The organism is Citricoccus sp., assembly GCF_032154715.1.
Lineage (GTDB): Bacteria > Actinomycetota > Actinomycetes > Actinomycetales > Micrococcaceae > Citricoccus.
The window spans coordinates 1-51,493 of record NZ_JALDXU010000011.1; the positions used below are offsets into that span (position 1 = coordinate 1).

Consider the following 51,493-nt stretch of genomic DNA (forward strand, 5'->3'; position numbering starts at 1 on the left):
CGGCTGTTCGCCACTGGGAGAACAGCCGCCCGAAGGCGCCTGGGTGAAGCGCGGGGGCGGACGCTGAGCGGTTCGCCCTGCCGCGCCACCGGCTACTTCTTCGCGTTCCGGTACGCCTCGACGATGTCGCGGTGCAACCGCCCCCGGCGGGAGACCTCGTAGCCGTTGTCCGCCGCCCATTCGCGGATCTTCGCCGCTTCATTGGCGGGAGCCGGCGGGGCCACGGCGCGGGCCTTGCGGATGTACCCCTTCAGGGTCGTCCGCAATTCCTTGGCGTGCTCCACCGACAGGTCGATTTCATAGTGACGACCGTCCAAGGAGAATTGAACGGTTTCTTCGGCCGGTGTTCCGTCCAGATCGTCAACCAAGACCACTTCCACTTTCTGTGCCAAGACTCCCCCTAGGTGTTCTGCTTCTGCCACTCCAGCTTCCGTTCAACCGGCCGCAGTGATTCGCGGACAATGCCTCGGCAATCTGGAATCTGATCCACTGATTTTGATCCGAATACCGAGTATTGCGGAGAGGATAAGAAACCTTCAACTCAGAGGGGCTTACGGCCGGCTATTCCATGCCAACTCACAGGATCGGAATGCGTGATGTTTCCGGACAGCAAAGATCCTCATCCACGTCTTTCACCCTGACGTGGCGTGGCATTCATGGATCAAGGAGTGACATATTCGCGTTCCACCGACCCGAGAAGGGAGTTGTTCTAGGGGGTATCCGTTTTTCGGTCCGCCGCCGAGCCCTGCTCAGCACGCTGGCGGGCCCACTCCTGCGCCTCGCGTTCCTCGAGCTCCGCCTTGGCCTGGCGCTCTCCGGTGTCCACTCGGAACACGGAACGCATGACGAGCCAGAAGATCAGGGCGAGACCCACGGAGGGAGCCAGGACGGAGAAGTAATCCCAGAAATCTGCCATCAGTGACCGCTCCCCGGGGCCTCCGGCTTGAGCAGCGGGAACAGGATCGTCTCCCTGATACCGGCGCCGGTGAAGAGCATGACGAGCCGGTCGATGCCGAGGCCGATACCACCCATGGGCGGCGCCCCGTACTCCAGTGCCCTCAGGAAGTCCTCGTCGAACTGCATGGCCTCGTCGTCACCGGCGGCTGAGGCCCGGGATTGCTCCACGAGCCGTTCGCGCTGGATGACCGGATCGATCAGCTCGGAGAAGGCAGTGCCCCGCTCCATGCCTCCGATGATCAGGTCCCAGGCCTCGATGACCCCGGGCTGGTCCCGGTGCGGGCGGGCCAGCGGCTGCGCGGCGGGCGGGTAGTTGTAGACGAACGTTGGATTGATCAGGGTCGGCTCAACGATCTCGCCGAACAGCTCGAGAACCATCTTCTCGGCGTCCCAGAAGGGATCGAACCTCACCTCGTGCTTCTCGGCGACCGATCGCAATTCCTCGACGGCGGTCTCCGGGGTGATCTCCTGGCCCACCGCCTCGGACAGTCCGGGGTAGACCTCGATCCAGGCCCAGTCTCCACTCAGGTCGATCTCGCCCTGGGGGGTCTCGATGAGACGACCTGCGCCCACGGCATCGGCGGCGTTCAGGATCATCTCCTTCATGCGGTCCGCCATGACGTACATGTCCGCCCAGGCCTCGTAGGACTCCAGCATGGTGAACTCGGGCGAGTGCGTGGAGTCCACGCCCTCGTTGCGGAAGACGCGGCCGATCTCGAAGACCCGGTCGATGCCGCCCACGACAGTCCGCTTCAGGTAGAGCTCCGTGGCGATGCGCAGGGTCATGTCCTGGCCGAAGGCATTGAGGTGCGTCTCGAATGGGCGGGCATGCGCGCCGCCGTGCACGAGCTGCAGGATCGGGGTCTCGACCTCCACGTAGTCGCGCGCTTCCAGGGTGGTGCGGATGGAACGGATGATGGCCGCCCGGGTGTGCACCATCTTCCGGGCCTCGGGCCGCACGATCAGGTCCGCGTAGCGCTGGCGGACGCGAGTCTCCTCGTTGAGTTCGGCATGCAGCACGGGCAAGGGCCGCAGGGCCTTGGAGGCCATCTGCCAGGAGTCGGCCATGATGGACAGCTCGCCGCGACGCGAGGCGATGACCTCGCCGCTCACGGCCAGGTGGTCGCCGAGATCCACGAGGCGCTTCCAGTCCGCGAGGGAGTCCTCGCCGACGTTCGCCAAAGAGACCATGACCTGCAGGCGGACGCCCTCGCCGCCGTCGTCGCCCACTCCCCCCTCTTGAAGCGTGGCGAAGCAGAGCTTGCCGGTGTTCCGCAGGAACACCACGCGGCCGGCAACACCGACCGTGTCTCCGGTCTCCGTGCCGGGCTCGAGGCCGGGGTAGGCCTCACGGACCTGCTGCAGGGAGTGGGTGCGCCCGACGGTGACCGGGTACGCCTCGCGCCCGGAGGCCAGCATCTCGGCGCGCTTGTCATGGCGCACCTGGCGCTGGTCGGTGGTGCTGGTGGGATTGTCCGTGCTCACGGTCATCCAGTCTACGTGCCCCCGGCGGGAGACCAACTGCCGCTACAGTGCCGCCCGCGTCACCAGATGGTGACGCGATCCTCCGGATCCAGCCACATCGCATCACCGGGTTCGGTGGCGTAGGCCTCGTGGAAGGCGTCCAGGTTCTTCACCACCTGGTTGCAGCGGAACTCGTTGGGCGAGTGCGGGTCCGAGGTGATGCGCGTGATCGCGGTCTCCGTGCGGGTCAGCTGGCGCCAGCACTCGGACCAGGAGGCGAAGAACGCCCGGTCCTGCTCGCGGGAGGCCTCATCGGCGTCGGCCAACTCGGCGGGCCCGTCGGTGTTCGGGAGGCCGTCTGAGCCGGACCCCTCACGGTCACCGTCGGTGCCACCCGCGCTGCCCTCACCGGGGTTCTCCTCGCGCCAGATGCCCAGCGCCTGGGAGGCGATGCCGAGTCCGCCGAGGTCGCCGATGTTCTCGCCGAGCGTGAGTTCGCCGTTGACGTGGTACTCGGGGGCCTCGGCGGGGCTCAGCACCTCGTACTGGCCGACGAGCTGGGCGGTGCGTTCCTCGAAGGCCGTGCGGTCGGCGTCGGTCCACCAGTTCTGCAGGGAGCCGTCGCCGGCGTACTGGGAGCCCTGGTCGTCGAAGCCGTGGCCGATCTCATGGCCGATGACCGCGCCGATGGCCCCGAAGTTCTCCGCTGCCAGACGGTTCGGGTCGAAGAACGGGGGCTGGAGGATGGCGGCGGGGAACACGATCGCGTTCTCCAGCGGGGAGTAGTAGGCGTTGACCGTCTGCGGGGTCATGTGCCATTCCTCCGGGTCCGGCCCCGTCTCGATCTTGGCGAGGTCGCGCTCGAACTCGAAGGCGTGGGCGGCCCGGACGTTGGCGATGAGGTTCTCCGGGTCCACGGCCAGGGACGAGTAGTCGATCCACTTCACGGGAAACCCGACCATGGGCTTGAACATGGACAGCTTTTCCAGGGCCTTCTGGCGGGTGTCCTCCCCCATCCAGTCGAGGGTGCTGATCGACCGGCGGTAGGCCTCGATGAGGGCGGAGATGAGGCCGTCCATGGCGGCCTGGTGGCCGGCCGGGAAGTGCTTGGCCACATACAGCCGGCCGACATCTTCTCCCACGGAGCCGTTCACGAAGGCGACGCCGCGCTTCCAGCGGGGCCGGACCTCCTCGGTGCCGGCGATCTTGCGGCCGTAGAACTCGAAGTTCTCGTTGACGAAGGCCTCGGTCAGGTAGGGAGCGGCAGACCGGAGCAGCTGGAGCTGCAGCCACCGCTTCCACGTGCCCAGGTCCTCCTCCAGGAGAAGCGTCTGCATGGCGGCCAGGAAGTCCGGCTGCCAGGCGACGACCTCGGCGCTGCGGCCCCCGGCGGCGCCGACACCCTCGAGCCAGCGGTCGGCCAGCGGGAAGGTCTCCAGCAGGGCCTCCCGGTCCAGGAGGTTATACCGGGCCACGGCGTCACGGACCCTGACGACGTCCCAGTGGGCGGCGGCGATCTTGGTCTCCAGGTCCACCACCCGGTCCGCGTCCCGCTCGGCCTCATCCCGGTCCCCGCCGATGCCGGCGAGCATGAACACGTTGTCCACGTGCTGGCGGTAGTCCGTGACCAGCTCCGCGAACTTCTCCTCGCGATAGTAGGACTCGTCCGGCAGCCCGAGGCCGTCCTGGATCAGGTGCAGCAGCATGCGCTCGGGGTTGCCGGCGTCGTTGAGGGAGCCCGTGCCGATCAGCCCGCTGACGCCGGCACGCTGCAGCTGTCCGGAGAGGTGGATGAGCTCTTCCGGGGTGGAGACGCCCTCGATCTGGGCGAGGTCGGCGACGATCGGTTCGAGGCCGCGCTCCTCCACTCCGGACTCGTCCATGAAGGAGGCGTAGAGCGCTCCGATCCGGCGGCGCGCACCCTCCTCGTCATTCCCCGCGGTGAAGGAGCCGGACTCACGCCCCGCGCCCGGGCCGGACCAGAAGTGCGCGGCCGCGTCCTCCGCGATGTGCCGCACGGCCAGCTCCGAGGCGTCCCGCAACTCCATGAACGCCCCATAGGCACCCTGGTCCGCGGGGATCGAGTTGGACTGCAGCCAGGCACCGTTGACGTGCCGGTAGAGGTCCTCGCGGGCGCTGGGCTGCCGGGATGGGCTGGTTTCGGTCACGGATGCTCCTTGGAAGGGCCGGGCATGTCCACCGATCCTAGCGGCGAAGTGCCCTGACTCAGACGAGCGACTGCAGGCGGGCCAGGGACTGGTCCATCTGGTCGGAGCTGATGGCGGGGAAGATGTTCTTGGCCAGTAACTCCTGGTCCGTCACGTGGGACCAGTCATAGGTCAAGGTGACCTCCGTGGTGTCCTGGTCCACCGGTTCCAACTGGTACACCCACTGCCAGCCGCCCGGCTCCCCGCCGACGGGACCCGGCTTCCAGCCCACCAGTTTGTTCTCGTCATAGGCCACCACGTGGTTCTCACGCTGGTAGTCGCCGCCCTGGGACTCGGCGTGCATGTTCATCACGAACGTGTCTCCGACCTGCTGGATGCGCTGGGACTTCTCGTCGGCGCGCACCATGTCGGAGCCGTCGAACTCCTGATGCCGGGCCGGCAGCGTCAGGATCTGGAAGATGTCCTTGGCCGGGGCCTCGATGGTCCGGGTGACGGTCTGCTTCTTCTCGCCGTGTGCGGTCTCGTTCATCGTCATGCTGCACCCTAAACACGTCCGGCACCTGACTTTCAAGGGCGGTGGCGCTCCGGTCGGTCAGACGGAGCGCCGGCCAGCCCGCAGTGCCCCGGGTTCACGCCCGGTGGCCGGCAGGATCATGTTGTCGATGAGCCGGACCGATTCAACGGTGGCTGCCACCAGGGCCAGCGCCTCGTGTGCCAGCGGGGCGGCGAGCTGCTCGGCACCCAGGGGCTCCAGGGTCGAGTGGTCCACGATCTCCAGATAGTCCAGGTCCGCCAGGGGCTCGGCCCGGAGCAGCGCACGGGCCGCCGCGAGGTCGAGGGGGCGGCCGGCGTCGGCGGCCTGGCGCAGGGACTCCAGGGCGCGGTGCAGCACCAGGGCCGCCTCCAGTCCCGCCGGCGACAGCCGGGTGTTCCGGCTGGAGAGCGCGAGACCCTCCGGCGAGCGGACCAGCGGTACCGGGCGGATCTCGAGGTCGAAATCCAGGTCCGCCCGCATCCGGCGCAGCACCGCCAGCTGCTGGGCGTCCTTCTGGCCGAAGTAGCTGCGCAGCCGGGCCGGAGCCGGTGGCGTCGCGGCGTGCCAAAGCTTCGCGACGACGGTGCAGACGCCGTCGAAATGCCCCGGTCTGGCGGCGCCCTCGAGGACCTCGCCCATGTGGCCCGCGGTGACGGTGACCATGGGCGCGTCCGGGTAGCCGGGGTACATCTCCTGCAGATCCGGGGCGAAGACCAGCTCGCAGCCCTCGGCGCCCAGGATCGTCCGGTCCGCCTCGAGGGTGCGCGGGTAGTTCTCCAGGTCGGAGGGATCACCGAACTGGAGGGGATTGACGAACACGGAGGCGATGACGATGTCGTTCTCCCCGCGGGCCTGCCGAACCAGGGCCGCATGGCCGCCGTGCAGCGCGCCCATGGTCGGGATCAGCCCCACGGTGGGCTCAGGAATCCCGGCGGCGACGGCGGCCCGCACCTTCTCCGCGAGCGCGGCCGTGAACGCCGCTCGGGTGGTGTGCACGGCGGGCAGGTGACCGCTGCCCGGGGCCGGCCGGCGGGCCGTGTCCTCCAGGGTCAGGCCGGTGCCAGGGGGGACGGGGGTGCGGTCGGGAACGCGGTCGAGCGGGGTCACGGTGCGAGTCTACGGAGGTTCAGGCGGGGCGCTGCCCGTCGAGTCGTCAGTTAGCGTGGCGATAGGCCCCCCAACCGGCACCACAACTCCCCACTCGATATCCCGGCGCTACCCCTCGCCGCGCGCGGCCGGCGGGGGTTACTGGTCCAAGAGGTCCAGCAGGTCTGCCACCCTTGCCTCCGAGAGCGCACCCCGGGCCAGGGCGCGTTGTGCGGTCGCCGTGGCCATGGCTCGGTAGGCCTGCCCGACGTCGGCCGGGATCCCCTCGGCGGCGAGCACCTGCAGGTGCCGGCGCACCGTGCCCACGTCACCGCGGGCCACCGGGCCGGTGAGGGCCCCGTCTCCGTTGGCCAGGGCATTCTCGAGGGAGGCGTTCAGCAGCGGGGAGAGCATCCGGTCGGTCTGCTCCACCCCGATCGAGGCCAGGACCTGCGCGGCCTGTGAGGTCAGGGTGACGAGGTGGTTCGAGGCGTGCGCCAGCGCCGCATGGTAGATCCCACGGTCCGCCTCGGCGATGACGGCCGGTTCCCCGCCCATCTCCACCACGAGGGCCTGGGCCACCGGCAGCACGATCGGGTCCGCGGTGACCCCGAACATGCAGTCCTGCAGCCGGGCCAGGTCCAGGGTCAGACCCGTGAAGGACATGGCGGGGTGGATCGCGAGCGGGATCGCCCCCGAGGCCCGGACCGGGTCCAGCACGGAGACGCCGTGCGCACCCGAGGTGTGGACCACGAGGTGCCCGGTCTGGAAGTGACCGGCCCCGGCGAGCCCGGAGACCAGGTCCGGGAGGACATCGTCGGGGACCGCCAGCAGCACCATTTCGGAACGGCGCAGGATCTCCGGGATCTCGAGCACCGGCACCTCGGGCAGCAAGGACTCCGCCCGGCTGCGGGAGGCCTCGGAGACGGCGTGCACGCCCGTGACCGCGTGGCCGGCGTTGCGCAGGGCGGCCCCCAGCACGGCACCGACCTTGCCGGCCCCGATGACGCCGACGCCCAGCCGGCCCGGCCGGTTCTGCGGCTCGGCGGCCCAGGGCTGGGTGCTCACTGCTCGATCACCTGCTGCGTGCGCTGCTCGAAGCGGGCCAGCTCGTCCTGGCGCATCCACTGGTTGCGGTCCCGCATGCGGCGCGAGACGGCGGCGATGTCCGCCTCCTCGTGGAACAGCCGGACGGCGACGTCCGCATCCGCGTGGGGCAGCGACGGAACCACGGGGCCCGCGGTGGAGTGGAACCGCAGGGTGGCCACCCGCAGACGGCGCTCCAGCGGTCCCTGGTGCAGACCGATGGACTGGATCCGCTCGTGCGGCATGAGGACCAGGTCGCGCTCGAGCCGGCCCGAGCGCAGCAGGACCATGGTGTCCGTGGACCGGTAGGCGTTGCGCTGCCAGGTCAGCGGGTCCAGCCACCACACCCGCCGCGGGGACGGCGTGAAGCCCTGCCCGTCTCCGCTGCGGGTGATCCCCGCACGGATGACCTCCGGAGCATCCTCCACGCCCGGGTCCGGTGCCACCACGGAGAGCACGCGCATGACGTCCTCGATGGTCCCGACGGGCAGCACGGTGGACTTGTCGGCGCCGCTGCCCTCGGTCACGGCTCCGTAGCCCGCCACATTGACACTCATCCTGTACCAGCCGAAGGCCCTCCACAGCAGGCCCTGGCTGATGCGCACCGCCTGGACACGGCCCGGCGGGACGGTCTGCTGGGAGGTCTCGAGCAGGCCATAACGCAGGCGCAGCCCGTCCGGTGAGGTGGCCACGGTGAAGTTGTAGCCCTTGTTGAAGCCGCCCCACGCGACGCCGACCAGGGAGAACACGAAGGGCAGCAGGACGAACAACAGGATCAGCCACCAGCTGTCCTCGCCGTCCTGCGGGACGGTCAGGTCCAGGATCCAGGCCCCCAGCACCAGGACGACGATGATCGAGATCATCACGATCATCGCCGTGGACAGCAGCACCGACCCGATCATCCGGCCCACGGGAACCTTGAGCATGATGTGCTCGGGCGCCTCCGGCAGGGATGGCTGCTGGACCGTCGCCGGGTGCTGGCTCTCGCCCAGACCCTCACCCAGGCCGTCACGTGGATCGTCGGTCTGACGATCGCCCTGGTTCTCACCCTGGCCCACCGGCTCCACCGCTGCCGCCACGGCGCCCCGCCGTGCGACGTCCTCGGGGTCCGCCCCGGCACGGATGCCGGCGGCGCGGCCCATGATCTCGGCGCGGAGGATGCGGGCCTCGTCCTCCTTGATGAAGGCCAGCTGCATGGCCGTGCTGCCGCCGTCCGCCGCCTCGAACTTCAGTTCCGCGAGCCCGAAGATGCGAGCCAGCAGGGGCTGGCGGATGTCCACGGCCTGCACGCGGTCATAACGCACCCGCCGGTGCTGCCGGAAGATCACGCCGGTGTCCAGCAGAACCTGTTCGTCGGCGAGCTGGTACTTCGTGAAACGCCAGGAGAAGTAGTAGATGATCACCATGACCACGAACACGGCACCGTAGATGGCCAGGGTGATCCACAGGCCTTCGGCTGCCTGGAACTCGCCCTGGCCGACCAGCGACCGGACCATGTCCTCGCCGAAGGACTGGGTGGCGAAGAACAGCATGGCGACGAGAATCACCCAGCCCCGCACCCAGGGGCTGATGGGATGGACCCGGTGCCAGGCGCCGTCGGCCGCCTCCGGTCTGCCCGCGCCGGGAGCCGGCTCCGCCGGCGCCGTCACAGTCCGGCCAGACGTGCCTGTCCGCGGGCCATGAGCTGGTCGCGGAGCCGTTCACTGTCCTCGGCCGGGATACCCTCGATGGTCGCGTTGGTGGCCGCGGAGGCAGTCTGAAGTTCCAGGGAGCGGATGCCGAAGCGCCGCTGCACGGGACCCTCCTTGATGTCGAGGTACTGGAGGCGGCCATAGGGGACGGCCAGCACGCGGCGGAACCAGAGCCCGGACTTGAACACGAAATCATCCTCACGCTCGGCGTAGCCCATGGCGCGCACACGGCGTGGGACAAGGGCCAGGTCCACGAGGCCCCAGACGAGCACGACCCCCGGCAGCCCCCAGGCCAGCCAGGCTGGATAGGCGGGCCAGACGTCCACCAGCATCAGGACCAGCGGGACGGCCAGGACCGCGGTGATGATCACCGTGGTGAGACCGGTGGAGATGAGATGGGCCGGGACCAGCTTCGGGGACACCGGGGTCCACTGCACCCGCTCGAGGCCAGCCACATCATGAGTCGTTCGTTCGGGCATATCCGCCTTCCCCCTCCGCGCCGTAGGCGGGTCCGGACTGTCCCCGGTGCCCCTCGCCCTTACGGCCGTCTGCGTCTGTGGTGCCGTCCGCCCCGTCTTCTGGGGGCAGGCGACAGAATTGCTCCACGATGTACCCCACGATAACCAGAACCAGTCCCCCGACCACCATCAACAGGGCATCGTTCACGGTGGGGGTGCCGAAGCCGGTGGCCGAGGTCAGATGGACGAGGACACCCCCGTGCCAGCCGGCGATGAGCGATCCGGCGTAGGCGCCGGCCTGCGCCAGGGCCAGGGTCCGGGTGGCGACGAGCGGGTTCATCCGCGCGGCGGGCGGGCGCCTCTTGTCCCGCTGGACGCGGATGCCGAGCACCAGCACCAGCAGGGCGACGGACCCGAGGGTGATCGTGGAGGAGCGCACCAGCACCGGTGCGACCACACCCGCCTCGGCCGTGAGCAACGCGGCCACCCAACCCAGACCGCCGGAGACGACCAGGATCAGCGCCAGCCACAGGGGACGGATGCCGTTCACGAGGCCGGACCCCCGGTGCCGGTGGGCAGCCGCCGCACCGAGCCGGCGTCGTCCGCCTGTGCGGCCAGGTCCGCGACGCGCGCGCCGCCGAGCGTGGCCTCAGGGTCCACCCAGGACCACGGGGTGAGCACGAACGCGCGCAGGTGCGCCCGGGGGTGGGGAAGGATCAGTTCTGGATCCTCCGAGGTCAGGTCCGCGTAGGTGATCACGTCGATGTCCAGGGTGCGCGGTCCCCAACGCACCTCACGGGTGCGGTGGTGCGTGCTCTCGATCTGCTGGCCGGCGGCGAGCAGCGCACGCGGGGACAGGCGCGTCGTGAGGGTCACCACGAGGTTCAGGTACTCGGGCTGGCCCGGGGGGCCGCCCACCGGCTGGGTGATCGCCACCGGAGACACCCCGGTCAGCTCGATCCCCGGGGTCTCGGCGAGCTGGCGGACCGCCGCCGCGAGGGTCGCGGCGGCCTCTCCCAGGTTCGCGCCGAGGGCCAGCACCGCCGGGACCGGAGCGTGCGGGACGCGGTCGAGGTCCGGCCCGTGAGGCCCGGACCCGCCGGCGGGCGAGGCGAGTGAGGTCACGTCCGGCTCCGGAAGACGGTGACCGCGACGTCGGCGAAGTCCGCCTCGATGGGGGCGTGCGGTTTGTGCACGGTCACCTCGACAGCGGTGGCCACGGGCTGTTCGGTGAGGAGCGCTTGCGCGATGCGGTCGGCGACAGTCTCGATGAGGTCGAGGGACTCCCCCGTGATCACGCCGAGCACGGTCTCGGCGACCTGGGCGTAGTTGACGGTGCGGTCCAGGGCGTCACCGGCGGCGGCCGGTGCCGCGTCCAGGTGCACCACCACGTCCGTGGTGAAGTCCTGGCCGTCCCGCTTCTCCTCGGCGAAGAAACCGTGGAATCCCCGAGCGGTGAGCCCGGTGAGGGTGATGCGGTCGGCCGGACGGCCGCCAGTGCTCTCAACCACGGCTCAGCCCTGCTGACGGCGAGTGCTGGTGATACCCGGGTTCAGCCAGGCCTGGGCGGCCTTGACCGCGTGCAGGCTGGGCTCGATCTCGTGGACCCGCACTCCCCACACCCGGTGCAGGGCGGAGAGGGCGGACACCGCTGCGGTGGCGTGGTCGCGGTCCGCGGGCGCCGGCGCGGCGCCCGCATCGTTGGCCAGCAGGGTGCCGAGGAAGCGCTTGCGGGAGGCGGCCACGAGGACCGGGAATCCGAGTGACTGCAGGCGGTCCAGGCCTTGGAGCAGCTCCCAGTTCTGCGCGCCGGCCTTCGCGAAGCCCAGTCCCGGGTCCAGGATGAGCTGCTCAGGCTGCACGCCGGCCGCCAGGAACGCGTCCTTCAGCTCGGTCAGTTCCCGGGCCACGTCTTCGACCACGTCCCCGTAGTCCGCGAGGGAGTCCATGGTCTTGGAGTCCCCACGGTTGTGCATGAGGATGTACGTCGCCCCCGTGCGGGCGATCAGCTCGGGCATCTCGGGCTCGTAATTCAGCCCGGAGACATCGTTGATGATGACCTCCCCGATCTTGAGGGCGGCCTCGGCGGTGACGGTGTGCATGGTGTCCACGGACACCACGGCGCCGGCCTTCACGAGGGCCTCGATCACCGGCAGGATGCGGTTCTGCTCGGTGATCGGGTCGATGGCCTCCGCCCCGGGGCGGGTGGACTCCCCGCCCACGTCGATGATGTCAGCCCCGGCGTAGTGCAGGCGCAGCCCCTGCTCGATGGCGGCGTCCGCGGCGAGGTACTGCCCGCCGTCGGAGAAGGAGTTGTGGGTGACGTTCACGACGCCCATGATCAGCGTGCGGTTCGTCGGCAGGTCGCGGAGGGTCCGGCGGCGCACCTTGCGGACCACCGAGAGGGGACCCGTGTTGGGCCCGGTTCCGGTCTGTGCTGCCATCGAGTCCATCGGTGGTCCTTTCATCGCGGTGGCCGGTGGCGCCGGCGGCGCGCGGCAGGTCAGTGATGCAGGCGGTGGCGCGGTGGCGCCGAGCTCAACCGTGCAGGATCAGGCTCATGGCCTCGGAACGGGTGGAGGAGTCGCGGAGCTGACCGCGGACGGCCGAGGTCACGGTCTTGGCACCGGGCTTGCGGACCCCGCGCATGGACATGCACATGTGCTCGGCCTCGATCACCACGATGGCCCCGCGGGGGGTCAGGTGGGTCATGAGGGCCTCCACGATCTGCGTGGTCAGCCGCTCCTGCACCTGGGGACGCCGGGCGAAGACCTCGACCAGCCGTGCCAGCTTGCTCAGCCCGGTGACCAGCCCCTCCGGGGAGGGGATATAGCCGATATGGGCGGTGCCGTGGAAGGGCACCAGGTGGTGTTCGCACGTGGAGTAGAAGGGGATGTCCTTCACCAGCACGAGTTCCTCATGCGCGATGTCGAAGGTGGTCCCCAGGATGCTCCCGGGATCCTGCTTCAGGCCGGCGAAGAACTCGTCGTAGGCCTTGGCCACGCGCTTCGGGGTGTCCTGGAGGCCCTCCCGGTCCGGATCCTCGCCGATCGCCTCGAGGATCTCTCGCACGGCGGCCTCGATGCGCGGACGGTCCACACCGGCTGGGGCCAGCTCAGCCTCGTCGTCCACGTCCACGTCCCTCAGGGTGTTCTGTATGTGCTCCACGATTCCGATCCTATCGGTGGGTGAACCGGTGCGGCGGCCGGGCCACCACGCGGTGGCCGCTGGCGGACCGGTCAGGCCTGGTCTGCGCGCGGCAGGTCTGTGGGACCGGCAGGTCCTCCGGGCCGGCCGGTCCCGCCGTCGGGCTCGCCGGGCAACTGACTGCCGGGGGTGGGGTCGACCGTGGGGTTCAGCGAATCCGAGGAGGATTCGGGGTCCACGGGCGGCTCCTGCTCCGGATCGGCGTGTCCGGCAGAACCTCCATGGCCGGCGCCACCGCCCTGGCCGTTCGATCCGGCCTTCTCCGCCAGGGCACGGCGCTCGGCCGGGGACAGGATCGGTGGCTGGTCCGAGACCGGCCGGTCCTCGCTGGACAGCCACACGGTGCGGGGCTCGCGCTGGCGGATCTCGGAGAAGATCTCGGCGATCTGGGCCTGGTTGAGGGTCTCCTTGGCCAGCAGCTCGTAGGCGAGACGGTCCAGGATCTCCCGGTTCTGGTTGATGATCCAGTACGCCTCGTCATGGGCCTGGTCCAAGAGCTGGCGCACCTCGGTGTCCACCAGGCCGGCGACCTGCTCGGAGTACTCGCGGCCGCTGCTCATATCCCGGCCCATGAAGGGCTCGCCGCTGCCGGAACCGAGTTTCACGGCGCCCACGCGCTCACTCATGCCGTACTCGAGGACCATCTTGCGGGCCGTGTCCGTGGCCTTGGAGATGTCGTTGGAGGCACCGGTGGACGGATCGTGGAAGATGATCTCCTCGGCCACCCGGCCGCCCATGGCATAGGCGAGCTGGTCGAGGAGCTCGTTGCGCGTGACGGAGTACTTGTCCTCCTCCGGGACCACCATCGTGTAGCCGAGGGCGCGTCCGCGCGGCAGGATCGTGATCTTGGTGACGGGCGCCGAGTTGCGCAGTCCGGCCGCCACCAGCGCGTGCCCACCCTCGTGATAGGCGGTGACCTTGCGCTCGTGCTCCTTCATCAGGCGCGAGCGCTTCTGCGGTCCGGCCATGACCCGGTCGACGGCCTCGTCCAGGGCTCGGTCGTCGATGAGCTGCGCGTTGGAGCGGGCGGTGAGCAGGGCGGCCTCGTTCAGGACGTTGGCCAGGTCTGCACCGGTGAAGCCGGGGGTGCGCTTGGCCAAGGAGCGCAGATCCGTGCCGGGCGCCATGGGCTTGCCCTGGGCGTGCACCGAGAGGATCTGATGGCGGCCCTCCAGGTCCGGGGCCTCCACCGGGATCTGCCGGTCGAAGCGGCCCGGGCGCAACAGGGCGGGGTCCAGGACATCAGGCCGGTTGGTGGCCGCGATGAGGATGACGTTGGTGGTGGCGTCGAAGCCGTCCATCTCCACCAGCAGCTGGTTCAGGGTCTGCTCACGTTCGTCGTTGCCGCCGCCCACACCGGCGCCGCGGTGGCGGCCGACGGCGTCGATCTCGTCCACGAAGATGATGGCCGGGGAGTTGTTCTTGGCCTGCTCGAACAGGTCACGCACGCGCGAGGCGCCGACGCCGACGAACATCTCGACGAAGTCGGATCCGGAGATCGAGTAGAAGGGCACCCCTGCCTCACCGGCCACGGCCTTGGCGAGCAGGGTCTTGCCGGTGCCGGGAGGGCCGTACAGCAGCACGCCCTTGGGGATCTTGGCGCCGACAGCCTGGAACTTGGCGGGCTCGGAGAGGAATTCCTTGATCTCGTGGAGTTCCTCCACGGCCTCCTCCGCGCCGGCCACATCCACGAAGGTCACCTGGGGCATGTCCTTGGAGATCAGTTTCGCCTTGGACTTGCCGAACTGCATGACCTTGCCGCCGCCGCCCTGCATGCGGGACATCAGGAACCAGAAGACCAGGCCGATGAGGAGGAACGGGATGATGAAGCCCAGCATGGACAGCAGCCAGTTGTTCTGCACCGGCTCGTCCGTGAAGCCGTCCAGACCGGAGGCATCGATGGCCTCGACCACGTTGTCCGCGCGGGCCGTCGAGTAGTAGAAGTAGACGTCCGTGCCGAGGTCACGGCCGTCCTGGGAGTAGGACTCGCGCAGGGTCAGGTCGACGCGCTGCTCACCGTCCTGGATCTTGGCCTGGGCGGCCCGGTCCTCCTCGAGCAGCACCAGGCCCACGTTGGTGTCCACCCGGGCGGAGGACCCCTGCGTCAGCGCGGGGATGATCAGCATCAGGAACACGGCGGCCAAAACGATCCAGATGATCGGGCCCTTGAAGACCTTCTTGGCTTTCAACAACTCTCCTGACCTTGACCTGCTCCGGTGGGCACGGCGTGCACACCCGGTACGGCACGGGGCCGTTGCCCCTGTGTGGAACGGAGCTCCCGGCACCGGGCACGGCCGTACCCGTTCACGGTACCGGGGGACAGTCTACGGCCGGGGTCTGGGAGTCCGCCGTTCGCGGGCGGTGGAATGGCTACGGGCGCAGGCGGGAACGGCGTCAGGAATAGACGTGCGGGGCGAGGGTCCCGATGAAGTCCAGGTTGCGGTACTTCTCGTCGAAGTCCAGGCCGTAGCCGACCACGAACTCATTGGGGATGTCCTGGCCGACATACTTGACGTCGATCTCGACCTTCATGGCCTCCGGCTTGCGCAGGAACGCGCAGATCTCGACCGAGGCGGGGCCGCGGGACTCGAGGTTGGTCTTGAGCCAGGACAGGGTCAGGCCGGAGTCGATGATGTCCTCGACGATGAGCACGTGGCGGCCCATGAGGTCGGCGTCCAGGTCCTTGAGGATCCGCACCACACCGGAGGACTGGGTCCCCGAGCCGTAGGAGGAGACGGCCATGAAGTCCAGGCTGACGTGTGAGTGCAGTGCGCGGGAGAGGTCGGCCATGACCATCACCGCCCCCTTGAGCACCGCCACCAGGAGGACGTCCTTGCCCTCGTAGTCGCGGTCGATCTGGGCTGCCAGATCCTTGATGGTGTCCTGGATCTGCTCTGTGGTCATGAGCACATGATCCAGGTCGCCGTGCACGTCCTGTGCTTCCATGCGGGCTGCTCCTGCTGCGGGTTTCTGTGGTTTGCGCTACCGGGAAGGCGCCGGGGGATCAGGGGTGTCCACGGGGGATTCCAGGACCGCTCCGGCGTCGAAGTCCAGTGTCGCATACCCACCGGTACGACGACGGCGGGAGACCACGCCGCCCGCCAACTGCACCGGCCCGGACGAGGTCCCCCCCTCGGACCGGCCGGCGATCAACCGGTCCACGGCCAGCACGCGTTCGCGGCTGGGCCGCTCACCGCCCGCCGCGACGACGGCGGAGCCGATGACCCGATACCGGATCGCGGATGGCAGCGCCGCCAGCTCCCCCAGCGGCAGAGACACGTTCGGGCCCCGGTCCGCCGTGATGTCGAGACGGCTCCGGGCACCGGAGGCGACCTCGCCGGACCGGTCCGTCACGAGTCGGCCGTACTCACGGGACGCCCACTGCTCGAGGGCATCCGCGTCCTCGGCTGCGATGTCCGCACTGCGCGCCAGGGCCGCGGACAGGCCGGGGCCCAGGCCCCCCTCCGGATCCTCAAGCGCCGGCAGCACGCGCGTGCGGACTCGCGAGCGCAGATAAGCCGGATTCTCGTTGGCTGGGTCCTGCCACCAGCGCACGCCGGCCCAGCGGCAGATGGCCTCCGTCTCCTGCCGCGTCAGGTCCAGCAGCGGACGCAGGATCAGCCCGCGACGGCGGGGGATCCCCGCCAGCGACCGCGTCCCGGATCCCCGGGCGAGGCCCAGCAGGACCTGTTCGGCCTGGTCGTCACGGGTGTGCGCCAGGAGCACGGCGCCGGAGTCCAGGCGCTGGGCAGCGGCTTCGAGCGCGGCGTGACGGGATTGGCGGGCCTCGGCCTCGGGTCCGGCGCCGGTGGCGGTGACCTGGACGCGCTCGATCACCACCGGTTCGAGCCCCAGCCGCCGGGCGATGGCGGCGGCGCGGTCTGCCACGGCGGCGGACCCCGCTTGGAGACCGTGATCCACGACGACGGCGCCCGCACCACCGGCCAGCGCCGGGTCCGCCCGGGTTCGGACCGCCTCCGCGGTGGCCACGGCGAGCGCGAGGGAGTCCGCGCCGCCGGAGAGGCCGACCAGGGGTGTCCGGCGGCCCTGGACGGCCGCCCCGACAGCCCGCACGGCGCGGTGGAGGACCTCCGGCCAGCGGGAGGCGGGCGGCCAGACCTCCGGACCGGACGGCGTCGAACAGGTCTCCGGACCGACTGGTGCCGGGCCGTCCGGTGCCGGGCTCAGCCCGTCTCCCGAATGCGCTGGATCCACTGTTCCGGGTGCTGGATCTCCTGCTCGCCAGGCAGGTTCTCGGCGGCCTCCCACACCACGTTGAAGCCGTCCATGCCGAGCTCCCGGACCACGTGCTTCACGAAGCGCTGGCCCTCCCGGTACTGGCGCATCTTGGCGTCCATGCCCATGAAGCGGCGGATCCAGCGGTCCAGGGAGGAGCGGGTGGCGCCGCGGTGGTCGAAGCGCTGGCGGATGGTCTTGACGGTGGGGACCACCGAGGAGTCGATGGCGTCCATCACCACGTTGGCGTGACCCTCCAGCAGGGACATCACGGCGTTGAGGTGGGCGAGCCGCTTCTTGTCCTCCGGGTCCTGGATCAGCTCGAGCAGACCCATGGAGGCGGGATGCTCGTCCGTGCCCAGCTCGGCCGAGCCCTGGCCCCGTTCCACGGAGGCCGGGTCCGCCTCGGGCCCCTGCACGAGGGCGCGGACGCGGGCGGAGAGGCGCTCGGGCAGCGTGTCGGCCTTCTCGAACATGCCGGCGACCAGGGCCATGATGTTCGACTGCAGGTGCTCGCGCAGCCACGGGGCAGCGGCGAACTGCACGCGGTGGGTCTGTTCGTGCAGGCAGACCCAGAGCCGGAAGTCCTCCGGGTCCACGTTGAGCTCCACCCTGACCTCGGCGATGTTGGGGGCGACCAGCAGCAGGCGGCCGCCCTCGGGCCCGGCGGGTGTCCCGTCCGGCCCCGGCAACGCACAGAACGGCTCGTACTGGCCGAGGACTTTCGAGGACAGGAACGCCAGCAGGGCACCGGCCTCCATGGCGGTGGCGACGGTGCCCAGTCCACTGGTGGCGCGGGCATACTCGTCCGGGCGGATCGACTGGACGTGTTCAAAGGCCGGCCCCAGCAGCGTGGAGAAGGCCTGGACATTGGCCTTCGTCCACGTGGGGCGGTCCACCACCAGCACCTCGGAATCGCGCAGGTCCTTCGCGGCGTCCAGCCGCGTGATCCGGTGGACGTGGTCCACGGACACCTCGGCGGCCCGGCGCAGGCCGTTGGCCTCACGCTCGGCCTGGTGACGGGTGAATCGCGGTCCGGCGGCACACAGGCGGGCCGCGGTGGCGGCGGCCAGGTCCCAATTCACCGGGGAGGGGACGGTCTGACGGGGGGCGGATTCCATGGACCCATCCCATCACACGGCGGGCCTGACGCGCAGGGCATCGCGACGACGGCGGCGATGGCCGGGGGCTGCGGCGGGTGCGGGAATGGAGGGGGGATGGGGACTGGCTCCTCAGCCGCGCAGGGCGGCCGCCCGGTCCAGGACGTCGGCGAGGTCGGCGGCACCGGTGGCCCGGGCGGCCTGCGCCGTGGCACGGAGCTGCTCGGCCGTGGCCAGCCCGCCCAGGGGGGCGGCGGGGTCCCCACCCGGGAGGGCACCGGCGCCGGCGTCGGGCGTCAGGAAGCGGGCCTGCCGGGCCCGGGAGGCATGGGTGGTGAGCACCGGTTCCGAGGCCTCCACCTCGGACAGCACCCGGGCCAGGTCCGCCTCGTCCTGGCGCTCCTCCAGCATGACCAGGCGTTCATAGACCGCCGGATTGCCGATCTTGATGCGCTGCGCGTTGATCAGCTGGGACAGCATGGGCGCGGAGAGCCCCAGGACCCGGGCCAGGGAGCGTTGACTGAGTCCGTAGGCGGTCATGATGACCCCGAAGCGCTCGGACAGGGAGATTCCATAGATGGTCTGCTGCTGGGCGAGACGCTGAGCGGTGTCCGGCGAGGGCATGGGACTCATCCTAGCCGATTGTTTGCGAAGGCAAAGATGTCGCTGGACCCCCGGAAAAACTCCGCAGGGAGACCACAGGGAGACCGCACCCCGAACCTAGCGGCAGCCGCATCCGGCCAGGACGACGGCCCCGCGGTCCACGGCGAATCGGGCGTTGGTCAGGACACCCGGCTGGTTGTTGGCGACGAAGCTGAACAACAGCGTCCGGCCGTCCTCGGTCTGGACCGTGCCGGTCAGCGAGGCGACGGAGCTGAGCGTTCCCGTCTTCGCCTGCACGTTGCCCGCGGCATCGGTCCCGGCCATGCGCTGCTCCAGGGTGCCCTGCTCCCCGGCCACGGGCAGGCCGGTGGCGGCTGCCGCCAGGTCCGGGGCCGTCGTCGCCACCTGCAGGGCCGCGGTCAGCTGGGCGGCGGACACCAGATTCTGGCCGGACAGTCCCGAGGCATCCACCAGGGCCATCCCCGTGGTGTCCACCTCGAGCTCCGCCAGGGTCTGCTCGATGGTCTGCGCGGCACCGGCGAAACTGCCCGGGGCGCCGGCGGCGAGCGCCAGGTTGCGACCGGTGGCCTCGGCGACCTGGTTGTCCGAGGTCTGGAGCATGTACGCCATCTGCTCGGCCAGCGGCGCGGACTGCACGCTCGCCAGCTCGGTGCCCGTGGGCTCCGGTTCCGCCGAGCTCGATGGCGACGCCGACAGGGAAGACGACGGGGAGGATGCCGGGGAAGACGACGATTCGGCGGGGGTCGGTGCAGTCGGAGCCGGCAACACCGGTTCCCGGCTCGTCTTCGCGGCGAGGGTGATGTCCAGCCCGAGAGTCTGAGCGTGGGCGGCCAGCTGGTCCCGGAACACCTCGGCGGCATACAGCGCCGGGTCGTGGAGGCGATCGGTGTCCCGGCTGGGCACGGCCCGGCCTCCATAGGTGGCCATCGGCTGCACGGCGGAGGCGTTGCCGGAGGACACGATGTCACTGCTCCAGTCCGGCGAGGCCGTGGGGCCCTCGTAGCCGGAGTCGTCGAGGTGGACCGACACCGTGCCCGTGGTGCCCTGGGCTTGGAGCGCCTCGGCCGTCTTGAGCGCCAGCGTTCCCAGTCCGGCCCGGCCGTTCGCCTCTTCGGCGTTCGCGCCGGTCCCCAGCATCACGTCTCCCCCGGCATCCAGCACGACGGCGGTGCCCTCCGGTCCCGCGGGCACGCCCACGGCCGCCGTGGTGTAGCGGTGGTCCGGTCCGAGGACCTCCAGGGCGGCCACCGCGGTCAGGACCTTGACGGCCGAGGCCGGTACCACGGCGGTGTCCGCCCCCTGGTCGTAGAGCAGTTCCCCGGTCAGTCCGTCCCGGACCGCGGCGGAGACCGAGCCGTCCTGCACCGTCAGGGCTTCGGCCAGCAGGGGTCCGAGGACCTCTGGGTCCGGGCTCGGGACCAGCAGCGGTGTCAGGTCCGGGAAGTCCAGGAACTCGGTCAGGGTGGCCGCCGCGGAGGCCGCCGCCAGCGGTTCTGCCGTGCTGGCAGACTCGGCGGTGCTGGCAGACTCCGAGGAAAGGGGAGACGGCGCCAGACTGGAAGGATGGCCGGGCTGGGAGGAACCGGCCGGCGTCGTGCTGCTGGTGCTGCTGCTGGTGCTGGTGACCGCACCGGACGCCGTGCCGGAGGACGCCGGTACCGGGATGACGGTGCAACCGGCCAGCAGCGTGGACGCCGCAGCCACCAGCGTCACTCGCGCCGCTGCCGCCACTCTTCCCGTCAGGGAGTCCGTCCGGGCCGTGCGGCCGGGCCGGCGTGGGGCAGGGGGTTCGGTCACGGTGGGGCTTTCCTGGTGGGACGCGGGATACCCTTGATTCTAGACGCCGCGCCTGGCAGCGCCATCCGGCGCGGTGACCACCGAAGCCCACCGAAGAAGCAGCGCCAAGGAGCACCGTCCATGAGCCATGACGTCACCATCGAGATCCCGGCCGGATCCCGCGTCAAGTACGAGTTCGACCACGAGTCCGGGCGCCTGCGCCTGGACCGCATCCTCTTCACGTCCATGCAGTACCCCACGCACTACGGGTACTTCGAGGACACGCTGGGCGAGGACGGCGACCCGCTGGACGCCATGGTGTTCCTGCCCGGCTTCGACCTGGTCCCCGGTGTGATCGTGGAGGCGCGACCCATCGGCGTGTTCAACATGACCGACGACGGCGGCGGCGACGCCAAGCTGTTGTGCGTCCCGGAGGACAAGCGCTTCGACCACATCCAGGAGCTTGAGGACATCGACGAGTGGCTGAAGAAGGAGATCGAGCACTTCTTCACCCGCTACAAGGACCTGGAGCCCGGCAAGTGGTGAGGGGAAGTTGCCATGGGGAAGGTGGCGCTGCCGGCCGGGGCGCAGGTTGCTGGCAGAATCGAGGCTATGCCTCACTACGTCCTGACGATCAACCAGCGTGATTCGCGGGAGGTCGGGGACCTGGTCGGCGAACTGGTGCGATCGCTGCGGCCCGTGAGCACGGTGGTGCCCTTCCAGCGCTCCTTCGGCGACGAGGCCATCGGCATCGTGCCGGACGCCCGGTCCGCCGTCGACGCGGCGATGCGCGCCCTGCGCCAGCGGCGCTGGAACGTGGGCATCGGCGTCGGCTCGGTGGGGCCCGCCGATCCGGAGCGTGGCGGCTCCCTGCCGGACACCCAGGTGATCCACGACGTCGGCGGGCCGGGCCTGGTCTACGCGCGGCGGGCGGTGGAGGAGGCGGCCAGGACCTCGGTCCGGGTCCCGGTGGCCGTGGACGGCCCCGACGCGGACGTGGCCGAGGAGGCGCAGGCCGTGCTGCGGCTCCTGGGGCAGCTGGTGCTGACGCGCACGGACGCGGAGTGGGCGGTCCTCGACCTGCTGGTCCCGGGGGTCCGGGGACAGCAGAAGCCCGTGGCCGCCGAGCTCGGGATCACGGTGCAGGCCGTCTCCAAGGCGGTGCAGCGCTCCTTCTGGAACGAGGAACACGCCTGCCGCCCGGCAGCCGAGCGACTGCTGTCACTCGTGGACGCGGTGGAACTGTCCCGCTGAGGATCAGTCCAGCAGGGAACGCAGGACGGCGGCGGCGCCATTCTCATCGACGTGCCCGGTGACCTCGTCGGCGACCTTGGTGACCTCTGGCGGGGCCTGGCCCATGGCCACGCCGCGGCCGGCCCACGCCAGCATCTCGATGTCGTTGCGGCCGTCACCGACGGCCACCGTGTTGTCGATGTGCACACCCAGATGGTCGCGCAGCGCCTCCAGTCCGGAGGCCTTGGTGACGCCGGCGGCGGCGATGTCCAGCCAGGCGGACCAGCCCACGGAGTAGGTGACCCCCTGCAGGCCGATCGACTCGACGGCCTCGCCGAACTCCTCGGCTGAGGAATCCGTGGAGAACACGACGAGGCGCACCGCGGTGGCCTCCATCAACTCCTCGAAGGTCACGCCCTCGGCCTGGACACCGAAGCTCATGTCCTGGAAGCGCTCCGTGGACAGGAAGCGTCCCCGATCATCTTCGATGGCGTACTTTGCGCTCGGCAGGCGGTGGCGCAGGGAACGGAGTGCCGGTGCCGGGTCGAAGGTCCTGCGGTCGATGACCTCGAAGCCCTCCTCGAGGTCGGTGGACAGCCTCAGGGTGACTCCGCCGTTGCTGCAGACGCTGTGCCCCTGTTCCAGGCCGATGGTCTGGATGATGGGCAGGGTTGCCGCGAGCGAGCGACCGGTGGCGATGAGGACGTGGTGGCCGGCCTCGACGACGGCACGCGCGGCATCCCGCACCTCGTCGTCCATGTGGCCGTCGTGGTTCACGAGCGTGCCGTCCACGTCCAGGCACACCATCTTGCGGGTGCCGTTGCCCTCGGGCCGATGGCCTGAGGAGGTCATGTCCGACGTGGGACGGTAGGTGGTCTGGAGGGAACCGGTGATCGGGTTCCGTTCTTCGTGCCGGTCTTCGGTGCCGGCGTTCCTTGATGAGAGCATGTCCCTAGTCAAGCAGACCGCGCGGACACGCAGTAGTCCGTTCCCTGCCGGCGGATGACGGGACGGTGAACACTCACAGGCTTGTCCCCAGTGTGGACAACGTGTCCGCCGTCCCGGCCACCCCCTGCGGCGGACTACGTCGAGAGCACCGGCAGGACCTCGAGGCCGCCCAGGTAGGGCTGAAGGGCCTCCGGAACGTTGACGGATCCGTCCGGGTTCTGGTGGTTCTCCAGGATGGCCACGAGCCACCGGGTCGTCGCCAGGGTGCCGTTGAGGGTGGCGACCATGCGCGTCCCGCCCTTGGAGCCGTCCTCGCTGACCAGGCGTTCACGGATGTTCAGGCGGCGCGCCTGGAACGTGGTGCAGTTCGAGGTCGAGGTCAGTTCCCGGTAGGTCTCCTGGGTGGGGACCCAGGCCTCGCAGTCAAACTTGCGGGCGGCGCTCATGCCCAGGTCGCCGGCGGCCGTGTCGATCACGCGGTAGGGCAACTCGACCATGGCGAGCATCTGCTCCTCCCAGTCCAGCAGCCGGGAGTGCTCCTCGGCGGCCTTCTCCGGGGAGGTGTAGATGAACATCTCCAGCTTGTTGAACTGGTGCACACGGATGATGCCGCGGGTGTCCTTGCCGGCCGAACCGGCCTCGCGTCGGTAGCAGGTGGACCAGCCGGCGTAGCGGATCGGCTCCTGGCCGAACTCGAGGATCTCGTCCGCGTGATAGCCGGCCAGGGCGACCTCGGAGGTGCCGACCAGGTACAGGTCGTCCCGCTCGAGCTTGTAGATCTCGTCGTCGTGCTCCACGTCGAAACCCGTGCCCTGCATGGTCTCGGGACGCACCAGGGTCGGGGTCATCATCGGGATGAAACCGTTCTTCAGGGCCAGGTCCAGGCCCATCTGCATCAGCGCCAGCTCCAGGCGGGCACCCACGCCCTTGAGGAAGTAGAACCGGGAACCGGAGACCTTGGCACCGCGTTCCATGTCGATCGCGCCGATCAGCTCCCCGATCTCCAGGTGGTCCCGAGCGGTGAAGCCGTCGGCGGAGAAGTCCCGGATGGTGCCCACCGTCTTGACGGTGGTGAAGTCGTCCTCGCCGCCGGCGGGCACGCCGTCCTCGATGAGGTTCGGGAACCGGCGCTGCAGGCCGTCGAGCCGGCTCTTCGCCTCGTCAGAGGCCGCTTCGGCCGCCTTGACGTTGGCGGAGAGCTCCTTGACCTCGGCCAGCAACTGCTGCTTCTCCTCACCCTTCGCGGCGGCGACCCTCTTGCCGAAGGCCTTCTGCTCGGCGCGGAGCTCCTCGAACGCCGTGATCGACGAACGCCGCTCCGCATCGGCGGACACGATCTGCTCGACGAGTGACTCGTCGGCGCCGCGGGCGCGCTGCGAGGCCACATAGAGGTCCGGGTTTTCGATGAGGTGCTTGACGTCGATCACGGGGTCAAGCCTAGTCGGCCCACCCACCACCACCGTGAGTCGTCACTTGATGTCGCGGTTGCGCAGCCAAGCGCGACGTCATCTGACCACCCACGCCGACGCGGGAGCCGGCGCACGCCCCCGTAGACTGCTGCACATGCCCGTTGAACTGGTCTTGGTCATCATTGCCCTGGTACTCGTGGTCGCCGCTCTGGCCTTTGCCACGGGGCTCTGGACCGGGCAGCGGCGCCTGCGCCATCGCATGGACCGTCTCGACGGCCAGGTCACCTCGCTGCACGGCAACGTCCGGACCCTGCCGGGACGGATGGATGACCTCAACGGCAGGGTCCAGGTCCTGGACGGGCAGGTCAGCGAGATCGCCGACGCACCCCTGGTGGCCCGTGCCATGGACCACCCCACGCAGATCGCCATGGTGCTCAACCCCTCCAAGAACGGTGCCGAGCGCATCCGCGCGAAGGCCACGGCCGCCGTCGCCGAGGCCGGGCTGCCCGAGCTGAAGGTCTACGAGACCACCGTGGAGGACCCGGGCCAGCAGATGGCGCGGGATGCCATCCGGGACGGCGCCGACGTCGTCATCGCCGCCGGCGGTGACGGCACGGTGAGGTTCGTGGCCGAGGAACTGGCCGGGACCGACGTCGCGCTGGCGTTGGTGCCGATGGGCACCGGCAACCTGTTGGCGCGGAACCTCAAACTGCCGCTGGACGACCACCAGGCCTGCATCAACACGGCCATCCACGGGTCCACGCGCGAGATCGACTCCGTCAACATCAAGCTCGAGGGCACCGACGGCGAGGTCAAGAAGAACACCTTCCTGGTGATCGCCGGCGCGGGCATCGACGCGGAGGTCATGGGCGATACCCGTGATGACCTCAAGGCCCGGGCCGGCTGGCTGGCCTACGGTGAGGCGGGCATGCGCCACCTGGCCGGCAAACGCAAGGAGATCTCCGTCTCGCTCGACGGCGGCGCACCCCAGCGGCGCAAGGTCCGGTCCGTGATGGTCGCCAACTGCGGCGAGCTCACGGCCGGCATGGACTTCGTGCCGGACGCCCGGTTCGACGACGGCCTGCTGGACGTCGTCATGCTCTCCCCGCGCCACGTGGGCGACTGGCTCCGCATCGCCGCCAAGACGCTGTCCAAGTCCACCGCCGAGATCCCCGTGATGGAGACCCACCAGGCGACCCGGTGCCGCGTGGTGCTGCACGAGCCGATGGTCGCGCAGCTCGACGGTGACGCGATCATGGAGGTCAAGGTCATCGACGCGCGGGTCAAGCCGGATTCCCTGCGGGTGCAGATGCCGGCCTCGGACGTGCCGGACTCCCTGGCGGCCCCGGCCATGAAGCCGGAGGCGACTCCCGAGGTCACGGCCTGAGGCCGCCGCCCCGATGTGAACCCCGAGCACGACGCCGGCCTCTCACCTGTCCGTGATCGCCGTGACCCACTCCTGCCCGGCCCGGTAGGCCGCGTCCCGGGTGTGCGCCGGGATGGAGTACTTCAGCTTGTCGGCACGGGGGTAGGACCCGAGGAAGCGGATGCCGGGAATCATCCGGTACAGGGCGGCGAGCGCGGCCTTCACCCGTTCCTCGGCCACGTGGCCCTCGAAGTCGATCGAGAAGAAGTAGCTGCCCAGCCCGGCCCCGGTGGGCCTGGACTCGATCCGCGAGAGGTTGATCCCGCGCGTCGAGAACTGGTCCAGGATGTCCATCAGCGCGCCGGGGTGGTCCTCCGGCAGGGGCACGACGACGGTCGTCTTGTCCGAGCCCGTCGGCGCCGGCACGGTGCCCGGGCGGGAGACGAGGACGAACCGGGTCACGGCGCCGGCGGTGTCCTCGATGGCCGAGGCCAGCACGGGCAGGCCGGTCTGCTCCGCCACGAGCGGCGCGCAGACGGCGGCATCGTAGGTCGTGGAGTCGTCGAGCAGGCCCCGGGCCGCGCCGGCGGTCGAGTTGCCGGGGACGAACTCCGCCTGGGGGATGTGGGCCGCGGCCCAGTTGCGCACCTGCGCCCAGCCGTGGGTGTGGGTGGAGACCGTCTGGATCTCGTTCAGCTCCAGGGTGCGCCGGCCGACCAGCACGAAGCTGATCGGCACGAGGATCTCGCGCCGGATCTGCAGGTTGTCGTCCGCGGCGATGTCATCCAGGGTGGCGGTGACGCCGCCCTCCACGGAGTTCTCGATCGGCACCACGGCGTAGTCGGCGGTGCCCTGGCGCACCTCCGCGAGCGCCGTGATCACCGAGCCGACCGGATCGCACAGAGCCTCCTCGGTCCCGGGGACCTGACGCAGGGCGGCCTCCGTGAAGGTCCCGGCGGGGCCGAGATAGACGTACCGCGCGGGGCCGGTTCCCGGCGCACCCGAGGCGGCCGTGCCGGCGTCGTGCGCAGTGCCGGAAGGCGCAGCCGCAGCACTCACTTGACGGTCGGTTCGGCGCCGCCGTCCGCCTCCATGGGCCGCTCGGACTCGAGCCAGGCACCGGAGCCGCCGGCGATGTTGAAGGCGGAGTAGCCGCGGTCCACCATGAACCCGGCCGCGCGCATGGAGCGGCCGCCGGTCCGGCAGATCACGTAGTAGTCGGTGTCCGGGTCCAGCTCCTCGAGCCGCTCGGGCAGCTCACCGAGGGGGATGTGCAGGGCACCGGCAGCGCGGCCCAGAACCCATTCGTCATCCTCCCGGACATCGAGGATGGTGGCGTTCTCGGGGACGTCGCCGACGGGGACGGTTTCGAACATGCTCATGGTTGCCAGCCTATAGAGCGAGGCGGACGGCTGGAACCATGCGTCCCGTCGTCCCCCGGCGGCGCTCGTTACAGTGGGGGGATGAACCACCGGGATACTCCTGCCGACGTGGCCGATCCGACCGGCCCCGGCCTGAAGGGCCGCACCGCACTGCAACTGCGCGACGCCCTCGCCGCGGGGCAGGTCTCCGCGGTGGAGGTCACCCGGCATTTCCTGGGCGTGGCCGAGCGGCGCGACCCTGAGCTGGGGGCATTCATCAGCCTGGACCCCGAGGCCGCCCTCCGGCGGGCAGAGGAACTGGACCAGCGCTTCGCCGACGCCGGCGCCACCGGTTCTCTGCACGGATTGCCGTTGGCGTTCAAGGACCTGGTGGACGTGGCCGGGATGCGCACCACCTTCGGCTCTCGCGTGATGGCGCAGGCCCCCGCGGCCACGGAGGACGACCCGCTGGCGGCCGCCCTGCACGCCGCCGGGGCCGTCTCCACCGGCAAGACCACCGTTCCGGAATTCGGCCTGCCCTGCCACTCGGAGAACCTCATCTCCGCTCCCGCGCGCAATCCGCTCGACCCCGCCCGCACCGCCGGCGGCTCCACGGGCGGCGGTGCCGCCGCTGTGGCGGCCGGCATGCTGCCGTTCACCCCGGGGAACGACGGCGGCGGGTCCGTCCGCATCCCGGCGGCGGCCTGCGGGCTGGTGGGCCTGAAACCCGGACGGGGCACCGTTCCCACGGACCAGCAAGACGACTCGGTGCGCAACCTCTCGGTGTCCGGCCCCCTGGCGCGCAACGCCGCGGACGCCGCCCTGTTGTATGACGCCATGCTGGGTGGCCCCGGTAGTGAGGGCCGCAGCCTGCCACGGGCCCTCGAGGCCGCGCCGGGGCACCTGCGCATCGGGTACTCCACCGCCTCCCCCTTCTCTCCGGACCTGGACATCACGCTGGCCCGGCCGGCCGTGGACGCCCTCACCGCCGCTGCGGCGGCGCTGGGACGGGACGGGCACGAGGTGGTGGAGGCCGACCTCTCCTACGCGCCCGGGTATCACCGGGACTTCCGCACCGTCTGGACCTCGGCCCTGACCAGGGTCCCCCTGCCCGGCGGTGCCGAGCCGCTCCTCGGGCCCCTGTCCGCCTACTTCCTGGAGTTGGCGCGCGGCTACTCCGAGGACCACCTCGCCACCTCGGTGGGCCGCCTGACCGAGTGGGCCGCCGATGCCCGCCGCCAGCTGGCCGCGCACGATGTGGTGCTGACGCCGGTCCTGGCTTTCGCCCCACCGGAGATCGGCACGTTCACCGCCCTGCCCCCGGCCGATGACTACGAGCTGCAGTGCCGGTTCACGCCCTACACGTCCATGGTCAACGTCATGGGGCTGCCGGCGATCTCCGTCCCCGTGCTGCGGGACGCGGACGGGTTCAGCTGGTCCGTCCAGGCCATCGGCCGGCCCGGGACCGAGGGCCCACTGCTGGCCCTGGCCGCCCGGATGGAGCAGTTGCTGGCGGGTTAGACGGAGAGCAACGCCATGAGTCCGAGAACGCCGAGAAGCATGAGCCCGATCATCAGGTAACCCATGACCAGGCCGGCGATGGCGAAGCCCCGGCTCTGACGGTCGCGGTTCAGGCTGACGTGGCCGAGGATGACGGCGAGGATCTGGGGCACGAAGAGGAACCCGCCGGTCACCACGCCGACGATGCCCAGCACCATGGAGGCCACAGCCAGGCCACTGGGCTGGGCCGGATGGCCGGCCACGGGGAACGGGCTACCCGCCTGGCGACCGGACGCGTCCCACGGTCCGGTGTGGCCCGGACGCGGGCCGTAGGGATGGCCGGCACCGCCCTGTCCGGAGGGCGGATTCTGTCCGGGCGCGGTTCTCCCGCCGGACGGATTGGCCAGGACGGGGTACTCGCCCTGGATCGGATACTGGCCCTGACCGTTGCCGTAGGGCCCGGCCAGCGGCTGGTCGGCGTAGGGGTTGCGCGCGGCGGCCTCGTGGCCGGGTGACTGCCGCGGAGCGGCGGGCGCTGCCGGCGCGGAGGGGTCCGAGTACCAGGAGGGGTGATGCGGGTCGTTGAACGGCCGATCGCCCTCCGACGACTCGGACGGCTGGCCACCGTGCTTACGTGGATCCCGATCGGCCATGGCTCCCCTTGAGTCTTCGGCTGCTGCGGGCCGGCCCGGAAACTGGACGAGCCAGCCGCCGGCAGGCGGAATGATGAGGCCCAGTCTACGGAACGGATCTGACACCGTCCCGGTCGCGGCGGTGACCGCATCCCTCTAGTCCGGCACGGACCACTAGGCTGAGTCGAACCACGTGGCGTCACGGTAGGCACCCTCTCTACCCGCCCCGGGCCCGGCGTGCCACAGTGGTGGCATGAGCCTTGAGAACACCTCCGCCGATGCCGCTGCCACCCGGGTGAAGCCCGCCGCCGAACGAGCCGGGACACGCGCCCTCGCGCAGGATCTGGTGGACGTTCCGGCGTTGCTGGCGGCCTATGCCGAACTGCATCCGGATCCCGCGGACCCGGCCCAACAGGTCTCCTTCGGGACCTCCGGGCACCGCGGCTCCTCGCTCAAGGTCTCTTTCAATGAGGACCACATCGCGGCCATCACCCAGGCGATCGTCGAATACCGCGCCGCCCAGGGGGTGACCGGGCCGCTGTTGATGGGCAAGGACACGCACGCCCTGTCCGGACCGGCTCAGGACACCGCGCTCGAGGTGCTCCTGGGCAATGGCGTGCGGACACTGGTGGACTCCCGGAACGGCTACACCCCCACCCCGGCCCTCTCCCACGCGATCCTCGCCATCAACGCCGATCCCTCGAACCGGGAGGGCCAGGCGGACGGCATCGTCATCACCCCGTCCCACAATCCACCCACGGACGGCGGCATCAAGTACAACCCGCCGCACGGCGGCCCCGCGGATACGGAGGCCACGAACTGGATCGCCGACCGCGCCAACACCCTGCTTGCCGGCGGCCTCGCGGACGTCCAGCGCATCCCGCTGGCCGAGGCCCGCCAGCATGAGGCGCTGGGCACCTATGACTTCCTGGACCGGTACGTGACCGACCTGCCGACGGTGATCGACCTGGAAGCCATCCGCCAGGCCAGGGTGCGGATCGGCGCGGACCCCATGGGCGGGGCATCCGTGGGGTACTGGGGAGAGATCGGGGCCCGGCACGGCCTGGACCTGACCGTCGTGAACCCGGAGGTCGACTCGCAGTGGGGGTTCATGACCCTGGACTGGGACGGGAAGATCCGCATGGACTGCTCCTCCCCCAACGCGATGGCCTCGCTGATCGAGCGCATGCGGTCAGACGGGACCGGTGAGAACGAGTCAGCCGGCGCCGCCCCCTTCGACATCGCCACCGGCAACGACGCCGACGCCGACCGCCACGGCATCGTCACCGGCGACGGCGGGCTGATGAATCCGAACCACTTCCTGTCCGTGGCCATTGACTATCTCTACCGGCACCGGCACGGCTGGCCGGCGGGGGCCGGCGTCGGGAAGACCCTGGTCTCCTCCTCGATGATCGACCGGGTGGCCGCCGGACTGGGACGGCCCCTCGTGGAGGTGCCGGTCGGCTTCAAGTGGTTCGTGCCCGGCCTCCTGGACGGCACCGGGGTGTTCGGCGGCGAGGAGTCCGCCGGCGCCTCCTTCGTGCGCTTCGACGGCAGCGCCTGGTCCACGGACAAGGACGGATTGCTGCTGTGCCTGCTCGCCGCGGAGATCCGCGCGGTGACGGGCCAGACGCCCTCCGAGTACTACGCGGAGCTGGTGCAGCGGTACGGCGACCCCGTGTATGCCCGCATCGACGCACCGGCCACCGCTGAGCAGAAGGCGAAGCTGAAGAGGATGTCCCCCTCCGACGTCTCCGCCGACACCCTGGCCGGCGAGCCGATCACCGCCAAGATGACCGAGGCCCCCGGCAACGGCGCGGCCATCGGCGGCCTCAAGGTCACCACCGAGAACGCCTGGTTCGCGGCCCGGCCCTCCGGCACCGAGGACGTGTACAAGATCTACGCCGAGTCGTTCATCTCCGCCGAGCACCTGACCCAGGTGCAGACGGAGGCCAAAGCCATCGTGGACGCCGTCATCGCCGGGTGATTGCGGGGTGACCGCTCCCCCGGAGCCCGGTCCCTCCTCTCCCGCCCATCTGGGTCACACGAAATGGCCCCAAACCAGCCGAAGGGGGCCAATCCGTGCGACCTGGATGCGGGCCGGGTCACAGGAGGCGTTTGAGGGCCTGGCGCTTGCCCCAGGTGTAGGGCGGGTAGACCATCCTCAGGGTGTCCACCTGATCGGTCTTCGTCAGGGCCGGGCGCAGCTGGGAGAACGTCTCGAAGCCGGTCCGCCCGTGATAGGCGCCCAGTCCGGAGGCACCCACGCCACCGAAGGGCAGCGTGGGTAGTCCCACCTGCAGCAGGGCGACGTCGAAGGCCATGCCGCCAGCGGTGACGCGCTCCTCGAAGGCCCGGTGGTAGCGGTGTTTGTCCGTGAACAGGTAGGCGGCCAGGGGGTGCGGCCGCGCCGTGATGAACTCGACGGCCTCCTCGAAGGTGTCCACGCGCACGATCGGCAGCACCGGCCCGAAGATCTCCTCCGCCATCAGAGCGCTGTCCGGTGACACGTCCGCCACCACGGTCGGCTCCATGAACCGGTCGGCGACGTCGGCCCGGCCGCCATGAACGAGCCGCGCCGGCGGGTGCCCCTCGGCTCCGGACCGCGCACCCGTGTCCGCACCGGCCCCAGCACGTGAACTGGCACCCGGGCCCGCGCCCGCGCCCGCGAGGGAATCCTCCAGCAGGGCCACGGTCCGTTCCAGGTGCTCGGTGCTGACCATGCGGCCGTAGTCCGGCGAGGCCTGCGCGTCCTTGCCGTAGAACTCCTCGATGGCCTTCGGCAGGTGCTTCTCGAGCTGCCGCTGGGATTCCTCGCCCACGGCCAGGACGTAGTCCGGGGCCACGCAGGTCTGACCGGCGTTGGTGAACTTGCCGAAGGCGATCCGGCGGGCGATGGCCATCCAGTTGCGCCCGTCCGCCACCACGCAGGGGGACTTGCCGCCCAGTTCCAGGGTGACCGGGGTCAGCTGCTTCGCGGCGGCCTCGTAGACGATCCGCCCCACGCGCTCCCCTCCGGTGTAGAAGATGTGGTCGAACGTCTCGGCCAGCAGGGCCTGCACGGCCTCGGCCCCGCCCTGCACCACGGCGACCGCACGCGGATCCAGGTACTGCGGGATGAGCCGGCCGATGAGTTCGGACGTGGCGGGAGCCTTCTCGCTGGGCTTGAGCACCACGGAGTTGCCAGCCGCAACGGCCGCCACCAGCGGGCCGAGCAGGGTCTGGACCGGGTAGTTCCACGGGCCGATGATCAGCACGGTGCCCAGGGGCCTCGCCTCGACCTTGGCGCTGGCGGGCCGGAACGCCAGCGGCACTTTCACCGACTCTGGTTCCATCCAGTCGGTCAGGTACAGCAGGGCGTGGTCCACCTCGGACCGAGTCGGCTGGACCTCGGTCAGCATCGCCTCGACGGCGGGCTTGCCGAGGTCGGCCGCCAGGGCCGCGCAGATCGCGTCGGCCTGCTCCTCCAGCATCCGCCGGATGCCCTTGAGCTGACCGGCTCGGAAGCGCCGCGGGTGCGCCAACCGCAAAGCGGCGGCCTGGCGCATCCTCGCGACGGCGGCGCCCGGCTCCTCGTTCCCGCTCGCCACGTCCGGTCCGGCCGGGACGTGCAGCATCGGCGCCGGGTCGAGCTCCGTGTCCTCCGGCTCGGAGCCGTCCCCCTGGTGGGCGGGGTTCAGTGTCTGGTCGGCGATGAAGTCCGGAATCTGAGACATGACCCCCACGGTAACGGCAAGGACCCGATACCGCGCAGCCACTCAGGTCACGGCAGAATCACCCGCACTTTGCGGGCAGAGATGAGTACTGATTTCTGCCCTGAAAACGGGGTTTCAGCGCTGCGGCCAGGACCCGCGGGCCTCCATCACGGAGGCCAGGGCCTCGGCGTCGTCCGTCATCAGGCCGTCCACGCCGAGAGCCAGCAGCCGCTCCATCTCCGCGGGCTCGTCCACCACCCAGACGTGCACCTGCAGTCCGGCGGCCTGGCACCGGGACACGAAGGTGCGGGTCACCACGGGGACGGGGCCCTGCTTCACGGGGACCTGGACGCAGTCGACGTGCACCAACCGGCGGGCCACGAACCGGGTCAGCCCCAACGGAGCCGCCAGCACGAGGGCGGCGATGGCCCATCCGCCGCCGGACATCGCGATCCGGCGGCCGGCCGTTCGGGTGAAGCGCCGGCGTCGGGAATCATGGAAGGAGGCGATCAGCACCCGGTTCCAGGCATCATGACGGGCCAGCAGGGGCACCATGGCCTCGCCCGCGGCGTCGTCCTTGAGGTCCACGTTGAGATGCACGTCAGGCCACTCGGTCAGGAGGTCCTCGAACCGCAGCAGGTGCTCACCCTCCAGCGGGTCGCTCCCGGCGAACCCCACCTCGGGGTCCAACGCCTCACCGCCACCGGCGGCCACCCGCTGCCGCGCCAGACCGCGGTCGGAGCCCTGCCCGGTGGCCGGATCCAGCACGCGGAGCGCGCTGAGCTCCTCCCAGGTGTGGTCTGAGATCTTTCCGGAGCCGGTGGTGACGCGGTCCAGGACCTCATCGTGGAAGACCATGAGCACGCCGTCTTTCGAGGTGCGCACGTCCAGCTCGAGGTAGCCGTAGCCGCGGTCCACGGCACTGCGGAACGCGGTCAGCGTGTTCTCCCGGGTGATGTCCGCCCCGCGATGGGCGAAGGCCAGCGGCCAGCCCCGGCGGGCGGGGAGGGAGTCCGTCAGGTACGGAGGCAGGAGGGGGCGCTTCACGCGTCCACCCTATCCGTCAGTCCAGGGTGAGCAGATGTTCGATGGCCTGCGCCACCCCGTCGGCATCGCAGGCGCCGGTGGTCGCGTCCGCGGCCGCCAGCAGGGTCGGATGCCCCGACGCCACGGCGTACCCGGTGCCGGCCCAGTGGATCATCTCCAGGTCGTTGGGCATGTCCCCGAAGGCCACGACCTCACTGGCGGAGACGCCGTGCTCGGCGGCGAATCCGGCCAGGGTCGTGGCTTTGTTGACCTCCGGCCGGGACAACTCCAGCAAGGTCATGCCGGGGGCGGAATGCGTCACGGCGAGCAGGTCCCCCAGCAGGTCCCGGACCTCGGCCAGGAAGGCATCGGGCTCGTGGGATCGGGTCTTGACCAGGAATTTCACCACGGCGGGATCATCGGGCAGGACCTCGTCCAGGCGCGGTGCCACGTGGACACCGGCGGCAAGTTCGCCGGACACCAGGTCCCCGGTGGCCTCGTCCTGGCGGTCGATGAACGCGGCATCGAGGTGGAAGCCCTCGAGGGTCTCCATGCCGAACGACGCCGACGGGTCCAGGGTGGCGATCATCTCGCGCGCCTGCAGCACGGTCTCGAAGTCCATGGGCTTGGAGTCGATCACCTCTTCCCGCACGAGGTCGTAGATGACGGCCCCGTTCGAGCAGATGACGGGCCCGGCATGGCCCAGCGCCTCGGTCAGCGGCGTCAACCAGCGGATAGGCCGGCCAGTCACGAAGACCACCTGGATGCCGGCGTCGTGCGCGGCCCGGAAGGCGTCCACGGTCCGCGGCGAGATCAGCCCAGTGCGGGTGTGGTCGTAACCGATGATGGTGCCGTCAAGGTCACTGGCGATCATCCGGGGCCGGCGGAGGACAGGACGGGCCGGATTCGGCGGCGCCGGTTCGCAGGTCGGATGGGGACGGGACATGGGGCCATTCTAGGCCGCGGGCCAGCGGGGGTGCCGGTGGAAGGTGAACCGGCGGGGCGACTCAGCCGAGTTCGCCACGCGTGGGTGGATCGGCGCCCAGCCGGGACGAGGTGATGGCAGCGGCCCGCGCGGCGTAGGCGAGCACCGCCGCCGTGTCCTCCGGGCTGATGGTCCGCAGGGCGCCGCGGTTCTCGGCTCCCAGGAGCCCGCGGTCCTTCAGGGCGACCAGCAGAGCGGCGGTGAAGGAGTCGCCCGCCCCCACCGTGTCCGTGACCTCCACGGGCGTCACGGGGTGTTCGGTCACGCCGGCGGCGGTGGCGCACAGGAGCGAGGCCTCCCCACGGGTCACCACCACCATGGCCGGCTCGATCCGCTGCCACTCGACGATCACATCCTCGAGCGCGCGGTCCGGGTACAGCCAGGCCAGGTCCTCGTCTGAGGCGTGCACGATGTCCGCGAACGCCACCGACTCCTCGGCCCGGCGGCGGGCGGTGGTCCGGTCCGGGACGATCGAGGGGCGGCAGTTCGGATCGTAGCTCAGGGTGACATCCGGCTCGAGCGTGGTCAGCAACTCCATGACGGTGGAGGCGCCCGGCTCGAGCATCGTGGCGATGGATCCCGTGTGCAGGTGCTTGAGCGTCCGGGCCCGGCCGTCCCGGTCCAGGACGGCGCGTACCAGCCGGGCGGTCTCATCAGGGCCGGGTAGCGACCAGTCCAGGTCGAACTCGTAGTGGGCCACCCCGGTGGGGTCCAGGCGGGCGGTGGCCACGGAGGTCGGCAGGCCATCCGGGTCCAGGACCGCGGTCACGCCGTTGCGGTCGAGGTGTTCGCGGACCATGGTGCCGTACTCGTCGTGGCCGTAACGGCCGGCAAAGAACACGTTCTCCCCGAGCCGGGCCAGGCCGACGGCCACATTGAGGGGACTGCCGCCGACGTGGACCCGCGGCGTCGCGGTATCGGAAAGGACGACGTCGACGAGCGCCTCGCCGATCACACCCACGTAATCAGTCACAGATCAACGGTACCCTACCGCTCAGTTGCCCTCTCGGTTTTCGACCGGCCCTCCGGACGTCCGCCAGGCAGTTCCCACCACCCCGAACCGACCGGAAAGATGCCCGTGACCTCGAAGGACCCCACAGAGCCCACCCAGCGACCCACCGCTGACGCCACCGCGGAACCCGCCACCGGAGCCGCGGGAGCCACCGCGGCGTCAGCTGGCGGAAAGCGGCGATCCCTGGCTCGCCGGCTCGGCATGGGCTGGCACCTGCATGGCGATGGCCGCCGCATCACGCCGGGCGAGGTCGTCGCTCCGGAGGAGCGTCTCGCCTGGCCGCAGACCATCGGCGTCGGCATCCAGCACGTGATGGCCATGTTCGGCGCCACCGTGCTCGTGCCCACCATCACCGGGTTCCCCGTGACCGCCTCCCTGTTCTTCTCGGGCGTGGGCACCCTGCTGTTCCTGATCATCACCGCCGGCCGGGTCCCCTCCTATCTCGGCAGCTCGTTCGCCTTCATCGCGCCGATCAGCGCGGCGATGAGCCAGCACGGCATCGGCGGGGCCCTGGGCGGTGTTCTCGTCTCCGGAGTCGCCCTGTTCCTCGTCGGCCTGATCGTGCAGCGGGCCGGGACCGGGTGGATCCACGCGCTCATGCCCCCGGTGGTCATGGGCACGATCGTGGCCCTGATCGGCCTGAACCTCGCCGGTTCCACCACCGAGGCCATGGTCGCGGTGCCCCTGACCACCTTCTCCACCGCCCTGGCCATCGTGGTGTGCGCCGTGCTGTTCAAGGGTCTGCTGGGGCGGCTGTCCATCCTGCTCGGCATCATCGTGGGGTACCTCGTGGCCTTGGCCCAAGGTCAGATCGACTTCAGTCCCGTCGGTGAGGCCGCCGTGGTCGGTCTGCCGCCCTTCCACGCCCCCGAGTTTCACTGGGACGTCCTGTTCCTCTTCCTGCCCGTGGTGCTGGTGCTCGTGGCGGAGAACATCGGCCACGTGAAGACGGTCGGCCTCATGACGAACCGCAACCTGGACGCCTCCAACGGGCGGGCCCTGATGGCGGACGGTCTGGCGACCACTCTCTCCGGCCTCGGCGGCGGCGTGGGCACCACCACCTACGCGGAGAACATCGGTGTCATGGCCTCCTCCCGGGTCTACTCCACCGCCGCCTACTGGGTGGCGGGGATCGTGGCTCTCGCCCTCGCGTTCTTCCCGCAGTTCGGCGCCCTGATCAACACCATTCCCGCGGGCGTCGCCGGCGGAGCGGGGATCATCCTCTACGGCATGATCGGCGTGATGGGCGTGCGCATCTGGGTGCAGAACCGGGTCGACTTCTCGAACACGATCAACCTGATGTCCGCCGGCGCAGGCCTCATCGTCGCGATCGCCGATCCCACCCTGGACGTCGCCGGCATGCAGTTCGGCGGCATCGCCCTCGGCACCGCGACCGTGCTCGTGGTCTTCCATCTCATGACGGTCATCGCCCGCTGGCGCGGCACCGAACCCGTGCCCGCGGATCCGGACGAGAGCCCCTATGAGTCCTCCGAGCCCGGCCGCCTGGGCTGACTCGCACGGTCACGGAGACAGCGGCGGACGCCTCCGACGCCGGCCGGTCACCGATCGAGGTCCCGTTCAGCGGCGCTTGCCGCCCCGACCGCCCTTCGACCCCTGGGCCCCTTTCGAGCCCTTGGATCCTTTGGTGCCCTTCGTGCCCTTGGCACCCTTCTTGCTCTGTGACGCGCCGCCAGCGCGACCCGCCGGCGCGACCTTGCCCGCGCGGGACGCACCGGCGGACGCCGTGCCGCCCGCAGGCGTCGCAGCAGCGGCCTGGACGTGGTCGTTCCGGGACGATCCGGGGCGTCGGCCCTTCGCCGCGCCGACGAAGTCCTGCACGAGTTGAGAGTCCACGGCCTTCAACCAGGCCAGGCCCACGCCCCACCCGGGATGACCGTCCGCCGGCTCCGAGGTGTCACCGCGGCGTCGTTCCAGCGGCAGCACCACCACATCCTTGCGGCCGAACATGCGGGCCACCGAGGCGGGCAGCACCACGTGGCCCGCACCCGTGGCCACGATCTCCACGGCCATCCTCTCGCCCGCACCCGGGACCTCCGGGGCGTCCAGCGGGTCGATCGGCGGCTCGGGCGCGAACCTCGCCGGGTCCATCCCCTCCGCCGGATCCAGCTCGGAGCACGGGACGGGGCCGTCGGCCGCGGCATCCCACGCTGCCAGCAGGTGGTCCTGGCCCACGCAGACCACCGGATCCTCCTCGTAGAACCGGACCACGTGCACGTCCGCGGGGTCCACACCGCCAGCGGCCAGGAGCGCCTCGGGGGTGGAGTCGAGCCGCCAGCGCAGGTAGCCCAGCTGCGGGAGTCCGCGCGGAGGCGACCCCTCCGGGCCGGGAGCCAGGAACGCGACCTGCGCGCCGACGTCGTGGTTCACCAACTGGACCCGGCGCTCACGGGAGGTGAAGCGGTCCACCCACTTGGAGGGCGAGGCACCGGGAATGGTGGAGAGGAACAGCGTCTCCGGGACGATCTCGTGGGCTGCAGACAGTCTGGATGAGGGGGACGAGGGGGGCACCGGCGGTTACTCGACCTTGTCCTTCAGGAACCGCACGGTGCGGGACCACGCGAGCTCGGCGTCCGCGGGGCGGTAGTTGCCCTGCGGGTTCTCGTCATTGTGGAAGGCATGCGGGGCGTCGTAGAAGAAGTACTCGACCTCTGCTCCCGATTCCTCGCGGATCTGCTGCTCCTGGGCGCGGGCGTCCTGGGGTGGGAACATGGAGTCCTGCTCGGCGTAGTGGCCCTGGACGGCGGCCTTCACGCCGGCGTAGGCCTGCGGCACGGCCTGGCCGACGCCATAGAACGGCACCGCGGCAGAGACCTTCGCGCCCTGGTCAGCGGCCAGGGCGAGCACGAACCCGCCGCCCATGCAGAACCCGACGGCCCCGACGGTCTTCGAGGTGACCGAGTCCAGGGACAGCAGGTAGTCGACGGCCCCGGCCAGCTGGCGGGCGCCCTCCTCGGCGGGAAGGTTCTGCATCATCTCGCCGGCCTCCTCGCCATCATGGGCGACCCAACCGCCGAACAGGTCCGGGGCCAGAGCGGTGAAGCCCTCCGCCGCCAGCCGGTCGCAGACGTCCCGCATGTGGTCCGTGAGTCCCCACCATTCCTGGATGACGATGACGCCGGGGCCGGAACCGGATCCAGGGGTGGCCAGGTAGCCGTGGCCACGGTGGTCGCCGCCCTCGGTCCCCTCCTTCTCCGGCAAGGCAAAGGTGGTGTTCTGGTGCGGGGTCTTTCCGGCCACTGGTCCTCCTTGGGTTCGCGGGTGAAGCTGGTACGGGTCACGGTCAGTCTAGGCGTGCCTTCAGGCCGGACAAGTAGAGATACTGGGCTTCCAGCAGCCGCTCGCGGAGCCCCCCACCCGGAGGGCCGGTGCCGAGTTGCCATCACAGCACTGGAGGATCACACCATGTCTGTCCCGAACAAGCCCAGCACCACGGCCCGCCTACTGGCCGAGTTCCTCGGCACCTTCGTCCTCGTCTTTGGTGGTTGCGGCACCGCCGTCTTCGCCGCCCAGGTCATGGACGATGCCGCGGGCGTCAACATGGGTGTCGGTTTCCTCGGGGTCGCCTTCGCGTTCGGCCTGACCGTGGTGGTCATGGCCTACGCGGTGGGACATATCTCCGGCGGCCATTTCAACCCCGCCGTCACGTTGGGCACCGCCCTGGCGGGCCGCACCAAGTGGTCCGACGTCGGCCCCTATATGTTGATCCAGATCCTCGGCGCCACCGTGGCCGGCGGCATCCTGCTGGCGATCGCCTCCGGAAAGGCCGGATTCGACGCCCAGGAGTCCGGATTTGCCACCAACGGCTACGGCGAGCGCTCACCGGACGGTTACACCATGCTGTCCGTGCTGCTGATCGAGATCGTCCTGACCGCCGTGTTCCTCTACGTCATCCTCGGTGTCACGGACCGCCGCGCCCCGGCCGGCTTCGGCCCGCTGGCGATCGGCCTGTCCCTGACCCTGATCCACCTGATCTCCATCCCGGTGTCCAATACCTCCGTGAACCCGGCTCGCTCCCTCGGCGTGGCCTGGTTCGCCGGTGGTGAGGCGCTGGGTCAGGTCTGGCTGTTCATCCTGGCCCCACTCGTAGGTGCTGCGATCGCGGGGCTGACCTACAACGTGCTGTTCCCGGACCGCGGAGCCGTCAACGTCGACATCGCCGGGGAGGAGGCCAACGACGCCACGGCCTGAGGCGTCCCGCGGCCGGCCGTCCGATCTAGACGTCCGGTCCGGCCGCCCCAGCAAGAGACTCCTCCAGGGACGACGGCGCCCCGTTTCCCGGGACATCATCCGGTGAACGGGGCGCTGTCGGCCTGCAGTGTCAGGCAGGGGTGTCCAGGCTCAGGCCTGGGCGTCCTCTTCGGCCGGCAGGACGAAGGAGGCGTCGATCTGGATCTTGACGGCGTCAGAGACGAGCACGCCGCCGGCCGCAGCCTGCAGCGGGGCGTTCCAGGTGATGCCGAACTCCTTGCGGGAGATCTCGCCGGTGGCCTCGAAGCCGGCGCGGGTCATGCCGAAGGCGTCGACGGTCTGGCCGCCGAACTCAGCCTTCAGCTCGACCGGGTTGGTGACGCCCTTGATGGTCAGGTTGCCCAGGAGGGTGAACTCCTGCGGATCGTTGCCGGCGGCGCGGACCTCGGTGGAGACAAAGGTCATGTTCGGGTGGGCCTCGGTCTCGAAGAAGTCGGCGGCCTTGATGTGGGCATCGCGGTCCGGCTGTCCGGTGTCGACCGAGTTGGCGTCGATGGTGATGTTCACGGTCGAGGCGGTGGCGTCATCGGCCACGACCACCGATCCCTCGACGGCGTTGAAGGTGCCGCGGACCTTGGAGATGCCAGCATGGCGGACCGTGAAGTCCACATCGGTGTGGGTGGCGTCCAGGTTCCAGGTTCCGGGGGTCAATGCGGTCATGAGGGGTCTCCTTGCGTTGAAAGCGGTGGCGTCCGGACCGCAGCCCGTCCGTTCCATCAATATTGGTTGAACGTTCAATAGAACCAGGATCGACCCGGAACTATTCCCGGTCCCGGAATGAACTTCGGATGAACTGATCGAGGCATTCCCGCAGACGGCGGCCGACGGCGGCCTTTCCGCTCCGTACAGATCTGGCCTCCCAGCCCGATCCGCCGGCGACGTCCCTTGCCGCCCGGACGTCTCAACCACTCCTGGTCGCCGGTCGTTTGGATAGGCTCAGGGCAGCCCTTCGACCCACACGGCAGCCAATCCCGGTGCCCGTCAGCGCATCGGGACTGCGGCTCGCCGTGAACGGTCCCTCGACCACCTGCATTGGGAGTACTTGTGAAGATTGCGATCCTCGGCGGCGACGGTTTCTGCGGCTGGCCCGCATCCCTGCACCTCTCGGACCAGGGCCACGAGGTCACCATCGTGGACAACTTCTCCCGGCGCGTGATCGACGAGGAGCTTGAGGCCGAGTCCCTCACCCCCATCCGCTCTCTTTCGGAACGGCGCGCGGCCTGGCGCGAGGTCTCCGGCCGTGACATCGGCTTCGCCTTCATCGATGTGGCCCAGGACTACGAGAGGCTACTGGAGTTCTTCCGCACCGAACGTCCGGACGCCGTCGTGCACTTCGCCGAGCAGCGGGCCGCTCCCTATTCCATGAAGTCCTCGAAGAACAAGCGCTACACCGTGGACAACAACCTCAATGCCACGCATCACGTCCTGAGCGCGATCGTCGAGTCCGGCGTGGACATCCACCTCGTGCATCTCGGCACCATGGGTGTCTACGGCTACGGCACCGCCGGCATGAAGATCCCCGAGGGCTACCTGGACATCGAGGTCACCGCAGACGGTGACACGAACGGTGCCGCGAAAGGCCCCTCCGCCCCGCCGGCCGAACCGCGCCGCATCGAACAGCAGATCCTGTACCCCTCCAACCCGGGCTCGATCTACCACCTGACCAAGGTCCTGGACCAGCACCTCTTCGCCTACTACGTGAAGAACGACTCGGTGCGGATCACGGATCTGCACCAGGGCATCATCTGGGGCACGCACACGGCCCAGACCCAGCTCGACGAGCGCCTGATCAACCGCTTCGACTATGACGGCGACTACGGCACCGTGCTGAACCGCTTCCTCATGCAGGCCGCCGTGGGCCATCCGCTCACGGTGCACGGCACGGGCGGACAGACGCGGGCGTTCATCCACCTGCAGGACATGGTGCGCTGCGTGCAGATCGCCCTGGAGAACCCTCCGGCCGCGGGCGAGCGCGTCAAGATCTTCAACCAGATGACCGAGACCCACCGCGTGCGGGACCTGGCCGAGCTGATCGGCAAGATCACCGGCGCCGAGGTGGCCATGGTGCCGAACCCGCGCAAGGAGTCGGCCGAGAACGACCTGCACGTCGTCAACGACACGTTCCTGGACCTGGGCCTCAACCCGACCACCCTGTCCGAGGGGTTGCTGCTCGAGGTCGAGCAGATCGCCGAGAAGTACCGGGACCGTGCGGATCTGTCCAAGATCCCCGCCACCTCGCTGTGGACAGCCGACCAGCAGGCCGGCGTTCCGGCGACGGCCCTGGCCGGGCCGGCGTCGACCCCGGTCTCGGACCCGGCCGCCGCTCCACATCCCGTTCCGGGCGCTGTACCGGATCATGCCCCGGTGAAGTAGCGGAAGCAGGCCCCGCGCATGCGGATCGCGATGTTCACCGAGGTCTTCCTGCCGAAGATCGACGGCGTGGTGACCCGGGTGGTGCGCACCCTGGAACAGCTGGAGGAGATGGGGCACGAGGTCCTGCTCTTCGCGCCCGGCGAGCCGCCGGCGGAGTACGCCGGGCACGAGGTGGTGAGGGTGCGGAGCTTCTCGCTGCGCTACCTGTACCCGGAGTTGAAGGTGGGCGTCCCGACGCCGGCCATCGCCCGGCGGGTGGAAGCCTTCCGACCCCACGTGGTGCACACGGTCAACCCGATCTGGCTGTCCGCCTACGGTGTGCTCTCGGCCGGGCGGCGGGACCTGCCCCAACTGGCGAGCTTCCACACGGACGTGCCGAAATACACGGAATCACTGCGCGTCGGCTGGGCCCGTCACCCCCTCGAGTCCTGGATCCAGTTCCTCCACAACAAGGCGGAGGTGAACCTGTGCACCTCCGGGCCCATGGTGGACCGGGCCCGTGAGGTCGGCATCCAGCGGGTGGACCTGTGGCCGAAGGCCGTGGACACGGCCGGCTACCACCCCTCCCAGGCCACGGACCGGATGCGGGAGAAGCTGACCGCAGGCCATCCCGACGCCCCGCTGGTGGTCTACGTGGGACGCATGAGCCGCGAGAAGGGCCTCGACCAGCTGGTCGAACCGATGCGCCGGCTCCGCGAGCGGATTCCCGGTGCCCGGCTGGCGATGGTGGGCTCCGGCCCGTACCGCGAGGACCTGGAGCGGATGTTCGACCCGGCGTACACCGTGTTCACGGGCTATCTGTCCGGCGCGGACCTGGCCGCCGCGTATGCCAGCGCAGACGTTTTCGCGTTCCCCTCCACCACGGAGACCCTGGGCCTGGTGGCCCTGGAATCCATGGCCTCCGGGGTGCCCGTGGTCGGCGCGCGTGCCGGAGGCATCCCCTTCGTGATCGACAACGGCGGCACGGGCTTCCTGGTCGGCCCCGGCGATGTGGACGGCTGGGCGGGCCGCCTGGCGCGCCTGCTCGGCGACCGCGGCCTCCGGGCCTCGATGGGCGAGGCGGCCCGGGCCGAGGCCGAGCGGCATTCCTGGCGTGCCGCCACCGAGGCCCTCGTGACCTTCTACGAGCGGGCGATCGAGACCCACTGGAGCAGCACCCACCGGGAACTCAACGGCCCCTTCCTGGACCGCTTCGCCAAGCCGATGCCGCGGGCCCTGGACTGAGGCCGGCGCCGTGGTGCCTCGCGAACCGATACCCGGCGACCCTTCGGCCACTCGTCATCATGCGAAATTCCGGGTGTTATCCACGCTGCGGCCCCGACATGCCGAAAGTTCGCATGATGACGGGGTGCTGACGACCTGCAGCGTCCCCGGGAACAGCGAAGGCCCCGGATCCATGATCCGGGGCCTTCGCTGTATTGACTCGCGTGCGCGAGGGGGGACTTGAACCCCCACGTCCTTTCGAACACTGGCACCTGAAGCCAGCGCGTCTGCCAATTCCGCCACTCGCGCGAGGTCTTGGTCTGTCTTCCCGGTCGAAAGGCCTGTAAGGAATCCTTCGTACCGGTCAGAACAGCAGGATCTATCCTATCCTCACCCTGACGGATTCCCAAATCGAGGGCCAATGGAGCCTCTGGGTCCTGCCTGGGAGACCGCATTGAAACCGCATTGAAACCCGTCACCGGCCTGTTCCTCACGGTTTGCTCATGCGTGCCGCGTACTATCGACACAGACATCTGCCGAAAGGAGCACCCCCGCGTGGGTCTTCTGGATAACCTCGAGCGCGGCCTGGAGAAGGCTGTGCAGTCAGCCTTCTCGGCCGGCGGCTCCCGAGCAGTCAAGCCGGTCGAGATCGCCAATGCCCTGAGACTGACCATGGACGATGAGGCCATGGTCCTCACCGAGGGCCGCACTTTCGTGCCCAACGTCTTCATCATCCGGTTCTCCACACCGGACTTCGAGCTGGCCCGCAAATGGGGCTCTGCCCTCGCGGAGGAGCTCTGCGACGAGGCCATCCGGCATGCCCGGGACCAGGGCTACACCCTGCACGGCCCCGTCCGCGTCACCTTCGTGGAGGAGGCGTCGCTGCGCGCCGGGAAGCTGGACATCGAGTCCGCCTCGGACCGCTCCGGCGGGTCGGACCAGCTGCACGACGCCGGCTCCGCGCCCACCGGAACCGGCTCGGCCGCCGTCGTGTCCCAGGCTCCGGTGGACCGGAACGTGCCCGTCCCGCCGGTGGCACCCGCGATCCCGACCCCGGCCGCCCGACCCGCCCCCTCTCCGGCCGCGTCGGCCGAGACGGCCCGACGGACGCCGAGCCCGTCCCCCCAGCGTCCGGCCGAGCCGTCCCGGCCGGCCAGTGCGCCACTGCAGCCTGTGCTGGAGATCGACGGCCGCAAGTACGGCATCAACGCCGATTCGATCGTGCTCGGCCGTTCCGCCGATGCGGACATCCTGGTAGAGGACACGGGAGTCTCCCGCCGCCACCTGGAGATCATCACCCGCGGCAGCACTGTCATGGCGGTGGACCTGGGCTCGACGAACGGCATCTACGTCAACGACCGTAAAGTGGACGGCTCCACCGTGCTGCGGCACGGTGACCGAATCACGATGGGACGTGTTGCCATGGTCTTCAGGATGCTGCCCGCGCGGGACACCCCGGGTCAGGGAGGTACCTCATGAGTGAACTTGCCGTGGCCGCCCTGCGGCTGGGCCTGCTGCTGGTCATGTGGATCCTCATCATCTCGATCGTCTCCTCCCAGGGCCGTGATCTCATGGTGGGCGCCCGCAACAAGGTCCGTCCCCGGGGCCAGAGCCCCGCGCCGGTCGCCGCAGGAGCTGCCGCCGGCACGGGGGGCGTTCCCAGTGGCGGTGCTCCCGCATCAGGAACCGGGCAGAACACCGGCCAGCAACAGGCGCGGCCGCTGCCGACGCGGCTCCAGGTCACCGAGGGCCCGCTCCAGGGCTCCGTCGTGGATCTGCACGGATCACCGCTCCTGCTCGGGCGCGCCCAGGAGGCCGACCTCGTGTTGGACGACGACTACGTCTCGGGCCGGCATGCCCGCCTGTTCCCGCAGGGCTCACGCTGGTTCCTGGAGGACCTCGGCTCCACCAACGGCACCTACGTGTCCGGTTCCCAGCTGACCCGCACCGTGGCCGTGGACCCGGGGACCCCGATCCGGATCGGCAAGACCGTCCTGGAACTGAGGTCCTGACGCCGATGCCTTTGGTCCTCCGCTTCGCTGCGCGATCCGATGTGGGCAGGGTCAGGTCGAAGAACGACGACTCTGCCTATGCCGGATTGCACCTGGCCGTCGTGGCCGACGGCATGGGCGGGCACGTCGGGGGCGACGTGGCGAGCGCCTCGACGGTGCTGGACCTGGCCCCCCTGGACGCCGCCGGCTATGCCAGTCCGGAGACCGTGCTGCCGGACGAGATCCAGAACGCGAACCTGATCCTCAACGACCTGGTCCACGCCAGCCCCAAGCTCGCCGGCATGGGGACCACGTGCACGGCCATGCTCCTCGCCGGGCAGACCATCCACATGGCACACATCGGGGACTCCCGGGCCTACCGGCTCAAGGACGGCACCTTCGAGCAGATCAGCATCGACCACACCTTCGTGCAGCGGCTCGTGGACGAGGGACGGCTGGACCCCGCCGAGGCCGAGTCGCATCCGCACAAGAATGTGCTCATGCGGGTGCTCGGGGACGTGGATGCCTCCCCGGAGTTGGACATCTCAGCCGTAGACGCGGCACTCGGCGAGCGCTGGCTGCTGTGCTCGGACGGGTTGACGGCCGTCGTGCCGCCGTCCGTGATCGAGCAGAAGATGCGCCACCGCAGCGACCTGCAGGCCGTGGCCGATGAACTGGTCGAGCTGACCCTGGCCGGCGGTGCCCCGGACAACGTCACCGTCGTGGCCCTCGAGGTGGACGAGGCCACCGAGGCCGAGGCGGCCCTGCCCTCTCCCGCCCACCTCTCCGAACAGGCTCTCGCCGCCGCCACGCCGGGCGAGGCCGGACCCGTCTCCGCCTCCCTCTTGCGGGAGGACCTGGAGTCCCGCCCCCACGTCCTCGTCGGTGCAGCCGACCTCGCGACCCAGACCGGCAAGATCCCGATCGTCACCCGCCGCAGCACCCAGAAGCGCGCGGCCGCCCTGTTGACCGGTGCGGCCAGCCACGGTGCCCAGGCCGACGGCGCCCTGGCCGACCCGCTGGCCGTCTCCGCCGCATCCGAGCTCATCGAAGGGCATCGGGGCCCGGTCGACGGCTCGGACGACCGTCTCGGTGACGGCTCGGATTCCGGCGGGCCCGAACCGGAGGGCACCCGGGACGGGACTCGGGACGATGAGCGGCCGCGCCGACGTCGTTCCGTCTTCATCCCCGTCTTCACCGCCCTGCTGGCGCTGATCTTCGCCGTGCTGTTGCTCTGGGGCTACCTGTGGACACAGACCCAGTACTACGTGGGTGCCCAGGACGGCCGGGTGGCCATCTACAACGGCGTCTCCCAACGGCTGGGTCCGATCCAGCTGGCCCACCTGGACAGCGAGACGGACGTGGCACTGGAGGACCTGCCGGCGTATTCGCGTCAGCGCGTCGAATCGGGCCTGCCGGCCCGCGACCTCGAGCACGCCCAGCAGATCGTGGCCGACCTGGAGAACTCCGTGACCCCGGATCCACCGGCCACACCAAGCCCGTCCGAGTCGCCGAGTAGTTCGCCGTCGGGAACTCCCTCCGCCAGCCCGACCTCCCCGCCCCCATCCACCCCTCCAGGAGGTGATCGCTGATGTCCCAGGTCGCTTCCACCCCCCGCCCGCGGCGCAACACCGAACTGGTGCTGCTGATCCTGGGCCTGTGCATCGGCACCGGCGCCAGCCTGCTCGCCGGCCTCGGCATGGACCGCGAGATCACCTCCGAGTACTGGGTGCAGTCGGCCGTGCTGGCCATCATGGCCCTGGTCTTCCACCTCGTGCTGCGGTTGCGCGCACGGTATGCGGACCCGTACATCCTGCCGATCGTGGTCACCCTCAACGGGCTCGGGATCGCCATGATCCACCGCATCGACGTGGCCGAGGGGGACGACGCCGCCTCCCGCCAGCTGATGTGGACGGTGGTGGCCATGGGCGCGGCCATCGCCCTGCTCTGGCTGCTCAAGGACCACCGTGTCCTGCGGCGCTGGCCCTATCTGTTCCTTGCAGCCTCCGGCATCCTGCTGCTGTTGCCGCTGATCCCGGGCCTGGGCATGGAGATCAACGGTGCCCGCATCTGGATCAACCTCGGCGTGGGCTCCTTCCAGCCGGGGGAGATCGCCAAGATCACCCTGGCCATCTTCTTCGCGGGTTACCTCTCCGCCAACCGGGATCTCATCCTCCTGGCCGGCAAGAAGATCGGCCCCGTGACCTTTCCCCGCTTCCGGGACATGGGCCCGCTGGTCATCGCGTGGCTGATCTCCATGGGCGTGCTCGTGTTCCAGCGGGACCTCGGCTCGGCCATCCTGTTCTTCGGGCTGTTCATGGTCATGATCTACCTGGCCACCTCCCGGGTGTCCTGGATCATCCTCGGACTGGTCCTCGTGGCCGTGGGCGGGCTGATCGCCGTGAACACCATCTCCCATGTGGGGCTGCGCGTGGACGCCTGGCTCCATGCCTTCGACCCGGAGGTCTACAACCGCGGCGCCGGCAGCTACCAGATCGTCCAGGGCCTGTTCGGCCTCGCCTCCGGCGGATTCCTCGGCACCGGTCTGGGTGGCGGGCGGCCGGACATCGTGGCTTACGCCAATTCGGACATGATCATCGCCTCGTTCGGCGAGGAGCTGGGTTTCATCGGCCTGTCCGCGATCATCATGCTCTTCGTACTGCTGGTGACCCGCATGCTCCGCGCCGCCCTGGGGACACGTGACGCCTTCGGGAAGCTCCTGGCCGCCGGGCTGGCCTTCACCATGGCACTGCAGTGCTTCGTGGTCATCGGCGGAGTCACCATGGTGATCCCGCTGACCGGCCTCACCACGCCGTTCATGGCGGCCGGTGGCTCCTCGCTGCTGGCCAACTGGATCGTGGTGGCGCTCGTGCTGATGGTGTCCCAGTCCGCACGCAAGCCAGTCACCGTCGGTCCCATGGTCAACGCGTCCGGCTCCGGATCAGGGCACCAGGACCGCACGTCCGGGGTCCCAGTCGAGACGCCGGCAGGAGGGGTCACCGCATGAACCAGGCCATTCGCAACTCCTGGGTCGTCATCGTCGCCATGTTCATGGTGCTCCTGGTGGCCATCTCCGTCATCCAGGTCGTCGCCGCCGACGCCCTGAAGAACAACGACTTCAACTCGCGGCAGCTCTACCAGGAGTTCGGCTCCTCCCGGGGGCCGATCCTCGTGGACGGCAACCCGATCGCCGAATCGGTGGAGTCCAACGACGACTTCAACTACCAGCGCGTCTACCACGACACCGAGCTCTACTCGGGACTGACCGGTTTCTATTCGCTGTCCTACGGTGCCACCGGCCTGGAGGACAAGCTCAACCGCTACCTGGCCGGCTCCTCGGACGGACAGTTCGTGGATCGCATCATCGAACTGTTCTCCGGCACCCAGATGGAGGGTGCCCAGGTGGAGCTGACGATCGATCCCGAGATGCAGGAACTCGCCTACTCGGTGATGCCAGAGGGCGTGGAGGCCTCCGTGGTCATCACGGATCCGGAAAGCGGGGACATCCTGGCCATGGCCTCCAAGCCCAGCTATGACACCAACCTGCTCGCCACGCACAGTGGGGCCGAGGCCTCGGCGAACATGGAGGAGCTGCAGTCCGTGCCGGGCTTGAGCCCATATGTCAACCGGCCCACCGCCTCCCTGCCGGCGCCGGGATCCACGTTCAAACTCATCGACACGGTGGCCATGCTCGAGTCCGGCGAGTACCAGCCGGACCAGGTCCTCGACGTGCCGAACTCCATCACCCTTCCGAACACAGAGACGTCCCTGGGCAACTTCGGCGGCGGCCTGTGCGGCAGGATGGACGAGGCCACCCTCGCCGAGATCTTCGCCCAATCCTGTAATACGCCCTTCGCCCTTGCGGCCATGGAGCTGGGCCAGGACCGGATCCGCACCACGGCGGAGAACTTCGGGTTCAACGAGTCCTTCGACATCCCCCTGACGGTCGCCGCCTCGCAGTTCCCCGAGGACCTGGACGACGCCGCCCTGGCCCAGTCCTCGATCGGCCAACGGGACGTCAAGGCCACCGCCCTCCAGATGAACATGGTGGCCGCCGCCATCGCCAACGACGGGACGATGATGAAACCGCAGCTGATCGACACGATCCGCGGCTCGGATCTGACGCTGCTGGAGGACGTGCAGCCAGAGGTCTTCAAACGCGCCACCACCCCGGAGATCGCCGAGCAGATGACGGAGCTGATGCGTGGTCCGCTCGACGGCGGTACGGCCTACCGCGCCCAGTCAGACCGCGTGGACATCGCCGCCAAGACCGGCACCGCCCAGTTGGGCGCGGACAACGACCTGGTCAACTCCTGGATCACCGGGTTCGCTCCGGCCGATGACCCGCAGGTGGCCGTCACGATCGTGTACCAGAACATCGACTTCGACACCGGCAGTGAGCTGACGTCGACCAACCTGAAGGAAATCATGGAGGCGGTGGTCACACAGTGAGGCCGACATCGGGTATCACGCTGGGCGGCAGGTATCAGCTCACCGAGCGCATCGCCATCGGCGGCATGGGCGAGGTCTGGAAGGCCAAGGACAGAATCCTGGGCCGGCTGACGGCGGTGAAGATCCTCAAGGAGGAGTACACCGGCGACGCGAATTTCCTGCGCCGCTTCCGGGCGGAGGCCCAGCACACGGCACTGCTGAACCATCCCGGCGTCGCGAACGTCTTCGACTACGGCGAGGAGGACGGCTCCGGCTACCTCGTCATGGAGCTGGTCCCCGGGCCGCCCCTCTCGGCGATCCTGGACAAGGAGAAGGTCCTCTCCCCGGACCGGACCCTGAACATCATCGCGCAGACGGCCCGTGCCCTGTCCGCCGCCCACGCCCAGGGCCTGGTGCACCGCGACGTCAAGCCCGGGAACCTGCTGATCACTCCGCACGGCCGCGTCAAGGTGACCGACTTCGGCATCGCCCGTCTCGCCGACCAGGTGCCGTTGACCGCCACCGGCCAGGTCATGGGCACCGCCCAGTACCTGGCCCCGGAGCAGGCCACGGGACAGCAGGCCACCGGTTCCTCGGACATCTACTCCCTCGGTGTCATCGGCTACGAGAGCCTCGTGGGACACCGTCCCTTCTCCGGCGAGTCCCAGATCGCGATCGCGCTGGCCCAGGTCAACGATCCGCCGCCGCCCCTGCCGGACAGCATCCCCGAGCCGGTGCGGGCCCTGATCATGTCCATGCTGGCGAAGGAGGCCCACGAGCGTCCGGCCAACGCCACCGCGCTGGCCGAGGCGGCGGAGGCCCTGCGTCAGCAGGACACGGCGGCCGCGGCCGCCGCTGTGCCCGGGATGATCCCGTTCCTGACCGGGGGAGCAGCCGCCGCAGCGGCAGCCGCCCATGATGCCCAGACCCAGGCCCTCACGCAGGCCGTGGACTATTCGGGCATGTCAGACACCCACGCCACTGAGGTCATCAGCGGGGCGTCCGGATCGGAGGGCACGGGTACCTCCGCGCTGCCCGTGACCGCGGCCGCCGGCGCAGGTGCCGCAGTGGGCGCCGCCGGTGCCATCTCCGCCACGGAGGATCCCGATGCCTACCGCCCCGGAGACTCCCTGGACCCGGACGCCGGCGCCGAGGGCTACAACGACCAGCTCGACCGCACCGCCGGACGGAAGAAGCGCAGCCCGTGGACCTGGCCGATGATCGGGTTGATCGCCCTGATCGTCTTCGTCATCCTCGGCATCTGGCTCGGACCCCAGTTGACCGGCGGCGGTGGCGAGGAGTCCTCCTCCGCACCGGTGAGTTCCACGTCCGAGCCGCCGTCGTCCAGCTCCTCCGGACCGGAGACCGTATCCATCAGTTCGGGTGACTACGTGGGTTCGGACATCACCACAGTCGAGGCTGCGCTGAGGGACCTGGGCATGGACGTCACCAGCCAGGAGGTTCCGAGCGACGAGCGCCAGGGGATGGTCCTGACTCTGTCGCACACCGGCGACGTCCCGGTGGGAACCCTGATCACCGTGCGCTACTCCGCGGGCCCCCCGCCGGAGCCCACCACCCAGGCGCCGACCACCCAGACCCCCCCGCCGGAGCCGACCCAGGCACCGACCTCCCGGACCCCACCGCAGGAGACCGCCACCCAGGCACCGCCGG

Annotated in this window: 46 protein-coding genes, 1 tRNA gene and 1 pseudogene; 15 read left to right on the forward strand and 33 right to left on the reverse strand. The window is 69.9% G+C overall.

The window, feature by feature from the left end; all coding sequences use genetic code 11:
* Positions 1-92: 92 nt before the first annotated feature.
* From RUH65_RS03495 to dacB, 20 genes are all read right to left on the reverse strand, one after another.
* On the reverse strand, positions 93-392 hold the full coding sequence (locus RUH65_RS03495; protein ID WP_313815814.1) for an Lsr2 family protein: 300 nt from the start codon (positions 390-392) through the stop codon (positions 93-95).
* A 317-nt stretch (positions 393-709) separates the two neighbouring features.
* The gene (locus RUH65_RS03500) at positions 710-916 is read right to left on the reverse strand and encodes a hypothetical protein (protein WP_313815815.1); all 207 of its coding nucleotides are present in this window, start codon (positions 914-916) and stop codon (positions 710-712) included.
* Entirely contained in the window at positions 916-2,448 is a 1,533-nt protein-coding gene (gene lysS, locus RUH65_RS03505; protein ID WP_396179529.1) for a lysine--tRNA ligase, read from the reverse strand. Before lysS ends, RUH65_RS03500 begins: the two co-directional genes overlap by 1 nt.
* A gap of 53 nt (positions 2,449-2,501) precedes the next feature.
* The gene (locus RUH65_RS03510; protein WP_313815817.1) at positions 2,502-4,589 is read right to left on the reverse strand and encodes a M13-type metalloendopeptidase; all 2,088 of its coding nucleotides are present in this window, start codon (positions 4,587-4,589) and stop codon (positions 2,502-2,504) included.
* A gap of 58 nt (positions 4,590-4,647) precedes the next feature.
* Positions 4,648-5,118, reverse strand: coding sequence for an SRPBCC family protein (locus tag RUH65_RS03515; protein ID WP_396179544.1), 471 nt, complete (start codon positions 5,116-5,118; stop codon positions 4,648-4,650).
* Positions 5,119-5,181: 63 nt separating this feature from the next.
* Positions 5,182-6,231: a pantoate--beta-alanine ligase gene (gene panC, locus RUH65_RS03520; RefSeq protein ID WP_313815819.1), complete on the reverse strand. Its 1,050-nt coding sequence runs from the start codon at positions 6,229-6,231 to the stop codon at positions 5,182-5,184.
* Between the two features lie 138 nt (positions 6,232-6,369).
* Positions 6,370-7,278 carry a DUF2520 domain-containing protein gene (locus tag RUH65_RS03525; RefSeq protein ID WP_313815820.1) on the reverse strand — a complete coding sequence of 303 codons (909 nt, stop codon included), beginning with the start codon at positions 7,276-7,278 and terminating at the stop codon, positions 6,370-6,372.
* Complete coding sequence (locus tag RUH65_RS03530; protein ID WP_313815821.1) at positions 7,275-8,945, reverse strand: PH domain-containing protein; 1,671 nt, start codon at positions 8,943-8,945, stop codon at positions 7,275-7,277. Before RUH65_RS03530 ends, RUH65_RS03525 begins: the two co-directional genes overlap by 4 nt.
* On the reverse strand, positions 8,942-9,466 hold the full coding sequence (locus tag RUH65_RS03535) for a PH domain-containing protein (protein WP_313815822.1): 525 nt from the start codon (positions 9,464-9,466) through the stop codon (positions 8,942-8,944). Before RUH65_RS03535 ends, RUH65_RS03530 begins: the two co-directional genes overlap by 4 nt.
* A complete protein-coding gene (locus RUH65_RS03540; RefSeq protein ID WP_313815823.1) occupies positions 9,444-9,995 on the reverse strand; it encodes a DUF3180 domain-containing protein in 552 nt (183 codons plus the stop codon). The genes RUH65_RS03535 and RUH65_RS03540 overlap by 23 nt, the downstream gene beginning before the upstream one ends.
* Positions 9,992-10,570, reverse strand: coding sequence for a 2-amino-4-hydroxy-6-hydroxymethyldihydropteridine diphosphokinase (folK, locus tag RUH65_RS03545; RefSeq protein ID WP_313815824.1), 579 nt, complete (start codon positions 10,568-10,570; stop codon positions 9,992-9,994). Before folK ends, RUH65_RS03540 begins: the two co-directional genes overlap by 4 nt.
* Complete coding sequence (folB, locus tag RUH65_RS03550; RefSeq protein WP_313815825.1) at positions 10,567-10,956, reverse strand: dihydroneopterin aldolase; 390 nt, start codon at positions 10,954-10,956, stop codon at positions 10,567-10,569. Before folB ends, folK begins: the two co-directional genes overlap by 4 nt.
* 3 nt (positions 10,957-10,959) lie before the next feature.
* Positions 10,960-11,898 (reverse strand): dihydropteroate synthase, encoded by a 939-nt coding sequence (folP, locus tag RUH65_RS03555; protein WP_313815826.1) that lies wholly within the window; start codon positions 11,896-11,898, stop codon positions 10,960-10,962.
* A gap of 85 nt (positions 11,899-11,983) precedes the next feature.
* Entirely contained in the window at positions 11,984-12,604 is a 621-nt protein-coding gene (gene folE, locus RUH65_RS03560; RefSeq protein WP_313815857.1) for a GTP cyclohydrolase I FolE, read from the reverse strand.
* Positions 12,605-12,684: 80 nt separating this feature from the next.
* A complete protein-coding gene (gene ftsH, locus RUH65_RS03565; protein ID WP_313815827.1) occupies positions 12,685-14,841 on the reverse strand; it encodes an ATP-dependent zinc metalloprotease FtsH in 2,157 nt (718 codons plus the stop codon).
* A gap of 205 nt (positions 14,842-15,046) precedes the next feature.
* A complete protein-coding gene (gene hpt / locus RUH65_RS03570) occupies positions 15,047-15,598 on the reverse strand; it encodes a hypoxanthine phosphoribosyltransferase (RefSeq protein ID WP_313815828.1) in 552 nt (183 codons plus the stop codon).
* Positions 15,599-15,634: 36 nt separating this feature from the next.
* Positions 15,635-16,726 carry a tRNA lysidine(34) synthetase TilS gene (tilS, locus tag RUH65_RS03575; RefSeq protein WP_313815829.1) on the reverse strand — a complete coding sequence of 364 codons (1,092 nt, stop codon included), beginning with the start codon at positions 16,724-16,726 and terminating at the stop codon, positions 15,635-15,637.
* A gap of 110 nt (positions 16,727-16,836) precedes the next feature.
* Positions 16,837-18,009, reverse strand: a complete 1,173-nt coding sequence (locus tag RUH65_RS03580) for a zinc-dependent metalloprotease (protein WP_313815830.1) — start codon at positions 18,007-18,009, stop codon at positions 16,837-16,839.
* A gap of 111 nt (positions 18,010-18,120) precedes the next feature.
* Positions 18,121-18,612 (reverse strand): DNA-binding protein, encoded by a 492-nt coding sequence (locus RUH65_RS03585; protein ID WP_313815831.1) that lies wholly within the window; start codon positions 18,610-18,612, stop codon positions 18,121-18,123.
* A 96-nt stretch (positions 18,613-18,708) separates the two neighbouring features.
* The gene (gene dacB, locus RUH65_RS03590) at positions 18,709-20,409 is read right to left on the reverse strand and encodes a D-alanyl-D-alanine carboxypeptidase/D-alanyl-D-alanine-endopeptidase (protein ID WP_313815832.1); all 1,701 of its coding nucleotides are present in this window, start codon (positions 20,407-20,409) and stop codon (positions 18,709-18,711) included.
* A gap of 120 nt (positions 20,410-20,529) precedes the next feature.
* On the opposite strand from dacB, the pseudogene RUH65_RS03595 reads away from it, so the two are divergent.
* Together RUH65_RS03595 and RUH65_RS03600 are read left to right on the forward strand one after the other, a co-directional pair.
* Positions 20,530-20,931: pseudogene (locus RUH65_RS03595) on the forward strand (inorganic diphosphatase); the annotation flags it as partial.
* A 69-nt stretch (positions 20,932-21,000) separates the two neighbouring features.
* The gene (locus tag RUH65_RS03600; protein ID WP_313815833.1) at positions 21,001-21,642 is read left to right on the forward strand and encodes a hypothetical protein; all 642 of its coding nucleotides are present in this window, start codon (positions 21,001-21,003) and stop codon (positions 21,640-21,642) included.
* Between the two features lie 3 nt (positions 21,643-21,645).
* On the opposite strand, the gene RUH65_RS03605 is transcribed toward RUH65_RS03600, so the two are convergent.
* Together RUH65_RS03605 and serS are read right to left on the reverse strand one after the other, a co-directional pair.
* Entirely contained in the window at positions 21,646-22,473 is an 828-nt protein-coding gene (locus tag RUH65_RS03605; protein ID WP_313815858.1) for an HAD family hydrolase, read from the reverse strand.
* 230 nt (positions 22,474-22,703) lie between these two features.
* Positions 22,704-23,996, reverse strand: a complete 1,293-nt coding sequence (gene serS, locus RUH65_RS03610) for a serine--tRNA ligase (protein WP_313815834.1) — start codon at positions 23,994-23,996, stop codon at positions 22,704-22,706.
* Positions 23,997-24,132: 136 nt separating this feature from the next.
* Between serS and RUH65_RS03615 the strand changes: the two genes are divergently transcribed.
* On the forward strand, positions 24,133-25,365 hold the full coding sequence (locus RUH65_RS03615) for a diacylglycerol kinase family protein (protein ID WP_313815835.1): 1,233 nt from the start codon (positions 24,133-24,135) through the stop codon (positions 25,363-25,365).
* A gap of 42 nt (positions 25,366-25,407) precedes the next feature.
* Here the strand turns inward: RUH65_RS03615 and pheA are convergent, their stop codons facing one another.
* Together pheA and RUH65_RS03625 are read right to left on the reverse strand one after the other, a co-directional pair.
* Positions 25,408-26,403 (reverse strand): prephenate dehydratase, encoded by a 996-nt coding sequence (pheA, locus tag RUH65_RS03620; RefSeq protein ID WP_313815836.1) that lies wholly within the window; start codon positions 26,401-26,403, stop codon positions 25,408-25,410.
* Positions 26,400-26,726, reverse strand: coding sequence for a rhodanese-like domain-containing protein (locus tag RUH65_RS03625; protein WP_313815837.1), 327 nt, complete (start codon positions 26,724-26,726; stop codon positions 26,400-26,402). The genes pheA and RUH65_RS03625 overlap by 4 nt, the downstream gene beginning before the upstream one ends.
* An 81-nt stretch (positions 26,727-26,807) precedes the next feature.
* Between RUH65_RS03625 and RUH65_RS03630 the strand changes: the two genes are divergently transcribed.
* Entirely contained in the window at positions 26,808-28,226 is a 1,419-nt protein-coding gene (locus RUH65_RS03630) for an amidase (RefSeq protein ID WP_313815838.1), read from the forward strand.
* Here the strand turns inward: RUH65_RS03630 and RUH65_RS03635 are convergent.
* On the reverse strand, positions 28,223-28,858 hold the full coding sequence (locus RUH65_RS03635) for a DUF4190 domain-containing protein (RefSeq protein WP_313815839.1): 636 nt from the start codon (positions 28,856-28,858) through the stop codon (positions 28,223-28,225). The two genes, RUH65_RS03630 and RUH65_RS03635, sit on opposite strands and share 4 nt — an antisense overlap.
* Positions 28,859-29,090: 232 nt before the next feature.
* Between RUH65_RS03635 and pgm the strand changes: the two genes are divergently transcribed.
* Positions 29,091-30,824, forward strand: a complete 1,734-nt coding sequence (gene pgm, locus RUH65_RS03640; protein WP_313815840.1) for a phosphoglucomutase (alpha-D-glucose-1,6-bisphosphate-dependent) — start codon at positions 29,091-29,093, stop codon at positions 30,822-30,824.
* Positions 30,825-30,942: 118 nt separating this feature from the next.
* Here the strand turns inward: pgm and RUH65_RS03645 are convergent, their stop codons facing one another.
* The 4 genes from RUH65_RS03645 to RUH65_RS03660 all read right to left on the reverse strand — a co-directional run bounded on the left by RUH65_RS03645 (position 30,943) and on the right by RUH65_RS03660 (position 35,516).
* Positions 30,943-32,553, reverse strand: a complete 1,611-nt coding sequence (locus RUH65_RS03645) for an aldehyde dehydrogenase family protein (RefSeq protein ID WP_313815841.1) — start codon at positions 32,551-32,553, stop codon at positions 30,943-30,945.
* 114 nt (positions 32,554-32,667) lie between these two features.
* Positions 32,668-33,579 carry a glycerophosphodiester phosphodiesterase gene (locus tag RUH65_RS03650; protein WP_313815842.1) on the reverse strand — a complete coding sequence of 304 codons (912 nt, stop codon included), beginning with the start codon at positions 33,577-33,579 and terminating at the stop codon, positions 32,668-32,670.
* A gap of 16 nt (positions 33,580-33,595) precedes the next feature.
* Positions 33,596-34,504, reverse strand: a complete 909-nt coding sequence (locus tag RUH65_RS03655) for an HAD family hydrolase (RefSeq protein ID WP_313815843.1) — start codon at positions 34,502-34,504, stop codon at positions 33,596-33,598.
* Between the two features lie 61 nt (positions 34,505-34,565).
* On the reverse strand, positions 34,566-35,516 hold the full coding sequence (locus RUH65_RS03660) for a carbohydrate kinase (RefSeq protein ID WP_313815844.1): 951 nt from the start codon (positions 35,514-35,516) through the stop codon (positions 34,566-34,568).
* A gap of 240 nt (positions 35,517-35,756) precedes the next feature.
* On the opposite strand from RUH65_RS03660, the gene RUH65_RS03665 reads away from it, so the two are divergent.
* Complete coding sequence (locus tag RUH65_RS03665; RefSeq protein ID WP_313815859.1) at positions 35,757-37,067, forward strand: solute carrier family 23 protein; 1,311 nt, start codon at positions 35,757-35,759, stop codon at positions 37,065-37,067.
* Between the two features lie 66 nt (positions 37,068-37,133).
* Here the strand turns inward: RUH65_RS03665 and RUH65_RS03670 are convergent, their stop codons facing one another.
* Together RUH65_RS03670 and RUH65_RS03675 are read right to left on the reverse strand one after the other, a co-directional pair.
* On the reverse strand, positions 37,134-38,084 hold the full coding sequence (locus RUH65_RS03670; RefSeq protein ID WP_313815845.1) for a hypothetical protein: 951 nt from the start codon (positions 38,082-38,084) through the stop codon (positions 37,134-37,136).
* Positions 38,085-38,090: 6 nt separating this feature from the next.
* Positions 38,091-38,813: a dienelactone hydrolase family protein gene (locus RUH65_RS03675; RefSeq protein WP_313815846.1), complete on the reverse strand. Its 723-nt coding sequence runs from the start codon at positions 38,811-38,813 to the stop codon at positions 38,091-38,093.
* Positions 38,814-38,978: 165 nt separating this feature from the next.
* Here RUH65_RS03675 and aqpZ point away from each other — a divergent pair, with 165 nt between their 5' ends.
* Positions 38,979-39,764 (forward strand): aquaporin Z, encoded by a 786-nt coding sequence (aqpZ, locus tag RUH65_RS03680; RefSeq protein ID WP_313815847.1) that lies wholly within the window; start codon positions 38,979-38,981, stop codon positions 39,762-39,764.
* Between the two features lie 150 nt (positions 39,765-39,914).
* Here the strand turns inward: aqpZ and RUH65_RS03685 are convergent, their stop codons facing one another.
* Complete coding sequence (locus tag RUH65_RS03685; protein WP_313815848.1) at positions 39,915-40,484, reverse strand: YceI family protein; 570 nt, start codon at positions 40,482-40,484, stop codon at positions 39,915-39,917.
* A 384-nt stretch (positions 40,485-40,868) separates the two neighbouring features.
* Between RUH65_RS03685 and RUH65_RS03690 the strand changes: the two genes are divergently transcribed.
* Both RUH65_RS03690 and RUH65_RS03695 read left to right on the forward strand, forming a co-directional pair.
* The gene (locus RUH65_RS03690) at positions 40,869-42,197 is read left to right on the forward strand and encodes an NAD-dependent epimerase/dehydratase family protein (RefSeq protein WP_313815849.1); all 1,329 of its coding nucleotides are present in this window, start codon (positions 40,869-40,871) and stop codon (positions 42,195-42,197) included.
* A gap of 18 nt (positions 42,198-42,215) precedes the next feature.
* Positions 42,216-43,421 (forward strand): glycosyltransferase, encoded by a 1,206-nt coding sequence (locus tag RUH65_RS03695; RefSeq protein WP_313815850.1) that lies wholly within the window; start codon positions 42,216-42,218, stop codon positions 43,419-43,421.
* A 204-nt stretch (positions 43,422-43,625) separates the two neighbouring features.
* Here RUH65_RS03695 and RUH65_RS03700 read toward each other — a convergent pair.
* Positions 43,626-43,709, reverse strand: a tRNA-Leu gene (locus RUH65_RS03700).
* Between the two features lie 246 nt (positions 43,710-43,955).
* Between RUH65_RS03700 and RUH65_RS03705 the strand changes: the two genes are divergently transcribed.
* From RUH65_RS03705 to RUH65_RS03730, 6 genes are all read left to right on the forward strand, one after another.
* Positions 43,956-44,879 (forward strand): DUF3662 and FHA domain-containing protein, encoded by a 924-nt coding sequence (locus RUH65_RS03705; protein WP_313815851.1) that lies wholly within the window; start codon positions 43,956-43,958, stop codon positions 44,877-44,879.
* Positions 44,876-45,412: an FHA domain-containing protein gene (locus tag RUH65_RS03710; RefSeq protein WP_313815852.1), complete on the forward strand. Its 537-nt coding sequence runs from the start codon at positions 44,876-44,878 to the stop codon at positions 45,410-45,412. The genes RUH65_RS03705 and RUH65_RS03710 overlap by 4 nt, the downstream gene beginning before the upstream one ends.
* 5 nt (positions 45,413-45,417) lie before the next feature.
* Positions 45,418-46,983, forward strand: a complete 1,566-nt coding sequence (locus tag RUH65_RS03715; protein ID WP_313815853.1) for a protein phosphatase 2C domain-containing protein — start codon at positions 45,418-45,420, stop codon at positions 46,981-46,983.
* Entirely contained in the window at positions 46,983-48,398 is a 1,416-nt protein-coding gene (locus RUH65_RS03720; RefSeq protein WP_313815854.1) for an FtsW/RodA/SpoVE family cell cycle protein, read from the forward strand. Before RUH65_RS03715 ends, RUH65_RS03720 begins: the two co-directional genes overlap by 1 nt.
* Complete coding sequence (locus RUH65_RS03725) at positions 48,395-49,843, forward strand: penicillin-binding transpeptidase domain-containing protein (protein WP_313815855.1); 1,449 nt, start codon at positions 48,395-48,397, stop codon at positions 49,841-49,843. The genes RUH65_RS03720 and RUH65_RS03725 overlap by 4 nt, the downstream gene beginning before the upstream one ends.
* Positions 49,840-51,493: protein kinase domain-containing protein (locus RUH65_RS03730; RefSeq protein ID WP_313815856.1), on the forward strand; the 1,654-nt coding region annotated here is incomplete at its 3' end. The genes RUH65_RS03725 and RUH65_RS03730, both read left to right, overlap by 4 nt.

Coding starts and splice junctions, on each gene's coding strand:
- RUH65_RS03500 (WP_313815815.1), bottom strand. CDS start 916: ATGGCAGATTTCTGGGATTACTTCTCCGTCCTGGCTCCCTCCGTGGGT.
- lysS (WP_396179529.1), bottom strand. CDS start 2,448: ATGACCGTGAGCACGGACAATCCCACCAGCACCACCGACCAGCGCCAG.
- RUH65_RS03515 (WP_396179544.1), bottom strand. CDS start 5,118: ATGAACGAGACCGCACACGGCGAGAAGAAGCAGACCGTCACCCGGACC.
- RUH65_RS03535 (WP_313815822.1), bottom strand. CDS start 9,466: ATGCCCGAACGAACGACTCATGATGTGGCTGGCCTCGAGCGGGTGCAG.
- folP (WP_313815826.1), bottom strand. CDS start 11,898: ATGGACTCGATGGCAGCACAGACCGGAACCGGGCCCAACACGGGTCCC.
- hpt (WP_313815828.1), bottom strand. CDS start 15,598: ATGGAAGCACAGGACGTGCACGGCGACCTGGATCATGTGCTCATGACC.
- RUH65_RS03580 (WP_313815830.1), bottom strand. CDS start 18,009: ATGGAATCCGCCCCCCGTCAGACCGTCCCCTCCCCGGTGAATTGGGAC.
- RUH65_RS03585 (WP_313815831.1), bottom strand. CDS start 18,612: ATGCCCTCGCCGGACACCGCTCAGCGTCTCGCCCAGCAGCAGACCATC.
- RUH65_RS03600 (WP_313815833.1), top strand. CDS start 21,001: ATGCCTCACTACGTCCTGACGATCAACCAGCGTGATTCGCGGGAGGTC.
- RUH65_RS03605 (WP_313815858.1), bottom strand. CDS start 22,473: ATGACCTCCTCAGGCCATCGGCCCGAGGGCAACGGCACCCGCAAGATG.
- RUH65_RS03615 (WP_313815835.1), top strand. CDS start 24,133: ATGCCCGTTGAACTGGTCTTGGTCATCATTGCCCTGGTACTCGTGGTC.
- RUH65_RS03625 (WP_313815837.1), bottom strand. CDS start 26,726: ATGAGCATGTTCGAAACCGTCCCCGTCGGCGACGTCCCCGAGAACGCC.
- RUH65_RS03630 (WP_313815838.1), top strand. CDS start 26,808: ATGAACCACCGGGATACTCCTGCCGACGTGGCCGATCCGACCGGCCCC.
- RUH65_RS03635 (WP_313815839.1), bottom strand. CDS start 28,858: ATGGCCGATCGGGATCCACGTAAGCACGGTGGCCAGCCGTCCGAGTCG.
- pgm (WP_313815840.1), top strand. CDS start 29,091: ATGAGCCTTGAGAACACCTCCGCCGATGCCGCTGCCACCCGGGTGAAG.
- RUH65_RS03645 (WP_313815841.1), bottom strand. CDS start 32,553: ATGTCTCAGATTCCGGACTTCATCGCCGACCAGACACTGAACCCCGCC.
- RUH65_RS03655 (WP_313815843.1), bottom strand. CDS start 34,504: ATGTCCCGTCCCCATCCGACCTGCGAACCGGCGCCGCCGAATCCGGCC.
- RUH65_RS03665 (WP_313815859.1), top strand. CDS start 35,757: ATGGGCTGGCACCTGCATGGCGATGGCCGCCGCATCACGCCGGGCGAG.
- aqpZ (WP_313815847.1), top strand. CDS start 38,979: ATGTCTGTCCCGAACAAGCCCAGCACCACGGCCCGCCTACTGGCCGAG.
- RUH65_RS03685 (WP_313815848.1), bottom strand. CDS start 40,484: ATGACCGCATTGACCCCCGGAACCTGGAACCTGGACGCCACCCACACC.
- RUH65_RS03695 (WP_313815850.1), top strand. CDS start 42,216: ATGCGGATCGCGATGTTCACCGAGGTCTTCCTGCCGAAGATCGACGGC.
- RUH65_RS03710 (WP_313815852.1), top strand. CDS start 44,876: ATGAGTGAACTTGCCGTGGCCGCCCTGCGGCTGGGCCTGCTGCTGGTC.
- RUH65_RS03715 (WP_313815853.1), top strand. CDS start 45,418: ATGCCTTTGGTCCTCCGCTTCGCTGCGCGATCCGATGTGGGCAGGGTC.
- RUH65_RS03720 (WP_313815854.1), top strand. CDS start 46,983: ATGTCCCAGGTCGCTTCCACCCCCCGCCCGCGGCGCAACACCGAACTG.
- RUH65_RS03725 (WP_313815855.1), top strand. CDS start 48,395: ATGAACCAGGCCATTCGCAACTCCTGGGTCGTCATCGTCGCCATGTTC.